Annotated in this window: 44 protein-coding genes (1 of these 44 running past the window's edge); 22 read left to right on the top strand and 22 right to left on the bottom strand. The window is 75.0% G+C overall.

The features are described from left to right. The 4 genes from ACFP3U_RS11930 to ACFP3U_RS11915 all read right to left on the bottom strand — a co-directional run. Positions 1-722, bottom strand: the beginning of a protein-coding gene (locus tag ACFP3U_RS11930) for an acyl-CoA dehydrogenase family protein (protein WP_380225358.1). Its footprint begins 1036 nt before the window's first position; 722 of the gene's 1758 nt are visible here — the first part of the coding sequence; its start codon is at positions 720-722; its stop codon lies beyond the left edge, outside the window. Beyond that, on the bottom strand, positions 719-2473 hold the full coding sequence (locus ACFP3U_RS11925) for a fatty acyl-AMP ligase (RefSeq protein ID WP_380225357.1): 1755 nt from the start codon (positions 2471-2473) through the stop codon (positions 719-721). Before ACFP3U_RS11925 ends, ACFP3U_RS11930 begins: the two co-directional genes overlap by 4 nt. Before the next feature lie 61 nt (positions 2474-2534). Then, entirely contained in the window at positions 2535-3326 is a 792-nt protein-coding gene (locus ACFP3U_RS11920; protein WP_380225356.1) for a thioesterase II family protein, read from the bottom strand. A gap of 275 nt (positions 3327-3601) precedes the next feature. Further along, positions 3602-5164, bottom strand: coding sequence for an MFS transporter (locus ACFP3U_RS11915; RefSeq protein ID WP_380225355.1), 1563 nt, complete (start codon positions 5162-5164; stop codon positions 3602-3604). Positions 5165-5297: 133 nt separating this feature from the next. On the opposite strand from ACFP3U_RS11915, the gene ACFP3U_RS11910 reads away from it, so the two are divergent. From ACFP3U_RS11910 to ACFP3U_RS11885, 6 genes are all read left to right on the top strand, one after another. Continuing rightward, positions 5298-6284, top strand: a complete 987-nt coding sequence (locus ACFP3U_RS11910) for an Lrp/AsnC family transcriptional regulator (RefSeq protein WP_380225354.1) — start codon at positions 5298-5300, stop codon at positions 6282-6284. 180 nt (positions 6285-6464) lie between these two features. Further along, on the top strand, positions 6465-7343 hold the full coding sequence (locus ACFP3U_RS11905) for a sterol desaturase family protein (RefSeq protein WP_380225353.1): 879 nt from the start codon (positions 6465-6467) through the stop codon (positions 7341-7343). 218 nt (positions 7344-7561) lie between these two features. Next, on the top strand, positions 7562-17218 hold the full coding sequence (locus tag ACFP3U_RS11900; RefSeq protein ID WP_380225352.1) for a non-ribosomal peptide synthetase/type I polyketide synthase: 9657 nt from the start codon (positions 7562-7564) through the stop codon (positions 17216-17218). Positions 17219-17276: 58 nt separating this feature from the next. Continuing rightward, on the top strand, positions 17277-18467 hold the full coding sequence (locus tag ACFP3U_RS11895; protein ID WP_380225350.1) for a cytochrome P450: 1191 nt from the start codon (positions 17277-17279) through the stop codon (positions 18465-18467). Between the two features lie 100 nt (positions 18468-18567). After that, positions 18568-20337: a phytoene desaturase family protein gene (locus ACFP3U_RS11890; RefSeq protein WP_380225348.1), complete on the top strand. Its 1770-nt coding sequence runs from the start codon at positions 18568-18570 to the stop codon at positions 20335-20337. Next, a complete protein-coding gene (locus ACFP3U_RS11885) occupies positions 20334-21392 on the top strand; it encodes an MDR family NADP-dependent oxidoreductase (protein ID WP_380225347.1) in 1059 nt (352 codons plus the stop codon). The genes ACFP3U_RS11890 and ACFP3U_RS11885 overlap by 4 nt, the downstream gene beginning before the upstream one ends. 60 nt (positions 21393-21452) lie before the next feature. Here the strand turns inward: ACFP3U_RS11885 and ACFP3U_RS11880 are convergent, their stop codons facing one another. Both ACFP3U_RS11880 and ACFP3U_RS11875 read right to left on the bottom strand, forming a co-directional pair. Beyond that, a complete protein-coding gene (locus ACFP3U_RS11880; RefSeq protein ID WP_380225346.1) occupies positions 21453-22028 on the bottom strand; it encodes a TrmH family RNA methyltransferase in 576 nt (191 codons plus the stop codon). Further along, a complete protein-coding gene (locus tag ACFP3U_RS11875; RefSeq protein WP_380225345.1) occupies positions 22025-22669 on the bottom strand; it encodes a class I SAM-dependent methyltransferase in 645 nt (214 codons plus the stop codon). The genes ACFP3U_RS11880 and ACFP3U_RS11875 overlap by 4 nt, the downstream gene beginning before the upstream one ends. A gap of 328 nt (positions 22670-22997) precedes the next feature. On the opposite strand from ACFP3U_RS11875, the gene ACFP3U_RS11870 reads away from it, so the two are divergent. Further along, entirely contained in the window at positions 22998-23189 is a 192-nt protein-coding gene (locus ACFP3U_RS11870) for a hypothetical protein (protein ID WP_380225344.1), read from the top strand. 28 nt (positions 23190-23217) lie between these two features. On the opposite strand, the gene ACFP3U_RS11865 is transcribed toward ACFP3U_RS11870, so the two are convergent. After that, positions 23218-25779, bottom strand: a complete 2562-nt coding sequence (locus tag ACFP3U_RS11865; protein ID WP_380225343.1) for a lysylphosphatidylglycerol synthase domain-containing protein — start codon at positions 25777-25779, stop codon at positions 23218-23220. Positions 25780-25856: 77 nt separating this feature from the next. On the opposite strand from ACFP3U_RS11865, the gene ACFP3U_RS11860 reads away from it, so the two are divergent. From ACFP3U_RS11860 to ACFP3U_RS11845, 4 genes are all read left to right on the top strand, one after another. Beyond that, the gene (locus tag ACFP3U_RS11860) at positions 25857-26123 is read left to right on the top strand and encodes a UBP-type zinc finger domain-containing protein (RefSeq protein WP_380225342.1); all 267 of its coding nucleotides are present in this window, start codon (positions 25857-25859) and stop codon (positions 26121-26123) included. 144 nt (positions 26124-26267) lie between these two features. Beyond that, on the top strand, positions 26268-26540 hold the full coding sequence (locus ACFP3U_RS11855; RefSeq protein ID WP_380225341.1) for a hypothetical protein: 273 nt from the start codon (positions 26268-26270) through the stop codon (positions 26538-26540). 136 nt (positions 26541-26676) lie between these two features. Continuing rightward, positions 26677-27651, top strand: a complete 975-nt coding sequence (locus ACFP3U_RS11850; RefSeq protein ID WP_380225339.1) for a sigma-70 family RNA polymerase sigma factor — start codon at positions 26677-26679, stop codon at positions 27649-27651. A 111-nt stretch (positions 27652-27762) separates the two neighbouring features. Then, positions 27763-28254, top strand: coding sequence for an NUDIX domain-containing protein (locus ACFP3U_RS11845; protein ID WP_380225338.1), 492 nt, complete (start codon positions 27763-27765; stop codon positions 28252-28254). Positions 28255-28308: 54 nt separating this feature from the next. Here the strand turns inward: ACFP3U_RS11845 and ACFP3U_RS11840 are convergent, their stop codons facing one another. The 3 genes from ACFP3U_RS11840 to ACFP3U_RS11830 all read right to left on the bottom strand — a co-directional run bounded on the left by ACFP3U_RS11840 (position 28309) and on the right by ACFP3U_RS11830 (position 30774). Continuing rightward, entirely contained in the window at positions 28309-29070 is a 762-nt protein-coding gene (locus ACFP3U_RS11840) for a Clp protease N-terminal domain-containing protein (RefSeq protein WP_380225337.1), read from the bottom strand. A gap of 106 nt (positions 29071-29176) precedes the next feature. After that, positions 29177-29917, bottom strand: a complete 741-nt coding sequence (locus tag ACFP3U_RS11835; RefSeq protein WP_380225336.1) for a tyrosine-protein phosphatase — start codon at positions 29915-29917, stop codon at positions 29177-29179. 140 nt (positions 29918-30057) lie between these two features. Beyond that, positions 30058-30774, bottom strand: coding sequence for a VC0807 family protein (locus ACFP3U_RS11830; protein WP_380225334.1), 717 nt, complete (start codon positions 30772-30774; stop codon positions 30058-30060). A gap of 298 nt (positions 30775-31072) precedes the next feature. On the opposite strand from ACFP3U_RS11830, the gene ACFP3U_RS11825 reads away from it, so the two are divergent. From ACFP3U_RS11825 to ACFP3U_RS11815, 3 genes are all read left to right on the top strand, one after another. Then, positions 31073-31924 carry an RNA polymerase sigma factor gene (locus ACFP3U_RS11825; protein WP_380225388.1) on the top strand — a complete coding sequence of 284 codons (852 nt, stop codon included), beginning with the start codon at positions 31073-31075 and terminating at the stop codon, positions 31922-31924. Beyond that, the gene (locus tag ACFP3U_RS11820; RefSeq protein WP_380225333.1) at positions 31921-33039 is read left to right on the top strand and encodes a hypothetical protein; all 1119 of its coding nucleotides are present in this window, start codon (positions 31921-31923) and stop codon (positions 33037-33039) included. Before ACFP3U_RS11825 ends, ACFP3U_RS11820 begins: the two co-directional genes overlap by 4 nt. A gap of 560 nt (positions 33040-33599) precedes the next feature. Then, positions 33600-35150: a protein kinase domain-containing protein gene (locus tag ACFP3U_RS11815; protein WP_380225332.1), complete on the top strand. Its 1551-nt coding sequence runs from the start codon at positions 33600-33602 to the stop codon at positions 35148-35150. A gap of 53 nt (positions 35151-35203) precedes the next feature. Here ACFP3U_RS11815 and ACFP3U_RS11810 read toward each other — a convergent pair whose 3' ends face one another. The 4 genes from ACFP3U_RS11810 to ACFP3U_RS11795 form a co-directional block, all read right to left on the bottom strand. After that, positions 35204-36190 (bottom strand): ABC transporter substrate-binding protein, encoded by a 987-nt coding sequence (locus ACFP3U_RS11810; RefSeq protein WP_380225331.1) that lies wholly within the window; start codon positions 36188-36190, stop codon positions 35204-35206. An 89-nt stretch (positions 36191-36279) separates the two neighbouring features. After that, on the bottom strand, positions 36280-37158 hold the full coding sequence (locus tag ACFP3U_RS11805; RefSeq protein WP_380225330.1) for an ABC transporter ATP-binding protein: 879 nt from the start codon (positions 37156-37158) through the stop codon (positions 36280-36282). 3 nt (positions 37159-37161) lie between these two features. Continuing rightward, the gene (locus ACFP3U_RS11800) at positions 37162-38208 is read right to left on the bottom strand and encodes a FecCD family ABC transporter permease (RefSeq protein ID WP_380225329.1); all 1047 of its coding nucleotides are present in this window, start codon (positions 38206-38208) and stop codon (positions 37162-37164) included. After that, entirely contained in the window at positions 38205-39233 is a 1029-nt protein-coding gene (locus ACFP3U_RS11795; protein ID WP_380225328.1) for a FecCD family ABC transporter permease, read from the bottom strand. The genes ACFP3U_RS11800 and ACFP3U_RS11795 overlap by 4 nt, the downstream gene beginning before the upstream one ends. A gap of 180 nt (positions 39234-39413) precedes the next feature. On the opposite strand from ACFP3U_RS11795, the gene ACFP3U_RS11790 reads away from it, so the two are divergent. Beyond that, entirely contained in the window at positions 39414-40043 is a 630-nt protein-coding gene (locus ACFP3U_RS11790; protein ID WP_380225327.1) for an HAD family hydrolase, read from the top strand. A 28-nt stretch (positions 40044-40071) separates the two neighbouring features. Here ACFP3U_RS11790 and ACFP3U_RS11785 read toward each other — a convergent pair whose 3' ends face one another. Then, positions 40072-40308, bottom strand: a complete 237-nt coding sequence (locus ACFP3U_RS11785) for a hypothetical protein (RefSeq protein ID WP_380225326.1) — start codon at positions 40306-40308, stop codon at positions 40072-40074. A 511-nt stretch (positions 40309-40819) separates the two neighbouring features. Here ACFP3U_RS11785 and ACFP3U_RS11780 point away from each other — a divergent pair. Next, the gene (locus tag ACFP3U_RS11780) at positions 40820-41203 is read left to right on the top strand and encodes a cold-shock protein (protein ID WP_030300727.1); all 384 of its coding nucleotides are present in this window, start codon (positions 40820-40822) and stop codon (positions 41201-41203) included. A gap of 35 nt (positions 41204-41238) precedes the next feature. On the opposite strand, the gene ACFP3U_RS11775 is transcribed toward ACFP3U_RS11780, so the two are convergent. The 4 genes from ACFP3U_RS11775 to ACFP3U_RS11760 all read right to left on the bottom strand — a co-directional run bounded on the left by ACFP3U_RS11775 (position 41239) and on the right by ACFP3U_RS11760 (position 44983). Then, entirely contained in the window at positions 41239-42084 is an 846-nt protein-coding gene (locus ACFP3U_RS11775; protein ID WP_380225325.1) for a 1,4-dihydroxy-6-naphthoate synthase, read from the bottom strand. Beyond that, a complete protein-coding gene (locus tag ACFP3U_RS11770; protein ID WP_380225324.1) occupies positions 42077-42949 on the bottom strand; it encodes a futalosine hydrolase in 873 nt (290 codons plus the stop codon). The genes ACFP3U_RS11775 and ACFP3U_RS11770 overlap by 8 nt, the downstream gene beginning before the upstream one ends. 10 nt (positions 42950-42959) lie before the next feature. Further along, entirely contained in the window at positions 42960-43493 is a 534-nt protein-coding gene (locus ACFP3U_RS11765) for a hypothetical protein (RefSeq protein ID WP_380225323.1), read from the bottom strand. Positions 43494-43591: 98 nt separating this feature from the next. Beyond that, positions 43592-44983, bottom strand: coding sequence for an MFS transporter (locus ACFP3U_RS11760; RefSeq protein WP_380225387.1), 1392 nt, complete (start codon positions 44981-44983; stop codon positions 43592-43594). 604 nt (positions 44984-45587) lie between these two features. Between ACFP3U_RS11760 and ACFP3U_RS11755 the strand changes: the two genes are divergently transcribed. Beyond that, entirely contained in the window at positions 45588-46472 is an 885-nt protein-coding gene (locus tag ACFP3U_RS11755; protein ID WP_380225386.1) for a DUF3027 domain-containing protein, read from the top strand. 173 nt (positions 46473-46645) lie between these two features. Continuing rightward, positions 46646-50032 carry a sacsin N-terminal ATP-binding-like domain-containing protein gene (locus ACFP3U_RS11750; protein WP_380225322.1) on the top strand — a complete coding sequence of 1129 codons (3387 nt, stop codon included), beginning with the start codon at positions 46646-46648 and terminating at the stop codon, positions 50030-50032. Between the two features lie 33 nt (positions 50033-50065). On the opposite strand, the gene ACFP3U_RS11745 is transcribed toward ACFP3U_RS11750, so the two are convergent. From ACFP3U_RS11745 to ACFP3U_RS11735, 3 genes are all read right to left on the bottom strand, one after another. Further along, positions 50066-50302, bottom strand: coding sequence for a hypothetical protein (locus tag ACFP3U_RS11745; protein ID WP_380225321.1), 237 nt, complete (start codon positions 50300-50302; stop codon positions 50066-50068). Positions 50303-50359: 57 nt separating this feature from the next. Then, positions 50360-52963: an HAD-IC family P-type ATPase gene (locus ACFP3U_RS11740; RefSeq protein WP_380225320.1), complete on the bottom strand. Its 2604-nt coding sequence runs from the start codon at positions 52961-52963 to the stop codon at positions 50360-50362. A gap of 121 nt (positions 52964-53084) precedes the next feature. Beyond that, the gene (locus ACFP3U_RS11735; RefSeq protein ID WP_380225319.1) at positions 53085-53384 is read right to left on the bottom strand and encodes a DUF2530 domain-containing protein; all 300 of its coding nucleotides are present in this window, start codon (positions 53382-53384) and stop codon (positions 53085-53087) included. A 245-nt stretch (positions 53385-53629) separates the two neighbouring features. On the opposite strand from ACFP3U_RS11735, the gene ACFP3U_RS11730 reads away from it, so the two are divergent. The 4 genes from ACFP3U_RS11730 (at position 53630) to ACFP3U_RS11715 (ending at position 57619) form a co-directional block, all read left to right on the top strand. After that, positions 53630-55096, top strand: coding sequence for an NCS2 family permease (locus ACFP3U_RS11730; protein WP_380225317.1), 1467 nt, complete (start codon positions 53630-53632; stop codon positions 55094-55096). A gap of 165 nt (positions 55097-55261) precedes the next feature. Next, positions 55262-55762 carry a hypothetical protein gene (locus ACFP3U_RS11725; RefSeq protein ID WP_380225316.1) on the top strand — a complete coding sequence of 167 codons (501 nt, stop codon included), beginning with the start codon at positions 55262-55264 and terminating at the stop codon, positions 55760-55762. 89 nt (positions 55763-55851) lie between these two features. Continuing rightward, positions 55852-56418, top strand: a complete 567-nt coding sequence (locus ACFP3U_RS11720; protein WP_380225315.1) for a hypothetical protein — start codon at positions 55852-55854, stop codon at positions 56416-56418. Then, positions 56405-57619, top strand: a complete 1215-nt coding sequence (locus ACFP3U_RS11715; RefSeq protein WP_380225314.1) for an MAB_1171c family putative transporter — start codon at positions 56405-56407, stop codon at positions 57617-57619. The genes ACFP3U_RS11720 and ACFP3U_RS11715 overlap by 14 nt, the downstream gene beginning before the upstream one ends. The last annotated feature ends 52 nt before the right edge of the window (positions 57620-57671 follow it).

Here is a 57671-nt window from a genome sequence, read left to right as displayed (position 1 = left end):
TTGAGGACGGTCTCGGTGCCCTCGCCCTCGGCGCCGACCAGGGCGTCGGCCGGCACCTCGGCGTCGGTGAAGGCCACGCCGCTGATGTCGGCTCCCCGGATGCCGTGCAGCCGGACGGCGGGCAGCGGCCGGTGGCCGGGCTGCCGCAGGCGCTGCTTGTCGATCATCAGCAGGCTGAAGTCGCGCGCCCCGCCCTCGTCCGCGGTGCGGGCCAGCAGGCAGATCAGCTGCCCCCGGTTGGCGTTGTTGATCAGCCACTTCTCGCCGTTGACCCGGTAGCCGCCGGCGGTCCGGTCGGCCCGGACCTCGCCGGCCAGCAGGTCGCTGCCGTGGTCGCGCTCGGTCAGCCCCCAGGAGACGACCGCGCCGTCCAGCACCGCCGCGGCCAGCTCCTCGGCCTGCTCGCGGCTGCCGCCGACCCAGACCGAGACGGCGCCGAGGAAGGTCTTGCCGTGCGCGATCGCCACCGTCAGGTCGCGGCGGGCCACCGCGCGCATCAGCTGGAGCACCTGCTCGTAGCTGTCCAGGCTGCCGCCGTACGCGGCGGGCACGTAGTGCGCGGGCAGGCCGAGCACGTCCAGCTCGCGGCAGATCTCGACCGGGAACTCCTCGCGCTCGTCCAGTGCCGCGCAGCGCGCGTGGGAGAACAGCCGGCCGGCGTCCTCCGGATCGCCGAGCCGGCGGTCCAGCGCGGCGGCGGTCAGGTAGGCGGCGTGGGTCATTTCGCGCTCACCGCGCTCCCGGTGGCCGCCGCGCGGTAGCGGGCGGCGGTGGCCGGGTCGAGGTCCTCGAACAGCGGCTCCAGCCCGCCGCCGACGAACAGCTCGCGCATCAGCGTGCGCTGCACCTTGCCGCTGGTGGTCTTGCGGACCTGGCCGGGGCGCAGCAGCACCAGGTTGGGCACCCGCACGCCGAGCCGCGCGGACAGCTCGCCGCGCACCTGCCGGGCGAGTTCGGCCAGCTCCTCCCGGCTCGCCCGGGGGCGCCGGAGCTCCTGCATGACGACGATCTCCTCGCCGGGCGCCGGCACCGAGCAGACGCTGCCGCTCAGGCCCTGGAAGCCCTCGTGCAGGGTGAGCACCTCGCGCTCGATGTCGTGCGGGTACAGGTTGCGGCCGTTGACGATCAGCACCTCCTTGATCCGCCCGGTGACGTAGAGGTGCCCGTCGTGCAGGGCGCCGGTGTCCCCGGTGCGCAGGAAGCCGGGCTCGCCCTCGGCGGTGACGGCGCGGAAGGTCTCCTCGGTGGCCTCCTCGTTGCGCCAGTAGCCGGCCGCGACGCTGCCGCCGCGCACCCAGATCTCGCCGACGCCGCCCTCGGGCAGGGGGGCCCGGGTCCGCGGGTCGACGATCCGCACGTCCAGGTCGTGCACCCGGCCGCTGGCCACCAGCGCCGGGCCCGCGCCCGGGCGCAGCTCCCCGGCGGCCAGCGCGTCGGCGTCCACCGGGGTCAGCCTCGGCGGCTCGCCGGGCAGGGTGCCGGAGACGATCAGGGTGGTCTCGGCCATGCCGTAGCAGGGGCTGAAGGCCTCCGGCCGGAAGCCGGCCGGGGCGAAGCGCTCGGCGAAGCGGCACAGGGTGGCGGCGTGCACGGGCTCGGCGCCGCTGCCGGCGCTGACCAGGGTGCTGAAGTCCAGGCCGGCGAGCTGGGCGTCGGTCACCCGGCGGGTGCACAGCTCGTAGGCGAAGTTCGGGGCGACGACGGTCCTGATCCGCTTGGCGCCGATCAGCTCCAGCCACAGGTGCGGCCGGCGCAGGAAGTCCATCGGGGCGAGCTGGTAGGAGACCGCGCCGTGGTACAGCGGGGTGAGCAGCATGCCGATCAGGCCCATGTCGTGGTGCTGCGGCAGCCAGGTGCAGGACCGGCTCTCCGGGTCGACGCCGAAGGCCCGGGTCATCAGCCCGAGGTTGTGGTCGAGCGAGCCGCGGGTGACCATCACGCCCTTGGGCGCGCTGGTCGAGCCCGAGGTGTACTGGATGATCACCAGGGCGTCGGCGGGGACCTCCTCGGCCCGCCAGTCCGGGGCGTCCGGCAGGTCGAGCCGGTCGGTCGCGACGCACGGGACGTCCTCGGCGCCCGCCCGGGTCAGGAAGCCGGCGGCCGTCTCGTGGTTGGCCTCGTCGGTCAGCACCAGCCGGACGTCCGCGTCCCGGACGATGCCGTCCGAGCGCGAGCTGTGCCCGCGCTGGGTGCTCGGCTGCGGGGCGGGGACGGCGACCACGCCCGCGTAGAGGCAGCCGGCCAGCACGGTGACGAACTCCGGGCCGGTGCCGTACAGCAGCAGCACCCGCTCCCCGACGGCGCAGCGCTCGCGCAGCCAGCGGGCGACGGCCCGGGCCCGGCGGTCGAGTTCGCCGTAGGTCAGCGGCTCCTCCACGAGCCCGCCGGCGGCGGTCCGGACGAAGACCACCGCGTCCCGGTCGGGGATCTCGCGGCCGTGCCGGACCAGCCGGCTCACCAGGTCAACGGACATCGGGGGTGGGCGTCCTCTCGTACAGCTGCGGGTGCGGAGCAGGGGCGGGGGCTGGGGCGGGTCAGGCGGTGCGGCGGCGGGCGGCGCCCAGGACGCGGTGGAGCCGAAGGTCCGACTGGAGGTGGCCGTTCACATGGGCGAGCAACTGCTGTTCCTGCGTCTGGAGGTAGAAGTGGTCGCCGGGCAGGATCCGGGTCTCGAAGGCGCCGCCGGTGTACTCCGCCCAGGCGCCCAGCACCTCGGCGGGGCAGCCCTCGTCCAGCGCCCCCGCGTACGCCACCATCGGCGCGCGGTGCCGGGGCGCGCCGGGCACCGCCCGGTACTCGGCGGAGAGGCGGTAGTCGGCCCGGATGCTGGGCAGCACCAGCTCCAGCAGCATCGGGTCCTCGATCGCGGTGAGCGAGGAGTGGCCGAGCTGCCGCAGCTCGGCGAGGAAGTCGGCGTCGCTCTCGGCCTGGGTCTCGCGGACCCGCAGGTGCGGCGGCTCCGAGCCGGAGACGAAGATCCGCAGCGGCTGGATCCCGTACTCGGCGTCCAGCCGCAGCGCGACCTCGTGCGCGACGACCGAGCCCATGCTGTGCCCGAACAGCGCCAGCGGCACGTCCGCCACCTGCCGCAACGCCCCGGCGATCTCGTCCGCCATGGCGTGCACGGACGCCGCGAACGGCTCACCGATCCGGTCCTGCCGACCCGGGTAGCAGACCGCCAGCACCTCGACGTCGGCGGGCAGCGAGCGGCCCCAGTCCCGGTACGCGGTCGGGGCGCCCCCGGCGTGCGGGAAGCACACCAGGCGGCAGCTCGGTGCGGCGGTCGCGCGGTACGAGCGGAACCACCGGGCTACGGAGTCGGTCATGGGCGTCCTTCGGGACCGAGGGAGCGGGCGTCCTGACCACGGTTCCGCCCCCGCCTATATCCCCGCCATATCGGCCCCGCCCGGCGGCGGCGTCGCGGGGTCGTCCGCCGGGTCGGCGCCCCTGGCCGGCCGGGGGCGCCGACGACCGGGCGGTGGAACGGCGGCGAGGTGACGGCGGCGGTCCTGGACGAGCGGTCGAACCCGCTCGGCGGCACACAGGCGCGCCCGCCCCGGCCTGATCCACAGCCGGGGCGGGCGGTCCGGGCGCGGGGGAGCTACGGCCGGGCGACCTGGTGGCGGTCGACTGCCGCTCCGGTGAGCCGAGCCGGCACCTGACCGTCCGCTGAAGCCCCTTGCGCTGCCGCGCCCGCCGCCGGGCCTTCGGCCGCCCCCGGTCGGCGGCGTAGCAGCACCGCGACCAGGGCGGCGCCCGCCAGGGCGGTGAGGCCGGCGGTCAGCAGGGTGCGGTCGAGGCCGGTGGCGAAGGCCGTCCGGAGCAGGTCCCCGGGCAGTCCGGCCGGGGGTCGGCCGGAGGCCAGCGCGCCGGCGGTGGCGTCCGGTGCGGGGCCGGCCGCCGGGTGGCCGGCCAGGGCGTCGCGCAGGCCCCCGTGCAGGACGAGGCCGAGGACGGCGATGCCGAGCGCCTGGCCGAGCTGCCGGAAGGTGTTGAGGGCGCCGCCGGCCATGCCGCCGCGCTCGGGCGGGACGGCCGCCATCGCGGCGGACGCCAGGACCGGGCTGACCGCGCCGACCCCGAGGCCGGTCAGGGCGAGGCCGGGCAGCAGGGCGGCCCAGCCCGAGGAGCCGTCCAGGACGCCCTGCAGCAGCGTGCCCAGCCCGATCACGGCCAGGCCGCCCGCCAGCGGCACCGCGACCGGCAGCGCGGCGAGCCGACGGCCCGCCAGCGCCGGGACGGCGAAGGCGACGACGCTCATCGGCAGCAGGGTGAGCCCGGCGGCCATCGGGCCGAGGCCGAGCACCGACTGCAGCCAGAGCGAGACGTACGGCAGACCGGAGAAGGCGGTGGCCGAGTAGACGGCCCCGCACAGCAGGACCCCGGTGAAGGCCGGCCGGCGCAGCAGCGCGGGCGCCAGCAGCGGGTGCGGGCTGCGCCGTTCGACCAGCGCGAACACGGCGAGCGCCACGACCGCCGCGGTGCCCGCGCCCAGCACGGCGGGCGAGGTCCAGCCGTCCGTCCCGCCGCGGATCAGCGCCAGGACGGCCGCCCCGGCCGCGACGGTGAAGGCCGCGGCACCGGGCAGGTCGAGCCGGCGGGCGCCGGGGTCGCGGGACTCCGGCAGCGTCCGCCGGGCCAGCACCACGGCGGCGAGCGCGAGCGGCAGGTTCACCAGGAAGATCGACCGCCAGCCCAGGTACTCGGTGAGCAGGCCGCCGGCCACCGGCCCGACGGCCGCCGCCGCGCCGCTGACGGAGCCCCAGACGCCGAAGGCCACCGCCCGGTCGCGGCCCCGGTAGGCGAGGTTGAGCAGGGCCATCGCGGTGGCGAACATCGCCGCGCCGCCGCCCGCCTGGACGATCCGCGCGACCACCAGGGTGGTGCCGTCCGGGGCGAGGCCGCAGGCCAGCGAGGCGAGTGCGAACACCACCAGGCCCACCGTGTACACCCGCCGGCGGCCCACCCGGTCGGCGAGGGCGCCGAGGCCGAGCAGCAGCGCGGCCAGTGCCAGCGCGTAGCCGTCCAGCACCCACTGCAGGCCGTCGAAGTCCATGTCCAGCCCGGTCCCGATGTCCGGCAGGGCGACGATCACGATGCTGACGTCGGTCAGCAGCATGAACACCCCGAGACAGACCGCGACCAGCGGTCCCCACTTGCGCATCCCCGTACTCCCTCGTGCTGCCTGGCGCCGCCCGGTTCGGCCGGACGCCCCGTCACTCTCGGCCCGGGGGACGCCATCGCGCCGCTCACGGGGGAGGTTCCGGCGGATCTCGACACCGCCTACCATCGCGCTGGTGGAAACCGTGACGCTGGACGCGCTGGACCGGGCGCTGCTGCACGCCCTTCAGGTGGACGGCCGGGCGCCGTTCCGGCGGATCGCCGAGGTGCTCGGGGTGTCCGACCAGACGGTGGCCCGCCGCTACCAGCGGCTGCGCGCCGCCGGGGTGCTGCGGGTGGTGGGGCGGACCAGCGCCCGGCTGCTCGGCCAGGTCGACTGGCTGACCCGGATCCGGTGCGTGCCCGACGCCGCCGGGTCGCTCGCCGAGGCGCTGGCCCGGCGGCCGGACACCTCCTGGGTGAGCCTGCTGTCCGGCGGCGAGATCGTCTGCAACGCCCGGGCCCGGGTCCGGCCGGAGCGCGAGGAACTGTTGCTGGGCGCGCTGCCCCGCAGTCCGCGGGTGCTCTCGGTGTCCGCGCACTACCTGCTGCGCACCTATGTCGGCGGGCCGGTGGCGTGGAGCGGGCGGACCTCGGCGCTGAGCGCCGGTCAGATCGCCCGGCTGCGCGCCGGGGCGCCGTCGCCCGCCCCAGCGGCGGCGGGCGAGTTGGATGAACTGGACCGCGCGCTGCTGGCGGCGCTCGTGGTGGACGGGCGGACCCCGCTGGCCGCGCTGGCGGCCGCGACCGGGAGCCCGGAGACGACGGTGCGCCGGCGGCTGGCCGCGCTGACCGCCACCGGGCTGCTGTTCTTCGACGTGGACGTGGACCCGCGACCGCTCGGCTTCGAGATCGAGGCGTACTGCTGGCTGACCGTGGCGCCGGGACGGCTGGCGGCGGTCGGCCGGGCGATGGCGGAGCACCCGGAGGTCGGCTTCGTCGCGGCGACCACCGGGCCGAGCAGTCTGGTGGCCGGGCTGGTCTGCCGGGACACCGGGGCGTTCTACGACTACCTGACGGACGGGCTGGGCGCGCTGGACGGGGTCGCCGCGGTGGAGACGGCGCCGGTGCTCCGGAGCGTCAAGCGGGCCGGGATGATGATTACGTCATCAAATTATCCGTAGAATTTGTCCGCTGGCCGAATACCCGCTCTTCTTGGCGGATTGTTTGTCTGCTGATCATCAGACAAATCGAGGATTTCATGATTCGCCGCCAAAATGCCTCGCCATGCCTTCCGGGCGCCCTTAGTATCTGAACGAACACTTTCGGTGAGCGTTCGACCGCGGACAGCGAAGGGGGTCGTCATGGGTGAGCAGTTCCGGACCGTGCTGCGCCACGTCGCCCACCCGTTCCTGCTGGCCGTCCTGGTGTCGATATCGGTCGCGGCCCTGCGCCTGCGCTGGGACCTCGGCCGGGTGAGCCAGCTCTTCCTGCTCGGCGTGATCGCTTACATGGCATTGCTCGAACGGCTGATTCCGTACGAACCGGAATGGACGCCGAGCGTGCGCGAGTGGGGCTGGTACGGCGTCTACTTCGTGCTGACGATGGTCGGCGGGGCGCTGTCCCAGGCGCCCGTGGCCGCCCTCGTCGGCCGGTTGGCGCCGCCGCACTCCGTCCTGCCGCTCTGGGCGGAGATCCCGGCCGCCGTGCTGCTCGGCTCGCTGGCCAACTACCTGGTCCACCGCTGGTGCCATACCAGCCCGAGGCTCTGGCGGCTGCACGGCGTCCACCACGTGCCCGACAAGGTGAACGTCGGCAGCAACGGGGTCAACCACCTGCTGGACGTGCTGCTCACCCAGAGCGCCGTCCAACTCTCGCTGGCCCTGGCCGGGTTCTCGCAGCCGGCGGTGTTCGTGACGGGCCTGTTCGTCGTCGCCCAGGGCTACTTCGTGCACGCCAACATCGACGTCCGGCTCGGCCCGCTCAACCACGTGCTCGCCGGTCCGGAGCAGCACCGCCTGCACCACAGCACCGATCTGGCGGAGGCCGGCCACTACGGCTCCGACCTCTCGGTGTGGGACCACGCCTTCGGCAGCTTCACCTGGCGGCCCGGCCGCCGTCCGCTCGCGGTGGGGCTGGCCGACCCGGCCGACTTCCCCGCGACCGGCCGGGTGGTCGCCAGCCACCTCCAGGCCTGGCGCCGCCCCGCCCCCGCCGAAGGGTCCCCGACCGGTACGACCTGATCCGCCCGCCTCCGTTCCCCGTATCCGACGCCCCGCCCGCCCCGCCACGCCCTGCCCGCCCCGCACCTGCTCCCGACCGGCTCGTCCCCTCGGCCGGCCCGGCTTCCGGCCTGCCCGGAACCGGCGCGCGGCCGCTGTCCCCCCGGCGCGCGCGGTGCTCCCGCAGCCCGCGCGCGCGAACGCACGCACGCACGCAGCGACCCAAGGACTCGACTCGCATGACGGATTCCCGCTTCGTCACCTCCCCGGACCTCTTCGATCCCTCCGAACGCCCCGCCCCCCGCGTCCCGTCCGCCACCCCTGCCGCGCCCGCCGTACCCGCCGCGCCCGCCGCCGAGCGGGAGAAGATCGCGATCATCGGGATCGGCTGCCGGCTGCCGGGCGGGGCCAGCGACCACCGGTCGTACTGGCAGAACCTGGTCGAGGGCAAGGACTGCATCACCCCGACCCCGCGCAGCCGCTACGACGTCGCCACCCTCGGCAGCCGGGACCGGGCCAAGCCCGGCCGGCTGGTCGGCGGACGCGGCGGCTACATCGACGGATTCGACGAGTTCGACCCGGCGTTCTTCGGCATCAGCGGCCGCGAGGCCGACCACATGGACCCGCAGCAGCGGAAGCTGCTGGAGGTGGCCTGGGAGGCGCTGGAGGACGGCGGCCAGAAGCCGGCCGAGCTGGCGGGCCGTGAGGTCGGCGTCTACGTCGGCGCGTTCACCCTGGACTACAAGATCGTCCAGTTCTCCGACCTCTCCTTCGACACCCTCGCCGCGCACACCGCCACCGGCACCATGATGACGATGGTGTCGAACCGCATCTCGCACTGCTTCGACTTCCGCGGCCCCAGCGTCTCCATCGACACCGCCTGCTCCTCCTCCCTGGTCGCCGTCCACCTCGCCGCGCAGAGCCTGCAGCGCGGCGAGACCGACCTGGCCCTGGCCGGCGGCACCCTGCTGCACATCGCCCCGCAGTACACGATCGCCGAGACCAAGGGCGGCTTCCTCTCCCCGCAGGGCCGCTCCCGGACCTTCGACGCGGCGGCCGACGGCTACGTCCGGGCCGAGGGCGTCGCGGTGGTCGCGCTCAAGCGGCTCTCCGACGCGCTGCGCGACGGCGACCCGATCCACGCCGTCGTCATCGGCAGCGGCGTCAACCAGGACGGCCGCACCAACGGCATCACCGTGCCCAACCCGGACGCCCAGGTCACCCTCATCGAGCGGGTCTGCGCCGAGGCCGGGATCTCCCCGGGCAGTCTCCAGTACGTCGAGGCGCACGGCACCTCCACCCCGGTCGGCGACCCGATCGAGGCGGGCGCCCTGGCCCGGGCGCTCGCCGTCGGCCGCCGCCCCGGCGACAAGTGCTACGTCGGCTCGGTCAAGACCAACATCGGGCACACCGAGTCGGCCTCCGGCCTGGCCGGGCTGATCAAGTCCGCGCTCGCCCTCAAGCACCGGATCGTCCCGCCGCACATCAACCTGGAGCGGCTCAACCCGGCGATCGACCCGGCCGGCCTGCCGTACGAGATCCCCACCGAGCCCACCCCCTGGCCGGCCCACGAGGGCCCGGCCCGGGCCGGGGTCAACTCCTTCGGCTTCGGCGGCACCAATGCGCACGTCCTGCTGGAGGCCGCCCCCGAACCGGCGCCCGCCGACGACGCCCTCGCCGATGCTCCGGACGCCACCCCCGCCCCGGAGGGCGGACGGCCGGTCTGGACGGTGCTGCCGCTCACCGCCCGGGAGGCCGCCGCCCTGCCCGAACTCGCCGCCGGCGTCCAGGCCGAACTTGCCGGAGTCCGCGGCGGCACCCCGGCCCGCCCGGCCGACCTCGGCCACACCCTCGCCCACCGCCGCCAGCACCACGACGCCCGGCTCTCGGTCGTCTACGACGCCCGCGAGCACGCCGCCCGCGCCTCGCTCGACGAGGCGCTCACCGCCCACCTGCGCGGCGAACCGCACCCCCGGGTCCTCACCGGCCACCGCCGCGAGGCCCGGCACCGCCGGCTGGCCTGGGTCTTCACCGGGATGGGCCCGCAGTGGTGGGGGATGGGCCGCCGGCTCCTCGCCACCGAGCCGGTCTACCGGGAGGCCGTCGAGGAGTGCGCCGAGCACCTCGCCGAACTCACCGGCTGGTCGCTGATCGACGAGCTCACCGCCGACGAGGCGGCGTCCCGGATGGCCGAGACCTGGCTCGCCCAGCCCGCCAACTTCGCCGTCCAGGTCGGCCTCGCCGCGCTCTGGCGCAGCCGGGGCGTGCGGCCCGACGCGATCGTCGGCCACTCCACCGGCGAGGTCGCCGCCTTCCACGAGGCCGGGGTCTACGACCTGGCCGACGCGGTCAAGGTGGTGGTCCACCGCAGCCGGCTCCAGCAGAAGCTGGCCGGCACCGGCGGCATGCTCGCCGTCGCGCTCACCGAGGCCGAGGCGCGGCGCCGGATCCGCCCGTACGGGGACGCCGTCTCGATCGCCGCCGTCAACAGCCCCGGCGCGCTCACCCTCGCCGGGGACGAGCCGGCGCTGGCCGAGCTGGCCGCCGCGCTCACCGCCGAGCAGGTCTTCGCCCGGCCGCTGACCGTCGAAGTCCCGTACCACAGCGCCCGGATGGAGCTGATCAAGGACGAGCTGCTGGAGTCGCTGGCCGATCTCAAGGCCCGCCCGGCCCGGACCCCGCTCTACCTGACCGGCCGCGAGGGCACCGCGCACGGCACCGAGCTGGACGCCGAGTACTGGTGGCACAACGTCCGCGACAGCGTCCGCTTCCGGCAGGCCGTGGAGCGGCTCGCCGACGACGGCTACGGCCTGTTCCTGGAGATCGGCCCGCACCCGGTGCTCGGCCGCTCGATCCAGGAGACCGTCGAGGCCCGCCCGGGCACGGCGGACCGGCCGGAGGTGCGGACCCTGCCCTCGATCCGCCGCCAGGAGGACGAGCAGGCCACCTTCACCGCCTCGCTGGCCGCCCTCCACAACCTCGGCGTCGAGGTCGACTGGTCGGTGCTCCAGCCCGCCGGCCGGATCGTCCCGCTGCCGCGCTACCCGTTCCGGCGCGACCGGCACTGGGTCGAGCCGCGGTCGGTCGCCGACGTCCGGCAGGGGCGGGTCGACCACCCGCTGCTCGGCCGCCGCCTGCCCGGCGCCGAACCGGCCTGGGAGGCCCGGCTGGACGCCGAGGCCCTGCCGTACCTGGACGACCACCGGATCCAGGGCGACGTGCTGTTCCCGGCCGCGGGTTACCTGGAGATGGCCGTCCAGGCGGTCCGCGCGCTCACCGGCGGGACGGACGCCGCGCTGGCCGACATCGAGCTGCGCAAGGCGCTCCTCCTGCCGGACGAGGAGAGCCGTGCCGTCCGGCTCACCCTCTGCGCCGAGCAGGGCTCCTTCACCGTCGCCAGCGGCGAGGGCCGCGAGCGCACCGTGCACACCGTCGGCACGGTCCGCCCCGGCCAGCGCCGCCGGCCCGGCCGGCCGCTGGACGTGGCGGCGGTGCAGGGGCGGTCGGTGCGCCGGCTCGCCGGGCCCGACTGCTACGCCGCGCTCGCCGCGCTCGGCTACGAGTACGGCCCGGCCTTCCGGGGCATCGAGGAGGTCTGGATCGGGCCTGGCGAGGCGCTGGCCCGGATCCGCCCGACGGCGCAGGTCGCCGGTCAGGGCGAGCACCACCAGGTCCACCCGGTGGTGATGGACGCCTTCTTCCAGACCCTGCTGACGCCCCAGCTGCTGGACGGGCCGCCGGCCGGGGGCCGGGGCATCCGGCTGCCGGTGGGGATCGCGGAGGTCCGGCTGGACGCGGTGGGCGACCGCCCGCTCTGGGCGCACGCCACCGTCACCCGGGACGCCGGCGCCGAGCTCCTCGGCGACCTCGCGGTGTACGAGGAGCGGGGTGCCCCGCTCGGCGGGATCACCGGCTTCCGGGCCGCCGACGTCGAGCAGGCCGCCACCGCCGTCGGTCTCGCCACCATCGACGGCTGGCTGGCCGAACCGGCCTGGACCGAGCTGCCGGCCGCCGACGGCGACACCCCCGACCTGCTGGCCGAACACCCCGACCACTGGCTGCTGTTCGCCGACCGCGGCGGGGTCGCGGAGGCCCTGGCCGGGCGGATCGCCGCGCGCGGCGGCAGCTGCCTGCTGGTCCGCCCCGGCACCGGTTACCAGGCCGCCGCCGACGGCCGGCCGGCCACCGTCGAGCCGGGCTCGGCCGAGGACCTCGCCCGGCTGCTCGCCGAGCGGCGGGCCGCGGGCGCCCCGGACCCGGCCGCCGTGGTCCACCTGTGGAACCTCGACCGGCCCGGACTCGACACCGCCGACCCCGCCACCGTGGCCGGCCACACCGCCGAGGGCGCCTACAGCCTGGTCACCCTCGCCGCCCTGCTGGCCGCCGAGCTGCCGGACTGCCGCCTCCACGTGGTCACCCGCACCGCCCAGGCCGTGGCCCCCGGCGACCTCGTCGAGCCCCTCGCCGCCCCCGCCTGGGGCATCACCCGCGTCCTGCGCCACCAGGAACTCCCCACCCACCAGGGCAAACTGGTCGACCTCCCGGCCCTCCCCCCGCCTCCCGCCACCCCGGCCGCGCACCCGACAGCGCCCGCCGGGGCGTCGGCCGCGCCCGCCACGCCCGAGGCCGCCGCGTCCGATCCCGCCGTACCCGACCCCGTCACCCCCGATCCCTTCACGCCCGAGGCCATCGCGCCCGACCCCGCCCCCGCGCCCGCCGCCGGCGTCCGGGCCGCCGAGGAGGCGGAGGCGCTGCTGCGCGAGTTCGCGCTGGCCGACGAGGACGAGATCGCGCTGCGCGCCGGCCGCCGGCTGACCAGCCGGCTCCGGGCCGCCGAGGGGCTGAGCCGGCCGCTCGCGCCCCGCCTGCGGGCGGACGGCGCGTACCTGGTGACCGGCGCGTTCGGCGCGCTCGGCCGGTTGCTCTGCCGCACGCTGGTGAAGCGCGGCGCCCGCCGGCTGATCCTGGTCGGCCGCAGCGCCCTGCCGCCGCGCGAGCAGTGGCGCGCGCTCGACCCGGCGAGCCCGGCCGGGCAGCGGGCGGCGTTCCTGCGCGAACTGGAGGAGCTCGGGGCCGAGGCCGTCCCGGCGCCGCTGGACGTCACCGACGAGGCCGCGCTGGCCGCCTGGCTGGCCGAGTACCGGCGGCTGGACCGGCCGCCGATCCGCGGGGTGTTCCACCTCGCCGGGCAGGTCCGGGACACCCTGGTCGGCGAGCTGGACCGGGCGACCTTCGACGCCGTGTACGGCCCCAAGGTGCTCGGCGCCCTCGCCCTGCACCGGCAGCTGGCCGGCGAGCCGCTCGACCACTTCGTGCTGTTCGCCTCGATCGCCTCGCTGCTGACCACCGCCGGCCAGACCAACTACGCCGCCGGCAACGCCTTCCTGGACGCCCTCGCCCATCACCGCCGGTCGCTCGGCCTGCCCGCGCTGAGCCTCGACTGGGGCCCCTGGGCCACCGGCATGATCGAGGAGCTCGGCCTCATCGACCACTACCGGCACAGCCGGGGCATGAGCTCGCTCGCCCCGGACACCGGGATGGCCGTGCTGGAGCGGGTGCTCGGGCAGGACCGCGCCCAGCTGCTGGTCGCCACCGTCGTCGACTGGCCGGCCTTCCTCTCCTGGTACCCGGCCCCGCCCCCGCTCGTCACCGAACTCGCCGCCGCCGCCCGGGAGGCTGCCCCGGCCACCGAGCGGACCGGCCTGCTGGACGCCCTGCGGACGGCCGGCGAGGAGGAGCGGCGGGCGCTGCTCACCGAGCGGTTCACCGCGCTGGCCGCCACCGTGCTGCGGGCGCCGGCCGAGCAGATCGACCCCGCCGCCGGCCTCGGCGGCCTCGGCCTGGACTCGCTGCTCGCGATGGAGCTGCGGGCCCGGCTCGGCGGCGAACTCGGCGTCACCCTCCCGGTGGTGGCGCTGCTCGGCAACGCGCCGGTGGCCGAGCTGGTCGCCCGGCTGCACGAGTCGCTGACCGAGCTGCTGGACGAGGAGCCGGCCGGTCCGGGCGCGGCCGAGGTCGAGCGGTACGAGGACGAGTCGGCCCACCCGCTGACCCAGAACCAGAAGGCGCTCTGGTTCCTCAAGCAGCTCAACCCGGACGGTTTCGCCTACAACATCGGCGGCGCCGTCGAGGTCCGGGTGGAGCTGGAGCCCGAGCTGATGGCGGCGGCCTTCCGGGCGATGGTCGAGCGCCACCCGAGCCTGCGGGCGAACTTCGTGCTCGACGGCGGCCGGGCCGTGCAGCGGATCTCCGCCGCGGTGGAGCCGGACTTCGGGGTCTTCGACGTCGAGCACCTGGCCTGGGACGACATCCACGCGATGATCGTCCGCGAGTACCGCAGGCCCTACGACCTGGAGCGGGACCCGCTGGTGCGGTTCCGGCTGTTCCGCCGCGGACCGGCCCGCTGGGTGATCATGAAGGCCGTCCACCACATCATCTCGGACGCGATCTCCACCTTCACCTTCATCGAGGAGCTGCTCGCCGTCTACGAGGGGCTGCGCCGGGGCCGGGCGCCCGAACTGCCCCCGGTCACCGCCCGCTACCTGGACTTCCTCAACCGGCAGAACGCCTTCCTGGCCGGCCGTGAGGCGCCGCGGATGCTGGAGTACTGGCGCTCCCACCTGCCGGCCGAGGTGCCGGTCCTCAACCTGCCGACCGACAAGCCCCGCCCGCCGGTGCAGACCCACAACGGCGCCTCCGAGTTCTTCACGCTGGACGAGGAGCTCAGCGCCCGGGTCCACGCGCTGGCCCGCGGGCACAACGTCACCGTCTTCATGGTGCTGCTCAGCGCCTACTACCTGCTGCTGCACGCCTACGCGGGCCAGGAGGACATCATCGTCGGCAGTCCGGTGACCGGCCGCACCGACGAGGAGTTCGCCGGCGTCTACGGGTACTTCGTCAACCCGCTGCCGCTGCACGTCTCGCTGGCCGGCGAGCCGACCGTGGCCGAGCTGCTGGACCGGGTGCGGACCACCGTGCTCGGCGGTCTTGACCACCAGGAGTACCCGTTCGTGCTGCTGGTGGAGAAGCTCGGGCTGCAGCACGACCCGAGCCGCTCGGCGGTCTTCCAGGCGATGTTCATCCTGCTCCACCACAAGGTGGCCACCGAGAAGTACGGGTACCACCTGGAGTACATCGAACTCCCGGAGGAGGAGGGGCAGTTCGACCTCACCCTGTCCGCCTACGAGGACGAGGCCGAGCACCGCTTCCACTGCGTCTTCAAGTACAACACCGACCTCTTCCGGCCCGAGACGACGGCCCGGATGGCGCGCCACTACGTCCAACTGCTCGACGCGCTGACCACGGCAGGACCGGAGCGGGCCGCCACCGGGCTGGAGCTGCTCGGCGAGCGGGAGCGCGCCGTGGTGCTCCGGGAGTGGAGCGGCGCCGACCGGCGGGTGCCGTTCACGGAGCCGGTCCACGCACTGGTGCTCCGCGCGGCGGCGGCCGACCCGGCGGCGCTCGCGGTGGCGGCCCCGGCCGAGTCGGGCCCGACCGCCCGGCTGACGTACGGGGAGCTGGCCGAGCGCTCCCGGCGGGCCGCCGCCCGGCTGCGGGCGCTGGGCGCCGGCCCGGGCACGGTGGTCGCGCTCTGCCTGGAGAAGTCGCCGGAGCTGATCGTGGCGCTGCTCGCGGTGCTCCGCACCGGCGCCGCCTACCTGCCGCTGGACCCGGGCCACCCGGTGGACCGGCTGGCGTACATGGTGGGCAACACCGGGGCCGGACTGCTGGTCGGCGACGACCGCGAGCGGCTCGGCGGGCTGCCGGCCCGACTGGTCACCACCGCCGAACTCGACGCCTGCGACGACGGGTTCACCGATCCGCCGGTGGGCCTCGACGACCCGGCGTACGCCATCCACACCTCCGGCTCCACCGGGCGGCCCAAGGCCGTCCTGGTCTCCCACGGCAACCTCGCCTCGGCCTACCAGGCCTGGCGCACCGAGTACCGGCTGGACACCGACGCCCGGGTGCACCTCCAGATGGCCGGCCCGGCCTTCGACGTGTTCACCGGCGACCTGGTCCGCGCGCTCTGCTCCGGCGGCACCCTGGTGCTGGTCGGCCGGGAGCTGCTGTTCAACACCGCCAGGCTGTACGAGGTGATGCGCGCCGAGCGGGTGGACGCCGCCGAGTTCGTCCCGGCGGTGGTCCGCACCGTGCTGGACCACTGCGAGCGCACCGGGCAGGACCTCGCGTTCATGCGGCTGCTGGTGGTCGGCTCGGACGTCTGGAAGGTCGAGGAGTACCAGCGGCTCGGCGCCCTGTGCGGCCCGCTGACCAGGCTGGTCAACTCCTACGGGCTGACCGAGGCCACCATCGACAGCGCGTACTTCGAGGGCCCGGCGGACGGCCTGGAGCCCAGCCGGATGGTCCCGATCGGGCGGCCGTTCCCGAACACCTCCTTCCACCTGCTCGACGCCCAGGGCCGGCCCGTCCCGCCCGGAGTGACCGGGGAGCTGTGGATCGGCGGGTCCGGCGTCTCGCTCGGCTACCTCGGCGACGAGGAGCAGACCGCCCGCCGGTTCGCCACCCTCCCGCTCGGCGGCGCCGACGGCACCGCGCCCGTCCGGCTCTACCGCACCGGCGACCTCGCGCGCTGGGACGCCGACGGCGGGGTGCACCTGCTCGGCCGGGCCGACTCCCAGATCAAGGTGCGCGGCCACCGGATCGAGCTGGGCGAGATCGAGAGCCGGCTCGCCGAATGGCCCGAACTGGCCCGGGCGGTGGTCACCGTCCGGCCGGACCGCGGCGGCGAGCCCGTGCTCTGCGCGTACTGCGTCCCGGCGCCCGACCGGACCTTCGACCACCGCGAGCTGCGCCGCCACCTGGCCGGCCACCTGCCGACCTTCATGATCCCGTCGTACTTCGTCGAGCTGCCCGCGCTGCCGCTCACCGCCAACGGCAAGGTGGACGTCGCGGCGCTGCCCGAGCCCCGCGCGGACGCCGCGGCCGAGGCCGCGGAGCCGCCGGTCACCCTCTACGAGGTCCGGATGGCCGAGCACTGGCGCGCCCTGCTCGGCGTCGAGGAGCCGGGCCTCCAGCACGACTTCTTCGAGTCGGGCGGCTCCTCGATCAAGCTGATCGAGCTGATCCACGGCCTGCAGGCCGAGTTCAGCATCAGGATCCCGGTCAGCCAGCTGTTCAAGGTCACCACCCTGCACGGGATGGCGAAGACCGTCGAGTACATCGTCACCGGCCGGATCGAGGGCGCCCTGCCGTACCTCTGGTTCAACCAGGAGCAGCAGCAGACGCTGTTCTGCTTCCCGCCGGCCGGCGGCCACGGGCTGGTGTACCGGCAGTTCGCGGCGCACCTGCCGGAGTACCGGACGGTCGCCTTCAACTACGTGTCCGGCGACGACAAGGTCGACCGGTACGCGGACCTGGTCGAGGCGCTCCAGCCGGAGGGTCCGTGCGCGCTGCTCGGCTACTCGCTCGGCGGCAACCTCGCCTTCGAGGTGGCCAAGGAGCTGGAGCGGCGCGGCCGGGCGGTGCCCAATGTGGTGATCATGGACTCGCACCGGATCCCGGAGTCCTTCGACCTCGCCGACGAGCACCTCCAGGCCTTCGAGCGGGAGCTCGCCGAGCACCTCCAGCGGCACACCGGTTCGGCCGTGGTCGCCCAGGAGACCCGCGAACAGGCCCGGGACTACCTGCGGTTCTGCAGCCGCACCCCCAACCACGGGGTGGTCTCCGCCGCGCTCAGCGTGATCTCCGACGACGCCAAGGTCGCGCTGTACGAGGCCGGCCAGCACGGCGCCTGGCACGGCAGCTCGGCCACCCGGACGGCGGTCTTCCAGGGCTTCGGCGCCCACGCCGAGATGCTCGACCGCGAGTTCATCGCCCACAACGCCGGGCTCGCCCGGTCGATCCTCACCGGAGCCGCCCCCCATGCGTCCTGACACGGCCCCCGGGCGGGCCCCGAGCCTGCCCGCCCCCGCACGAGAGACGGACCCGACCATGCTCCGGCAGCACCCGCCGCTGACCTACCCCTTCGAGCCGGAAGGCCTCGATCTCGACCCCCGCTACGCCGAGTTGCGCGAGCAGCCGCTGGCCAGGATCCGGATGCCGTACGGCGACGGCGCCTGGCTGGTCACCCGGTACGAGGACGTCCGGACGGTGCTCGCCGACCCGAGGTTCAGCCTGGCCGCCGCGATGGGCGAGGACCAGCCCCGGATGCGCCCGGTCTCCCGGACCGGTGCCGGCCTGTTCTCCACCGAGCCGCCCGAGCACACCCGGCTGCGCTCGCTGGTGGCCAAGGAGTTCAGCGCCCGCCGGGTCGAGCGGCTGCGGGAGCGGGCCCGCGAGCTGGCCGACGAACTGCTCGACGCCATGGTCGCCGCAGGCGGGCCGGCCGATCTGGTCGAGGACTTCGCGATCCCGATGCCGACCACCATCATCTGCGAGGTGCTGGGCATCCCGGCCGAGGACCACCGGATGTTCTGGCACTGGGCGGAGACGGTGCTCTCCGCCGTCACCCCCGGCGAGGTGCTCGCCGTCGAGGGCCGGGCGTTCATCGACCACATGGCCGGTGTGCTGGAGCTGCGGGGCCGCGAGCCCGGCGACGACCTGCTCACCACCCTGGTCCGGGCCTGCCGCGAGCAGCGGTTGATCAGCGAGGAGGAGCTCCTCTCCATCGCCTGCGACCTGCTGATCGCCGGCTTCGTCTCCACCACCAACCAGATCGGCAACTTCTTCCACCAACTGCTGGTGAACCCGGAGGAGTTGACGCGCCTGCGGGAGCGTCCCGAGCTGATCCCCAAGGCCGTCGAGGAGCTGATGCGGTACGTGCCGCTGCTCACCGGCTTCAGCCTGCCCCGGTACGCGACCGCGGACGTCGAGCTGGGCGGGGTGGTGGTCCGGGCCGGCGAGGCGGTGATGATCGCCACCGCCGCCGCCAACCGGGACCCGGAGGTGTTCGAGGAGCCCGAGCGGCTGGTCCTGGACCGCCCCGCCAACCCGCACATCGGCTTCGGCCACGGCGTGCACTACTGCATCGGCGCGCACCTCGCCCGGCTGGAGCTCCAGGTGGCGATCGAACGGGTGCTGACCCGGCTGCCCGGCCTCCGGCTGGCCGTCCCCGAGCGCGAACTGCGCTGGAAGGAGGACGCGATGGTGAACGGTCTGCAGGCGCTCCCGATCGCCTGGTAACCCGACCCGCGGACGGCGCGACCAAGGCACGCCTCCAGGCGGCACCTCCCCAGGCAAGGCGCCTCCCCAAGCAAGGCAAGGACCACGAGGAAGGCCAGGAATGGCACGGCAGACAGACACCGCACCCCGACGGGAGTCGATGATCATCGTCGGCGGCGGTCTCGGCGGCCTGTCCACCGGGTGCTACGCCCGGATGAACGGCTACCGCACCACGATCTTCGAGATGCACGAGATCCCCGGCGGATCCTGCACCGGCTGGGACCGCAGCGACTTCACCTTCGACTGGTGCATCAGCTGGCTGCTCGGCAACGGGCCGGGCAACGAGATGTACCAGATCTGGCTCGAACTGGGCGCGCTCCAGGGCAAGGAGATGCGGCACTTCGACGTCTTCAACATCGTCCGGGGCCGGGACGGCCGGGCGGTCCACTTCTACTCCGACCCGGACCGGCTGGAGGAGCACCTGCTCGCCCTCTCGCCGGCCGACGCCGCCCCGATCCGGGAGTTCTGCGCCGGGATCCGGACGTTCCGCAGGGCGCTCGCGGCCTACCCGTTCCTCAAGCCGGTCGGGCTGATGGGCCGGCTGGAGCGCTGGCGGATGCTGGCCTCCTTCGTGCCCTACTTCACCACCATCCGCAGGTCGATCACCGTGCTGATGACGGACTTCGCCCAGCGGTTCCGCGACCCGCTGCTGCGCGAGGCGTTCAACTTCATCCTCTACGAGAAGCACCCGGCCTTCCCGGTGCTGCCGTTCTACTTCCAGCTCGCCTCGCACGCCAACCACGCCGCCGGGGTGCCGGAGGGCGGCTCGCTCGCCCTGGCCCGCTCGATCGAGGAGCGCTACCGCGGCCTCGGCGGCGAGATCACCTACAACGCCAAGGTCGAGGAGATCCTGGTCGAGCGGGACCGCGCGGTCGGCGTGCGGCTCAGCGACGGCCGGGAGTTCCGCGCCGACATCGTGGTGTCCGCCGCCGACGGCCACACCACCGTGATGAAGCTGCTCAAGGGCCAGTACCTCAACGACACCTACCGGCGGCTCTACACCTCGCTGATCGACGAGCCGGGCCAGCTGTCGCCCGGGTACGTGTCGCTCTTCCTGGGGCTGCGCAAGCCCTTCCCGGAGGGCGACCCGTGCACCACGTACCTGCTGGGCGAGCGGGAGGCGGCCGAGCTGACCGGGATCCGCTGCCCGTCGATGAACGTGCAGTTCCGCACCCGGCACTACCCGGAGCTGGCGCCGGAGGACTCCACCGTGGTGTTCGCGACGTACTTCTCCGACATCGCCCCCTGGCGGGCCCTGCACGAGGGCCCGGAGCAGTCCTCCCGGGTGCGGCGCGGCGAGGAGTTGCACACCCTGCCGGTCAAGCACGGCCGGGAGTACATGGCGGCCAAGCGGCGGGTCCGCAACGGCATCGTCGCCTTCCTGGACGAGCGCCACCCGGGCTTCAAGGCCGCGGTGGCCGTCGCCGACGTGTCCACCCCGCTCACCCAGGTCCGCTACACCGGCGTCTACGACGGCACCTTCCCCGGTTGGAACCCCTTCGTGGAGGGCGCCGAGACGATGGAGGAGGAGATCAAGAAGAGCGGTCCGGTGCTGCCCGGACTGTCGAACTTCTACCTCTCCGGCGTCTGGGCGACCATCGGCGGGCTGATCCGGGCGGCGGCCGCCGGGCGGCACGTCGTGCAGTTCGTCTGCCGGGACGACGGGCTGGAGTTCACCGCCGAGATCGACCGGACGGCGCCGCCGCCGACGCACCTGGTCATCCCGGTGGGCCGGCCCGCGGAGCCGGCCCGGCGGACGGTGCCGCCGGCCGTCGGCGCGGCCGCACGGAACGAGGACAGCGAGAGCGTGCAGACGGGAGCCCTGGCATGAGGATCGAGAAGTGGGTGGTCCGGGAGCACCTGGACGGTGTGCCCGACGTCAACCGCGTCTACGAGAAGGTCGTGGAGGAGGTCGAGATCGACCTGCGGCCGGACGAGATGCTCTTCCGGACCAGGTACGTCTCGGTGGACCCGTACCAGAACGGCCTGGCCCTGGAGACGCCGATCGGCCACCACATGGGCGGCGACTCGATCATGGAGGTGGTCGAGGCCGGTCCGGAGGCGGCGTTCGCGGTCGGCGACCTGGTGCAGGGCTTCGGCGGCTGGCGCACCCACGTCGTCCACAACGGCGCCGAGGAGCTGTGGGCGACCGGCACCTTCCCGATGGTGTTCCCGGCCTACCGCCGGCTCGACCCGTCCTGGTACGACGAGCGGCTGCCGCTGTCCACCGCGCTCGGCATCATGGGCGCGCCCGGCATGACGGCCTGGGGCACGCTCACCCGCTTCCTGGAGGTCAGGCCCGGCGACACCGTGGTGATCAGCGGGGCCTCCGGCTCGATCGGCACCCTGGTGGGCCAGTTGGCGAAGCGGGCCGGCGCCGGCCGGGTGGTCGGCACCACCGCCTCGCCGGGCAAGGCCGAGTACCTGCGCGAGCTGGGTTTCGACGAGGTGGTGCTCTACGCGCAGACCGACGACGCGGAGAAGACCCGGCAGGCGCTGCTGCTCGCCGCGCCGGACGGCGTCGACCGGTACTTCGACAACCTGGGCGGCACGGTCACCGACGCGGTGTTCACCATGCTGAACGTGGACAGCCGGGTGGCGGTCTGCTGGCAGTGGGCGACCACGGTGAACGGTGAGCTGACCGGGCCGCGGCTGCTGCCGTACATCATGTTCCCGCGCGCCACGATCCGCGGCATCTTCGCCCAGGAGTGGTTCACCGAGCCGCTGCTGGCCCGGATGCACCAGGAGCTGGGCGGGCTGGTCCGCGGCGGGGAGGTCCGCTACCACCAGACCGTGCACAAGGGCTTCGACGAGATCCCGAAGGCCTACCGGAGCCTCTACCTGGACCGCGAGGGCAACCGGGGCAAGGTGCTGGTCGAGGTCTGACCGTCGGGAATCCGACCAGGTCCGTCGGCGGGAGGGATGCCCTCCCGCCGACGGACCGGCTCAGTCGTCGTCGAGGTCGAAGGCGCCGGCGTCGGAGCCGTCCGGGGTCCCGCTGATCGCGTACCCCTGGCGGCGCGCCTCGTAGCAGGCCACCGTGGCCGCGGCGGAGACGTTCAGCGAGCCGACCCTGCCCAGCTGCGGCACGAACACCACCTGGTCGCAGAGGGCGAGCGCGTCCGCCGTGATGCCGCGGTCCTCGTGGCCCAGCACGAAGGCGACGGCCGGGGTCAGCTCGGCGGCGAACATCGGCACCGCCTCGTCGGCCAGCTCCAGGCCGACCACCTTGAAGCCGTCGGCCTTCGCCGCGGCCACCGCCTCGGCGACGGTGGGGAAGTGCTCCACCTTCAGGTACTTGTCGGTGCCCATCGCGGCCTTCTGCGCGCCGGACGAGCGCACCGACGGGGTGTCACCGGTGAGGTACAGCTTCTCCGCGCCCATCGCGGCGCCGGTCCGGACCACCGAGCCGACGTTGAACGGCGACTGGAGGTTCTCCAGGATCATCGCGAGCCGGAACTCGTTGCCACGCCGCCAGGAGCGGTGCAGCCGCTTCAGTTCGGTCCCGCGGAGCTGCTTCACGACGTCGTCCCTCGTCCACTCTCGGGGCCCTCGCCCGCCGTCGGGCGGGGCCGCGCTTCCAGAATCCGGAACCCGTTGACCGAGGTCAGCCGGGTAGTCGGCCAGCCCTGCTCGTTCAGCCACTTCTGCAGCGAGTCCGAACCGAGGTGCTTCTGCACCACCAGGAAGGCCGAGCCGTCCGGGGTGAGCCGGCCGAGCCACTGCTCCAGCAGCCGGCGCAGCGCCGCCTTGCCGATCCGGATCGGCGGGTTGGAGTAGATCGCCGCGAACCGCAGCTCGGCGGGGACCTCCTCGGGCAGCGCGGCGTGCACGTTGCCCAGCCCCAGCGACCCGGCGTTGTCCCGGACCAGGTCCAGGGCGCGGCTGTTGACGTCCACCGCCCAGACCGGGAGCCGCTTGCGGCGGCTCGCCCAGGTCAGCGCGATCGGGCCGTAGCCACAGCCGACGTCCAGGATCGGGCCGCGCACCCGGGGCGGTGGCGCGTGCTCCAGCAGGATCCGGGTGCCCGGGTCCAGCCGGTTGCGGGAGAAGACGCCCGCGTCGGTGCTGAGCTCCAGGGTGAGGTCCGGCAGGGTGACCGTGATCGGGCGGCGCTCGCTGGCGACCTCGGGTGCACCGGTGAAGTAGTGCGAGCCGGACATGGTTTCCCCGTCGTTCGTTAGGGCCTCGGGGCCACCGGGAGGTGTGGGTAAGCCCTGCTGGTACGGCTCCGATCGTACCCCGGTGGCCGGGAGGCCCGTCTCCCGCGCGGCGGCGCTCCGGGTGGACCAGGGACCGGGTGCACCCCGGGCGGGGTGCATTCCGGGCCGGTTTTCCCGGGTCAATTCCCCCGGGCGGCAACACGCCGGGGGGCGGGTGGCACGTCGCGCCCGGCCGACGGCGGACGGATACTGCCAGTACCCAGCGGGCAGGACCCATCGGGCCGGATGAAGCCTCCGAGGAACCTTCGAGGAAACGAGGACGGACACCATGCCGCAGAACCACGAGGACTACCTGGACGAGGTCGACGAGGTCGTGGAGACGGAGAACGAGGTGGCGGAGGACGAGTACGACGAGCTGGCCGAGCGGCGCGCGCTCGGTGCGGACCCGGCCACCGACGTCGCGGACGTCGCGGAGCAGAGCCGGATCGTCAAGCTCGACGAGGACGAGTACCGGGAGTAGCCGGCGGGTCCTGGCCTCGGCGTCCCGATCACAGCGCCCCTCGGCGCTGGAGCCAGGTGAACGCCGCCCAGCCGGGCAGCACCGGCAGGACGAAGGTGAGCAGCCGGTAGAGCGCGACGGCGGCCAGCGCGCCACCCTCCTCCATCGAGGTGGTCAGCTCCAGCAGGGTCACCAGCGCGCTGTCCACGAAGCCCGCCCCGCCCGGGGTCGGCGCGGCGTTCCCGGCCGCGTTGCCGACCAGGAACACCACCCCGACCGAGGCGAAGGCCGGTTCCCGCCCGACCGCCCGGGCGCAGCAGTACAGGCAGGCGATCATGGTGATCGACACCATCAGCTGCCCGGTGAAGCCGACCGCGAGCCGCCCAGGGTTGCGCAGCAGCTCCACCAGCCGGGGCAGCACCTCGGCGGTCAGCGGGCGCAGCCGGGCGGCCAGCCAGCGCCGGGCCGGCGGCACGGCGGAGACCACGGCCAGCAGGACGCCCGCCACCGCGAGGCCGCCGACCACGGCCGGCAGCGCGTCCAGTTCGGAGCCGCCGGCCTTGGCGTCGGCCAGGTAGACGAAGGCGCCGAGCTGGAGCAGGTGCAGGACCAGGCCGAGCAGCTGGCCCGCACCGACGCTGGACAGGGCCTGCGCGGTCGGGATGCCGGCCCGCTGGAGGAAGCGGGTGTTCAGGGCGACGCCGCCGACCCCGCCGGGGGAGACCAGCTTCACGAAGGAGCCGGCCAGCTGGGCGAGCACGGCGTTGCGGAAGTCCAGCCGCTCGGGGACGAAGCCGACGAAGCCCATCGCCCCCGCGACATGGCCGGCGGCCGCGGCGAGCACGGCGAGGGAGAGCCAGAACGGGTCGGCGTCGGCGAGGGCGGCGATCGGGTTCCGCTCGGTGGCGAAGAACTGCGGCAGCAACAGCCAGCCGGCCACCACGCCGCCCACGACGGCGAGCAGGGTGCGGGGGCGCAGCCGCTCCAGCCGGACCGGCCGGACGGGGGCCTGCGGGCGGCTGCGGAGCACCTCGGCGCGGATCCCGTCCAGCAGGTCGGGTGCGGGGCCGGGGGCTTGCGCGGGAGCCGCCGGGGCGGCCTCCGGCGCGGTCCGCTGCGCGGGGACGCGGGTCGCGGCGGCCGTGGCGGCGGTGCGGCGGGCGGCGGCCTGCTTGAGGGCGAGCCGGGTGGTGCGGGCCAGCGCGATCGGCTGGAGCAGCGGCAGCGCGGCGGCGACCGGGTCCGGGCCGAGCACCGCCACCGCGGCGCGCACCGACCGCTCGGCCCCGGTGCGCAGGGCGAGCGTGGTGAGCAGTTGCGCGATGTCGCTGCGCAGCACGAGCTCGCCGGCCGCGATGTCACCGTCCGCGAGGCCCACCAGGTGCACCGTGCCGGCCGCGTCGACCAGCAGCGCGGACGGCACCAGCGCGCGGTGCGCGATGGCCCGCCGCTGGAGCAGCGCCAGCTGGCCCCAGGCCTCGGCGAGCAGTGCGTCGGTGATCTCCTCGTCGGCGAGCTCGTCCAGGGTGCGGCCGGGCAGCCGCTCGTAGGCGACCAGCGCGGCGTCCCGGCCGAGTTCGGCGGTGGCGGCGATCCGGCGGGTGCGGACCCCGGCGGCGACGGCCGCGTAGGAGACCAGGGCCTCGTGCTCCAGCCCGGTGCGCAGCGAGCGCAGCGCGCGCGGGTGCGGGGCGGTGCGCAGGCGCAGCCGGCGCCAGACTCGCTGCACCAAGGCGGCGGTGACCGCCTGCCGGTCGAGCAGCTGGACGTCCAGCTCGGGGCGGCCGTCGCGCTGGAGGACCAGGTAGCGGTCCGGGCCGTCCGGGGTGACGGAGACCGGCCGCAGACCGGCCTCGCGCAGGCTGTGCAGGAGCTGTCCCGGCCGGGGCCGGGGGTCCGGGGTGCCGACGGCCCAGCGGGTGCCGTGGGCGGCCGTCCAGCCGATCAGCAGGCCGAGCAGCAGCGCGGTCGGGGTGGCCGCCCCGGTGGCGAGCCCGGCCAGCGCGGACAGCGTGAGGACGGCCGACGGCAGCCGGCGTTCCAGGGCTGCGGAGGCGGTGAGGAAGGCGAGGACCGGCGCGAGGTAGCCGTACACCGGCTCGGTGTGGTGGAGCGGGGTGCCGGGCAGCGGCCGGGTGAGCGCGGAGACCAGGGAGAACGGCGCCCGGTTGTCGATCCACAGGTCGACGAGGAGCGAGACGCCGTACGCCAGGACGGCGGCCAGGACGCCGTCGGCGATCTGCTGGAGCACGTGCCGCCGGTCGGTCCCGGTGGCCAGCAGGCGGCGGGCGGCCGAGCAGCCGGGGAGCAGCAGCAGGGCGGCGGTGGTGAGGCCGGTGGCGACGCCGCCCAGCGGGTGCGGCACCAGGGCGGCGACGTCCCCGACGTCCTCGGCGAGGCCGTTGGTGGTGGCGCGGGCGTAGTCGGCGGACAGCAGGGTCAGGGCGATCACCGCGAGGCCGGCGAGCAGTCGGATCAGCGCCGCGGGCTGCCGGATCCGGCCGGTGGCGGCTATGCCGGGCGGGTCGGGCGGGGCCGGAGCGCCGCCGGTCGGGCCTTCGCCCGTGCTGTCTGTCCGGTCACCCGTCGCGCTCCCCGTCACATCCGCCACGGATGGCATGCTCCCACGAGCCCCCGGGCGCGTGTCTCGGAGCGCGGGGCGGGCCCGCCGTCACTACCCTGCGTCCCATGAGCGCCTGCGAAGACCTCGCCGCCGCACCCCGGGACATCGCGCCCCTGCCGCCCGTGGACGGCTGCGCCGACTGCCTGGCGCAGGGGCGCCGGGACTGGGTGCACCTGCGGCTCTGCCTGGACTGCGGTCACGTCGGCTGCTGCGACTTCTCGCCGCAGCGGCACGCCACCGCGCACTTCCACAACAGTTCCCATCCGGTGATCCGCTCCTACGAGCCGGGGGAGGACTGGCGCTGGTGCTACGTCCACGAGCTCATGGGGTGACGCCCGGGGCGGGCCGGTGCCCCGACCGGGTTGACGTCCCGGCGGCCATGGGTTGAGGTGTAACTCCCGACCAATCGGGACATAACGCCCGTACGGCCCCGGTCGACGACTGTCCGGCCGGTGGCCGCCGAAGGGAGGCCGACGATGACCAAGCGAACAGCGGGAAGCTCCGACAAGCTCCGCCGCGGCACCCAGGACCTGCTGGAGCGCCGGGGCATGGCGACGGCGCCGGGCACGGCCCCGGCCCGGCCGGGCGCCGGTGGCGCGCAGAGCGCCGGCGGCGGGTCCGCGGGCGCCGCCGCGTTCCGGCACGGCGGCCGGGACTCCGCGACCGCCGTCCCGCGCTCCGCGCCCGCGCAGCACGCCGAGCTCAAGGGCCACCGCCACCGCGGCGCCGAGAAGCACAGCGCGCACTGAGGCGCGCCCGGCCGGCCCCCGGCCACCGTCCTGACCCGCGTTCAGGAGGGTGGCCGGGGCCGTGCGGTGGCGTTGTCGGTGGCCTGCGGTACGTTCGTGGCGATCAACGGTGGCACGGGCGTGCGGGGGCACAGGGATGACCGAGCTGGTGACGGAGGAGCCGGTCGAGCTCCAGCTGGAGCGGTACCGGACGGAGCTGACCGGGTACTGCTACCGGATGCTCGGCTCGGTCTTCGAGGCCGAGGACGCGGTGCAGGACACCATGGTCCGCGCCTGGCGCGGGCACCGGGGCTTCGAGGGCCGCGCGGCCCTGCGCTCCTGGCTCTACCGGATCGCCACCAACGTCTGTCTGGACGCGCTGAACGGCCGCAACGCCCGGGCCCGGCCGATGGACCTGGCCGGCCCGTCCACGGTGGCCACCGCGACCGACGCGCGGCTGCCCGAGATCACCTGGCTCGGACCGGCCCCGGACGGCCGGGTGCTGCCCGAGACCGGCGACCCGGCCGAGGTGGCCGCGCAGCGCGAGTCGGTGCGGCTGGCCTTCGTCGCCGCGCTCCAGCGGCTGGCGCCCCGGCAGCGGGCGGTGCTGATCCTGCGCGAGGTGCTCGGCTGGCGGGCCGCCGAGGTCGCCGAGCTGCTCGGCGTCACCGTCGCCTCGGTGAACAGCGCGCTCCAGCGGGCCCGGGCCGCGCTCGCCGCCGACCCGGCCGCCGCCCGGCCGGACCCGACCCTGGACGAGGACCACCGGGCGCTGCTGGACCGGTACGTCGCGGCCTTCGAGGCGTACGACATGGACGGCCTGGCGGCGCTGCTGCACGAGGACGTCACGCTCAACATGCCGCCGTTCGCGCTCTGGCTGACCGGGCACGCGGACATCCGGGAGTGGATGCTCGGACCGGGGTGCGGCTGCCGGGGCTCCCGGCTGCTGCCGGTGGACGCCAACGGCAGCCCGGCCTTCGCCCAGTACCGGCCGAGCCCGGCGGGCGGGCACGAGCCGTGGGCGCTGATCGTGCTGGAAGTCTCAGCGGGCCGGATCGCCGGGCTCACCAACTTCCTCGACACCGACGTGCTCTTCCCCCTGTTCGGCCTGCCGCCCCGGCTGGACGCCTAGCCGTGACCTGGACGCCGAGCAGTGACCTGGGCGCGTGGCCCGGGGCTGAGCGGGGCGGCCCGGCTGGCAGAGTGGGGCGCACCTTGCCCCTGTGTTCCGAGGAGGTCCGCCGTGCCGGTCGAGCCGTTGAAGTCCCGTGAAGAGTGGTTGGCCTCGCTGCCGCGGATCTACGCGGCGGCGGGGTGCGTCCTGCGGGACGAGTCCGGGCGGATCCTGCTGGTCAAGGCCGGGTACCGGGAGCACTGGCAGTTCCCGGGCGGGACGATCGACCTGGGGGAGGGGCCGGCCGAGTGCGCGGCCAGGGAGCTGCTGGAGGAGACCGGCATCGTCCGCGCGGCCGGGGAGCTGCTGGCCATCTCCTGGACCCACCCTTCGGACGAACTCGACCACCCGGCCGAGCACTTCCTCTTCGACTTCGGCACCGTCCCGGACGGCACCCCCGTGACCGTCCCGGCCGGCGAACTGGACGACCACCGCTGGGTCGAGGACGCGGCGGCGCTCGAACTGCTGGGCCCCGCCCGGTCGATGCGGCTGCGTGCCGCCCTGGAGGCGAAGGCCGACGGCCGGGTGCGGATCGTCACCACCCAGGTGTCGGGCTTCTGACGGCTGCCGGTGTCCCGGGGGCGCGCCCGTCCCGCGGCCCCCGGAACGGTCCGGTCACGCCTGCTCGGCGCCGGCGTCCTCGGCGTTGGTCGCGATGAACGCGGCGAGGAGCTCGCCGATGAAGCGCTCCGTCTCGGCCTTCTCCACGCCCAGGTCGTTCAGCACCCCGGCGTTGTTCTCCAACTCCAGCAGGGCGAGCAGGATGTGCTCGGTGCCGACGTAGTTGTGGCCGAGCTTCAGCGCCTCCCGGAAGGTCAGCTCCAGCGCCTTCTTGCCCCGGGCGTCGTACGGGATGAGCCCGGGCACCTCGACGGCCGGAGCGGGCAGCGCCGCCGCCGCGGCCGTCCGGAGCGCCTCCGGGGAGACGCCCTGGGCGGCGAGCGCCCGCACCGCGAGGCCGTCGGGCTCGACGAGCAGGCCGAGCAGCAGGTGTTCGGCGCCGATCTCCGCGTTGCCGGCCCGGCGGGCCTCCTCCTGGGAGGCCATCACGACGTGCCGGGCCCGGTCGGTGAACCGGCCGAAGCCCTGGCTCGGGTCGAGATCGTTGGGCGTGGCCGGGTCCTTGGGGACGAACCGCTTCTGCGCGGCCTGCTTGCTGACGCCCATGCTGTGGCCGATGGCGGTCCAGGAGGCGCCGGAGCGGCGGGCCTGGTCGACGAAGTGGCCGATCAGGTGGTCGGCCAGCTCGCCGAGGTGGTCGGCGGCGATGACGGCGTCGGAGAGCTGGTCGAGCGCGTCGCTGTGCAGCTTCTTGATCGCGTCGATCAGGTCGTCGAGGCGCAGCGGAGTGGTCTTGGGAACGATCGGATTCTCCATGCGTCAACCGTAGGTTGTCGATCCCGGATCGTCAACTATCGGTTGACGCTAGTCCGAGTTGAGGCCCGCGGGGGTCCTCCGGTCGCGCCCCGGGGTCCCCTGCCCGTCACGGTTCCAGCAGGCGGGAGCGGACGGCCGCGAGGTCGGCGGGGGCGACGCCGGCGGCCGACAGGTGGGCGACCGGGTCGAAGCCGGCGAGGGCGGCGCGGACCGCGGCTTCGGCGGTGGTGCCGGCCTCGGCCAGCACGGCGTCGATGCGGCGGTACTGGTCGGGGAGGCCGAGCATGCCGTACAGGGGGCGGACGTTGGAGGCGCTCAGCAGGTAGTCGTCGACGATCTCGTCGGGTTCGACCTCGGCGAGGGCGAGCAGCAGCAGGGCGGCCAGGCCGGTCCGGTCGCGGCCGGCGCCGCAGTGCACGACCAGGCCGCCGGGGCGGGCGCCGGCGATCGTGGCGATCAGCTCGGCGGTGGCGCGCGGACAGTGGTCCAGGTAGGGGCGCAGGGCGAGCGGGGTGCCGTCGAGGTGGCCGTACGCCTTCCACCAGGCGGGGCCGGCGAGTTCGTCCAGCGGGACGCGGATCAGCTCGACGCCCTCGGGGAGCGGGAGGAGCGGCTTGTACTCCGCGATGTCGCGCAGGTCGACGACGGTGCGCACCCCGTGGTCGAGGAGGGCGTCCCAGCCCTCGGCGGTGAGGCGGTCGAGGTTGTCGGCCCGGACGATCGCGCGGCGGGTGGTGCGGGTGCCGGTGGCGGTGCGCAGTCCGCCCAGGTCGCGGACGTTGAGACAGCCGTCCCAGACGAGCGTGCGGTCCTCGGTGGCGGTGGTCTGCGCGGCTGACCGGCTCATCAGGTTCCCCGTTTCCTCGACGAGGAGGTCCCGTTACCCCCTCGTGATGTGGACTCCCGGTGGAGCGGGATGGTTCCTCGGATCGTCCGATGATCAGGCTGTTGCGATGGAGTCGCGATGGGGAGGGGTACGGGCGCCGGTCAGGCGGCGGCCTCGGTGCGGACCAGCTTCTCCATCGGCTGCGCGGCGGCCTGGCCGAGCACCGAACCCGCCACGATCGCGCCGACCAGCAGGGCGGTGGACAGCCACGCCATGGTCGCCACCGGCAGGGTGAAGGCGCCCACCACCCGGCCCACGCACTCGGCGAGCAGCGCGGTGCCCCAGATCACCGAGAACAGCCGCTCGTAGCGGCGGAACGGGCGCGAGCCCGCCGCGAGCCGGTCCCACGCGGCCTCCCGGGCCGCCTCGCCCTTGGTGAGGAAGGGGCGCAGCGCGGCGGACATCAGCGGCCGGGCGGTCAGCGCCGAGCCCAGGATCGCCAGCGCCATGAAGCCGCTGAGCACGGCCTCCTTGGCCAGCATCAGCCGGGCGTCGCCGCTGACGGCGGTGAGCGCCAGGCCGACCAGGTTCACCCCGAGCATCAGGGCGGCGAACCGGTTCAGCGTCCGGTCCTTGACCAGGCCGAGGACGGTCCGGGCGACCGGGAAGGCGCTGCTCCAGGCGAGGGCGGCGAACTCGCTCGTCCCGAGCCCGGAGTGGAGCAGGTAGAAGCCGGCGAGCGGGCCGGCGATGTCGACCGCGAGCGGGCGGAGCGCCTTGACGAGCGGGTTCGTGGCCTTGGCGGCGGCCCCGGTGGCCTTGGCGGCGGCCTCGGTGGTGGCGGTGGCCTCGGTGGCGGTGGCGGCGATCTGGCTCATGGTGGGTCCTCCCCGGACTGGCTGCTCGGTCGGCGGGCCGCTGCCCGCTCCGTCGTGCCTCCAGTTTTCCGATCGGGCCCCCTCGCCCAGCAGTGCCGTCCGTTGCGGGATCCGCATGACAGTTGTCACGGTGCGCACCGTGACGGTGCCGCTGAGCTGCGACGATCCGCCAAGATCGACCGGACGGTACCCGGGGGCTCCGGGGGCGGGTCGCTCAGGGGCGCCGCCCCCCGGATCCGGCCGGACCACGTAACGGTCCGGGCTCGCCGGGCCGGGGCGTTCGCCCGGATGGCGCATGATGTGGCGGGTGCAGAGTGCAGAACGCCCCGGAGCGGGCACCGACAGCCCCGTCGGCCGGTCCGGACCGGTCACGACGTCAGGCCCGCCGCCCGTCCCGCCCGCCGGCGGGGCCACCGTCCCCGTCGATCTGACCGAGGCGGTCCGGGCCGCGCAGGGCGGGGACGAGGAGGCCTTCCGGCTGCTGTTCCGCAGCGTGCAGCCGGGTCTGCTCCGCTACCTGCGGGTGCTGGTCGGCGGGCGGCCCGAGGACGCCCAGGACGCCGAGGACATCGCCTCCGAGGCCTGGCTGCAGATCGCCCGGGACCTCGGCTCCTTCTCCGGCGACGGCGACGGCTTCCGCGGCTGGGCCGCGACCGTCGCCCGCAACCGGGCCCTGGACCACCTGCGGGCCCGCCGCCGCCGTCCGGTCGCCGACCTGCCCTTCGAGTACCTGTCCGAGCTGGCCGCCGGCGACGACACGGCCGGGGCGGCGCTCGCCTCCGTCGGCACCTCGGACGCGCTGGCGCTGATCTCCCGGCTGCCCCGGGACCAGGCCGAGGCCGTGCTGCTCCGGGTGGTGATGGGGCTGGACGCGGAGAGCGCCGCCCAGGTGCTCGGCAAGCGCTCCGGCACCGTCCGGATGGCCGCGCACCGGGGGCTGAAGCGGCTCGCCAAGCTGCTGGAGCAGTCCTTCCCGGCGGGCGGCGGCGCGGGTGCGGCCGGCCCCGGCATCCCCGCCGCGCGGCCGGGCCGGGACGGCGAACCGGCCGGCGGCGGGACCGTCCGGCAGGGCCGCGGCAGATCCGCGAAAAAGAATTCTCCGCAGGGTGTGACAGAACGCCGGGCCGCGACGCTGAAGGACATGAGATGAGCACCAACCGATCCCGTCGGATCGACCGTGACACCGCCGAGCAACTGCTCGCCGGTGCCGTGGGCGGCCCGTCGGCCGGGCAGGACGCCTCGCTCACCGGCCCGGACGGCAGCACTGGGCGTACGGGGGTTGCCCGTGTGCTCGCCGCCGCCGCGGCTCCGGCGACGCGGGACGACCTGGCCGGGGAGGAAGCGGCCCTGGCCGCGTTCCGGGAGGCCCGTCTCGCGCCCGTCCCAGCAGTAGCCGCCGCACCCGCACCCGTCCGGAGACGATCGATGGCCACCGCCACGCTGACCAGGGCCTTCAGTACGAAGGCCGCTGCCGTCGTGCTCGGTGCCACGGCGCTCGGCGGGGTCGCGGTCGCGGCCGGGACGGGCAATCTGCCATCGGCGCTGGGAGGCGGTTCGGACGAGCCGCACCGGGGTGCGCTCGCCCCGGTCGCGTCCGCCCCGCCGTCCACCCCGGCGCAGCGCTCCGGCGGGCGGACGGCCGCGCCGTTCACCACCGGCGGTCCGTCCGGCAGCGCGTCCGGCGCTCCGTCGGGCGGTTCGGCAGGCGCGGATCCGACCACCGTCGATCCGTCCGCCTCTCCGGCCCGGCCGCGGGAGACGCCCTCCCGCACCCCGGGGGAGGGCAAGGGTTCGGCGAACCCCGGTGCGCACGCCGCGCTCTGCAAGGCGTTCACCGACAAGGCGGGCAAGGGCGATCGCACGCGCCCGCCGGCCACCGACCCCCAGTTCGGCGCGCTGATCACGGAGGCGGGCGGGCCGGACAAGGTGGAGGAGTACTGCGCGCGGATACTTCGCGGCGCGGGCGACGACGACCACCAGGGCGGTCCCGGCTCCGGGCCCGCCAGGCCGGGCGGCGGTTCCGGCTCGGGCGGCAGCAGCCCGGGTGGCAACAACCAGGGCGGCAACAACCAGAGCGGCAGCAGCCAGGGCTCCGTCGGCCCCGGACCGGGCACCGGTGGCGACGGGGACGGCGGCTCCGGCCGCGCCTCGAAGGCCGCCACCGCACCGCCGACACCGCTGACACCGCCCGCACCGGCCACGTCCGGACGGCCGAAGACCGACCGCACCGACAGACCGGACGACACCTCGGCCGAGCAGAGGTGACCCAGATCTCCGGATGAGCGGCGAGCAAATCCCCCCGGGCCCGTCGCTCATCCGGACAGTTCCACCCCGCAGGACCCCGCTCCACCACGAAGACCGCAAGACCGCAAGACCGCAGTGACCGCAGGACCGCAGTACCCCGCTCCACCCGAGGACCCCGGGTGGCCGGTCGGCCCCCCCGTGCCCACCGTCCACCCGGTCGGCCCGACCGGACCGGCAGGCGCACCCCCCGGACGCGCCGCCGGTCCGGACGGGCCGGGCCCTCTCCGGCCCGTCCGCCCGCAGTCCGGACGGACCGGAGACCCCGCCGGCCCGCCCGCCCGCAGTCAGGGCGGGCCGGCACCGCTCGACCGGCCGCACCGCAGCGATCGTGACCGACCCCCGGTCACGACCACGAGCCGGCGGTCGGGGATCCGCTGCCCGGTTCCCCGGCCGCCTCCCCCCTTTCCGGCCTTTCCGGCCGGCCGTCGGCAGCCGGGCCGGTCACGCCCGGGGGCTATCGTGCACAGGTGCACGAGGCGGTCCGGGACCCCGGGCAGGGCTTCTGAGGGGAGCGGTTCCAGGTGATCGGACGCGCGCTGAACGGGCGCTACGAGCTCGTCGAGACCATCGGCGTCGGCGGCATGGCCACCGTCTGGCGCGGGGTGGACCACGTGCTGGGCCGCCAGGTGGCCGTCAAGGTCCTCAACGGGGGCCTCGCCGACGACCCGCGGTTCGCCGAGCGGTTCGGCCGCGAGGCGCAGCACGCCGCCATGCTGGTCCACCCGAGGATCGTCATGGTCTTCGACTCCGGTGTCGACCAGGGCTCGCCGTACATCGTGATGGAGCTGGTGCAGGGCCGGTCGCTGGCCGCGCTGCTGGCCCAGCGGCCCGGCCTGTCGGTCGAGCAGGCGGTCGGGATCGCGGCCGCCGTCTGCGAGGGGCTGGCCCACGCGCACGCGGCGGGCCTGGTGCACCGGGACATCAAGCCCGGCAACATCATGATCACCCACGACGGCGGGGTGAAGGTCGTCGACTTCGGCATCGCCCGCGCGGGCTCCTCGCACAACCTGACCCAGACCGCCTCGGTGCTCGGCACCGCCGCCTACCTGTCGCCCGAGCAGGCCACCGCGAGCCCGCTGGACGGCCGCACCGACCTCTACGCGGTCGGCTGCGTGCTCACCGAGATGCTCACCGGCGCCCCGCCGTTCACCGCCGAGACCCCGGTGGCGATCGCCTACAAGCACGTCGGGGAGCTGCCGCTGCCGCCCTCCGCGCGGCGCCCCGGTGTCTCGCCCGCCCTGGACGCGGCGGTGCTGCGGCTGCTCGCCAAGCACCCGGCCGACCGTCCGGCGGACGCCGCGGCGGCCCGGGCCGAACTGCTCGCCTGCGTCCCGGGGCTGATACCCGCCGACCCGACCACCGAGCTGCTCGCCGCCGCCTTCCCCCAGGCTGCACCGGCACCGGTCGACCAGCGGCACACCACCCTCCTGCCGCACGGGCCGGTGCCGTCCGCGCCGCCGGCGGCCACCTCGGTGATGGCGCCGGTCCCGGGCGGGGGCCCGTTCCCGAAGCCGGAGTCCGAGCCGGTGCGGGAGAGCCGGCGCAGGCCGATCGTGCTCGGGGCGCTCGGCCTGGCCGGTGTGGCCGGGGCCGCGATGCTCGCCCTGACCGCCTTCGACGACGCGTCCGCCCCCTCCACGGCGCCGTCCACCAGGCCCACCGCGAGCGCCCCGGTCGGCACCGCCCCGGCGCCCACCCCCACGCCGACACCGACCCCGTCGGCCACCGCCCCGTCCGCCGCCCCGGCGCCGACGGCCGCCCCCACCACGCCGGCGCCGCACAACCAGACCCCGCTGGTCCAGCTCAACGCCCTGCGGCAGAGCGTCGCGCAGACCCAGGTGGAGAAGGACCGCGCCCACCAGGTCGAACTCCTCCGCACCCTCGACGAGGCCACCGCCAAGCTCAACGAGGGCCAGCCCGACGACGCCGCGGACAAGCTGAAGAGCGCCCAGCGCACCGTCCGCGACCTCGCCAAGCGCCACGCCGTCGACGGCCAGACCTCGCAGAACTGGAACTCCCGCCTGTCGTCCCTCATCACCAGCCTCAACGCCGCCGCCGACCGGGACGACTGACCGCCCCGCAGGCGGGGGTTTGAAGACGGACCCTAGCGCCGGCCAGGAGACGGTCAGGCGCCGAGGAAGCGCTGGAGCTCGTCCAGGAGGTAGTTGGCGCCGGTGTAGCCGATGCCCTGGAACCACAGTTGGTCGTCGACGGGGAAGGCGCGGTGGGCCTTGACGGCCTCCAGGGCCTGCCAGGCGGGGCTCGCGAGGGTGGCGGTGAGCCCGTTGCGGGCCGGGTCGCCGTAGCCGGCGTAGAGCAGCAGGTCGCCGTCGGCCCTGGCCAGCTGGTCGGGCGGCACCTCCAGGTCGGACTGGTCGACGTTCTGGGCGTCCGGGCGGGGCACGCCGGCGTCGGCGAGGACGGTGCCGGGGAAGCTCTGCCGCCCGTAGAGGCGGATCCCGCCGCCCTCGACGAAGCGGACCAGGCTGACCTTGCGCCCGCCCGCCCGGGCGTTCGCGAGGGCGGTGACCACCTGGTTGACGTGCCGCTGGTACGAGGCCGCGAACGCCGCCGCGGCGTCCTGCCGGCCGAGTGCCTCGGCGTGGGTCTGCACGTTGGCCTTCCAGGGCGCGCCGGTGGTCGCGGTGAGGACGGTCGGGGCGATCGCCCGCAGGTCCTCGTAGCGGCCGCCGTCGCGGGCCTGGTTGGACAGGATGAGGTCGGGGCGCAGGGCGCGGACCGCGGCGAGGTCCGGGGCCCCGATCGGCCCGACGTATGCGACCGGGGCGAGCCGGGAGGCGGGCCAGTAGTCGGGGAAGGCCCGGTCCGCCGCGGCCCGGGCGGCGCCGACCGGGGTGATGCCGAGGGTGAGCGCGGAGTCCAGCTCGGCGGTGTCCAGGGCGACGACCCGCATCGGCGCACCGGGCACGGTGACCGGGCCGGTGGCGGTGCTCACGGTGACGCTCGGCAGCGGGCCGGGGGTGGGCGGTTCGGCGGAGGCCGGGAGGTCCGCCGGCGGGGGCGCGGGGTGCCGGGCGGTGCAGCCGGTGAGCGCGGCGCCCCCGAGCCCGCCCAGCGCGGTCAGCAGGGTGCGGCGGGTGATCGGGGACATCGGCACCTCGGACGGCTCGGACGGCGCGGACGGGTGGAGAGCAGACGGTAGCGCGTCGATTATGTCCGAATTGGTGCGTAAAACAATGGCTATGCGTCCGTCTTGGCCGCCCACGGCGCGCCCGGCACCACCAACGGCGTGCCCGTCACCGGGTCCGGCACCACCACCGACGCCAGCCCGAACACCTCGCGCACCAGCTCCGCCGTCACCACCTCCGCCGGCGGTCCCTGCGCGACGATCCGCCCGTCCTTCATCGCCACCAGGTGGTCGGCGTACCGGGCCGCCTGGTTGAGGTCGTGCAGCACCGCGACGACCGTCCGCCCGCGCTCCACGTTCAGCCGGCGCACCAGGTCCAGCACCTCCACCTGGTGCGCGATGTCCAGGAAGGTGGTCGGCTCGTCGAGCAGCAGGATGTCGGTGCCCTGGGCGAGCGCCATGGCGATCCAGACCCGCTGCCGCTGCCCGCCGGACAGCTCGTCCACGCCGCGCTCGGCGAGGTCGGCGGTCGAGGTGCGCTCCAGCGCCTCGGCGACCGCCGCCTCGTCCGCCGCGGACCACTGCTGCCACCAGCTCTGGTGCGGCTGGCGGCCGCGCGACACCAGGTCGGCCACCGCGATGCCCTCGGGGGCGGTCGGCGACTGCGGCAGCAGCCCGATCCGCCGGGCGATCCGCTTGGTGGGGACGCGGGCCAGCTCCTCGCCGTCCAGCAGCACCGCGCCGCGGGTCGGCTTCAGCAGCCGGCCCAGCGCGCGCAGCAGGGTGGACTTGCCGCAGGCGTTCGGCCCGACGATCACGGTGACCCGGCCGTCCGGGATCCGCAGGTCGAGCCCCTCGGCGACGGTGCGCGCCTCGTAGGCGAGAGTCAGGCCCCGCGCCTCCAGGCGGTGGGCGGGCACCTGGTCGACGGTCTTGGCGCTGGCGGACTCGGTGTCGACGGACTCGGCGTCGGCGGGCATCGGGACCTCCACGACTCAGGAACCTCCTCGGCGGGAGCGGATCAGCAGCCACATCAGGTACGGCGCGCCGACCAGCCCGGTCACCACGCCGACCGGCAGCTCGGTGGGCGCCAGCAGCCGGCGGGCCAGCAGGTCGGCCAGGACGACGACCAGCGCGCCGGTGAACGCCGAGCAGAGCAGCGGGACCTGCGCAGAGCGGGCCAGCCGCACGGCGATCTGCGGGGCCATCAGCGCCACGAAGTCCACCGGCCCGGCCGCGCCCGCCGCGCAGGAGGCGAGCACCACGCCGAGCAGCGCCATGCCGAGCCGGATCCGGTCCAGCCGCAGCCCCAGGCCGACGGCGGTGGCGTCGTCGAAGGAGATCGAGCGCTGGGCCCGGGCCGCCCACAGGGCCACCGGCGCGGCGGCCAGCAGCACCCAGGCGAGCCAGCCGGCCTGGTCGTACCCGGAGCCGTTCAGGCTGCCGGTCATCCACACCTTGGCGGCCTGCGCCTGGAAGCCGTCGCCCTTGGTCAGGAACACCGAGGTCAGCGAGGAGAGCGCGACGGAGATGCCGATGCCGACCAGCACGAAGCGCTGGGCGTGCAGCCCGCGCCGCCAGGCCAGCAGGTACACCAGCAGGCCGGCCACCAGCCCGCCCGCGACGGCCGCGTACGGCACCTGGCCGGTGGAGCCGACCACGCCGTAGGCCAGCAGGCCGACCACGGTGGCGGTGGCGCCCCAGGAGACGCCGACCACGTCGGGGCTGGCCAGCGGGTTGCGGGCGACGGTCTGGATCAGCGCCCCGGCCAGCCCGAGCGCGGTGCCGACCAGCAGGCCGACCACCACCCGGGGCAGCCGGAACTCGCCGACCACCAGCTCGTGCGGACTCGGCTGCCCGAGCACCACCTTGAGCACCTCGCCGGGCGAGACGGTGGACTCGCCCAGGCAGAGCGAGGCGACGACGGTGGCGGCCAGCGCCACCAGCAGGCCGAGCGCGGCGAGCGCCGAGCGCCGGTGCAGCAGGAAGGAGGCCCGCCCGGCGCGCAGCACGGTGTAGCCGCGGAGAGCGACCGTACTCATGCCGCCACCACCCTGCGCCGCCGCACCAGGGCGACCAGCACCGGGACGCCGACCAGGGCGGTCATCACCCCGGCCGGCACCTCGGAGGGCGGGAAGAGCACGCGGCCGAGCGTGTCGGCGAGCAGCAGCAGCGCGGGGCCGAGTACGGCGGACAGGGCCAGCACCCAGCGGTGGCCGGCACCCGCCACCGCGCGGGCGGCGTGCGGCACGGCCAGGCCGACGAAGGCGACCGGACCGGCCGCCGCGACCGCCGAGCCGGTCAGCACGGTGGCGCCGAGCGCGCCGACCACCCGGACCGGTCCGGTCTTCGCGCCGAGCCCCTTGGCGGTGTCGTCGCCGAGCGCCAGCGCGTCCAACCCGCGCGCCACCGAGAACACCAGCACCGTGCCGACGGCCAGGAACGGCAGCAGCTGCCAGGCGACGTCCGCGGTGCGGCCGGAGAGCGAGCCGACGTGCCAGAACCGGAACTGGTCCATGGTGGCCGCGTCGGTGGTGAGCACCAGGGTGTTGAGCGAGGCGATGAACGCGGAGATCGCCGAGCCGGCCAGCGCCAGCTTGATCGGGGTGGCCCCGCCCCGGCCGCGCCCGGCCAGCCCGTACACCAGGCCGGTGGCGAGCACCGCGCCCGCGAAGCCGAACCAGACGTACCCGGTGAGGGTGGAGATCCCGAACGCCGAGATCGCCACGACCACGCCGGCCGCCGCGCCCTGGCTGACGCCGAGGATGCCGGGGTCGGCGATCGGGTTGCGGGTGATGCCCTGCATGACGGTGCCGGCGAGGCCGAGCGCCGCGCCGACCGCGAGGCCGACCACCGTGCGCGGCAGCCGCAGTTCGCGGATCACCACGGCGTTGGTGGTGTCCCCGCCGTGCAGCAGGGCGTCGACGGTGTCGCCGAACGGGACGGTGCGGCTGCCGACCGCCAGACTCAGCAGCACCGCACCGGCCAGGAGGGCCAGCGCGGCGGCGAGCCACAGTATCCGGCGGCGCAGCAGGCGGGCTCTGCCGGGCGCGGTGGTGTCGGTCATGGCTCTCTCTCGCAGATAGCTCAGGTAAACCTAAGTTCCACGCCGAAGCCGGGGCAAATCACTCCGCCGGGTGGGAGATCGGGCGGGACACCGGGCGCGACGGCGGGCGGCGGGCCGGTCGGAGCGGGCTCGGGCCGGGGCGGGCGGTCCCGGCGGAGACCGGTTGGATAGCCTGACGGTATGCCTGCGACCTCGAACGTCCCGCTGACCGTGGGTTTCGACCTCGACATGACGCTGCTGGACACCCGGCCCGGTATCCGGGCCACCTACCTGGCACTCTCCGCCGAGACCGGGACCGCCATCGACGCCGACCTGGTGGTCAACCGGCTCGGGCCGCCGCTCCTCGACGAACTGCGCAACTGGTTCCCGGCGGAGGGTCTTGACGAGGTCGCCCACCGCTACCGCACGCTCTACCGGGAGTACGCCGTCGCGCCGACGGTCGCCCTGCCGGGCGCACACGCCGCGCTGGACGCGGTCCGCGCGCACGGCGGCCGGGTCGCGGTGATCACCGGCAAGTACGAGCCGAACGCCCGGCTCCACCTGGAGCACGCGGGGATGCGCGCGGACGCGCTGGTCGGCGATCTCTGGGCGGAGAGGAAGGGCGACGCGCTGCGCGAGCACGGCGCCACCGTCTACGTCGGCGACCACCTCGGGGACATCCGGGGCGCCCGGCACGCGGACGCGGTCGCGGTCGGGGTGGCCACCGGTCCGTACGGGGCCGAGGAACTGCTGGCGGCCGGCGCGGACGTCGTGCTGCCCGACCTCACCGCCTTCCCGGCCTGGCTCGCCGGGCACCTCGCCGCCCGCTGAAGCCTGCCGTATGCGGTAGGTGTGGCCGTCAGGCGTCGGCGCGGGCCCGGCGCCGCTGGGCGCGGGCGGAGAGCAGCAGGCCGGTCAGGGCCAGCAGGAAGCCCAGCGGCATCAGCATGCTCAGCCAGTACGCGGCCGTCGGCAGCGGCGTCAGGTGCAGGAACAGCGGGACGAAGGTGACGAGCGTGGCGAGCGCGCCGAGCCCGAAGACGATCGTTCCGGTCTTGACGTAGACGTCGGCGCGGTCGGCGCTCTGGCTGCTCACGGGGCTTGCTCCTCTGCGGCGGGTTCGGCCGGGACGGCGGGCCCGGCGGACGCCCCAGTCTCGCAGAGCCGCCCGGGGGCGGGTCGGCCGCGGTCCCGCCGGGGCGCCCGGCATCCCCTCACGATCCCTTCGCGGGCGAGCGGTCCGTCACGTTGCGCAGTTTTCCGGGCGCTGGGAGTTTCGATCCCTGCTGGGCGGGGGTATGCAGGCTGTGCCGAGGGGTGCGATCAGTGCGCCCCGTTCTCTCCGACCGGAGGTGTGTGCCTGTGGACAGCGTCGAGCCGCGCCCCGGCCATGCCGATTCCGGATCGCGCGTGGCCGCCGGAGCTCCGTACGGACCTTGCGCGGAACGCGGATGAGACAGTGACGGACCGTTAGTCTGCTCCTGACAACGTGCTGATCGTGCACGCCCCGCAGGGCGTGCCCCCGGATCGGCCCGTACTTCCACCACCACCCAGTGATCCCCGGCCAGGGCCGGGATCCCTCACACCCACATCGAGGACTGTTCGAGATGCCCACCGGCCAGGTCAAGTGGTTCAACGAGACGAAGGGCTTCGGCTTCCTGTCGCGGGACGACGGCGGCGATGTCTTCGTCCACACCAAGGCGCTGCCCGCCGGAATCACGTCGCTGAAGCCGGGCCAGCGGGTCGAGTTCGGCGTGGTCGCCGGACACCGGGGCGACCAGGCGATGCAGGTCCAGCTGCTGGACGCGCTGCCGTCGGTGGCCGCCGCCCAGCGCAAGAGCCCGGACGACATGGCGGCACTCGTGCAGGACCTCATCACGATGATGGACGCGGTACTGCCGGGCCTCCAGCACGGCCGCTACCCGGCCAAGCCGGCCGGGCAGAAGCTCGCCGTACTGCTGCGCGGGGTCGCCGAGCAGTTCGACGTCTAGCCGCGCGTAGCCGCTCGGCGAGGCCGGGCGGGCGCTCAGAAGTCCAGCGCACCCGGGTCGAGCGGGGGCACCAGCCCCTCTGCGGCGGCCCGGGTGAGCAGCGCGCGGACGGCCGCGTACCCCTCCTCGCCGAGGTCCGCGGTGAACTCGTTGACGTACAGGGCGATGTGCTGGTCGGCGACGTCCGGGTCCATCTCCTGGGCGTGCTCCAGCACGTACCCGCGGCTGGCCTCCGGGTCGTCCCAGGCCTGGCGGACGGAGGCGCGGACGGCCTCGGTGAGCGCCCGCAGCCGCTCCGCGCCGAGCGAACGGCGGGCGATGATCGCGCCGAGCGGGATCGGCAGACCGGTCTCCCGCTCCCAGGCCTCGCCCATGTCGGCCAGGCTGCGCAGCCCGTAGTTCCGGTAGGTGAACCGGGCCTCGTGGATGACCAGGCCGGCGTCCACCCGGCCGTCCCGGACGGCGGGCATGATCTCGTGGAACGGCAGCACCACGACCCGGCCCAGACCGCCCGGCACCGCCTTCGCCGCCCACAGCCGGAACAGCAGGTACGCGGTGGACCGCTCGGAGGGGACGGCGACGGTCTTCCCGCTCAGGTCGTCCCCGCTGTCCGGGCGGGTCAGCACCAGCGGGCCGCAGCCGCGCCCGAGCGCCCCGCCGCACGGCAGCAGGGTGTACTCGTCCAGCACCCAGGGCAGGGCGGCGTAGCTGACCTTGAGCACGTCCAGCTCGCCGCGCTCGGCCAGGCCGTTGGTGACGTCGATGTCGGCGAAGGTGACCTCGGGGGCGTCCGCGCCCGGGACCAGGCCGTGCGACCAGGCGTGGAAGACGAAGGTGTCGTTGGGACAGGGCGAGTAGGCGATGCTCAGCCGTTCAGCCACGGCCGGCCTCCTTCGGCGCTCGGCGCGGTCCGGGCGGTTCGGCCCGGTGGGAATGCGGCGGCTCGGACGCCGCAGGCTCGGACGTCGGCGACCCGGTGGCCGCCAGGGCCAGGGCCAGGGCCGGGTACGGCAGTGCGGCGAAGGCCCGCTCCAGCGCGCCCAGCGCCTCGCCGATCCGCCAGGCGGTCCGGTCGCGCGGGCCCACCGGGTTGGAGACGGTGCGCAGCTCGAACGCCGGCACCCCGTGCCGGTCGGCGGCCTCGGCGACCCCGAAGCCCTCCATCGCCTCGGCCACCGCGTCCGGGTGGCGGGCGGTCAGGGCGGCGGCGCGCCCGGCGCTGCCGGTCACCGTCGAGACGGTCAGCACCGTGCCGGTGGCGACGGGGCCCGCCCCGGCGGCCCGCAGGGCCTCGGCGGCGAGTGCCACGGCGGCCGGCGCCGGGGTGTGCCGGACGGTCCCGAAGCCCAGCTCGGTGACGTCGGCGAAGCCCTCGGGGGTCTCGGCGCCGAGGTCGGCGGCGACGATCCCGGTGGCGAGCACGGTCGCGCCGATCGGCGCCCGCGGGGCGAAGCCGCCGGCGATCCCGGCGGAGACCACCAGGTCGTACCGGGCGGCGGTGAGCGCGGTGGCAGCGGCCGCCGCCGCGGCGCCCGGGCCGACCCCGCCGGCCAGCACGTCCACCGTCGCTCCGCAGGGGAGCGCGACCCGGTCCAGCGCGCCGCCCGGCAGCGGCACCCGCTCAGCGGCGGCGCCCAGGCCGCCCAGGCCGCGCAGCACGGCGTCGGCCTCGGCCGGCACCGCGACGACGACGAGCAGCCGGGCCCGCGCGGGGCCCGGCTGCTCGTCGGGGAGTCGTACCGGCACCGGACGACCGTCAGCTGTCCTGGGTGTTCAGCTCGAAGTACCACACGCCGTAGATCGCGTCCGGCTGCTTCGGGTCGCTCTCCACCACGGTGACCAGGGTCTTGCCCGAGGCGTTGAGCGCCTTGGCGGCCGGCACGGAGCCCGAGTAGGTGGCGTCCTTGGCCGCCGAGGCCAGGATGAACCGGCCGCCCTGGCCCTGCTGGCCGCCGTTGGTGTTGGCCCACCAGCCGCGGTCGGCCACGTCCGGGCTGACACCGACGCCGATCCGGTCGCTCATGGTCACGTCGGACTTGGGCAGGGTGCCCGCGTCCAGCGCCTTGCCGGCCCTGTCCTGGCACTCTTCCTGCTGCTCGTCGGTCAGCGGCTTGCCACCGTTGAAGCAGAAGGGGTCCTTGACCGTCGAGGAGTTCCCGACCACCAGGGTGACGCGGTGGTCGCTGATCTCGTGCTGGTCGGACGCGAAGGCGATGGACCCGCCGACCGTGCCGGCGGCGATGACGACGACGGCGCCGAGGCCGGCGATGACGCGGGTACTGAGGCTCATGCGTCAGAGGCTACCGGGCTTTGGCGATCACGCTACGCGGGGGTCGGCCACCGCGTGTTGTGCCCCGGAGCGGGCCGGCCGGCGCCCGGCGGGAGCCGCTACGCCACCCGGGGCGAGGCCGGACGGTGGCGCACACCCACCCGTAGGAGCGAGCGGAACGTCCACAGCAGCACCGCGCCGAGCACCGCGGCGGCCACCGAGAGGCCCAGCGCGCCGTTCAGCGGCAGCAGGATGCCGACCGCGCCGCCCGCCACCCAGGCGAGCTGGAGCACCGTCTCCGAGCGGGCGAAGGCCGAGGTCCGCACCGACTCGGGCACGTCCCGCTGGATCAGCGCGTCCAGCGACAGCTTGCCCAGCGAGGCCGCCATCCCGGCCGTGCAGGCCACCGCCACCACCGTGAACGTGCCGTACCAGAGCGCGGCGGCGGCCGTGGCGCAGCCGGCCAGCAGCAGCATCGCGGTGACGGTCACCTCCGGGCCGCGGGTGCGCCGCCAGGAGCCGAGCAGCGAACCGAGCGCGTTGCCGGTCCCCGCGGCCAGCGCCACCACGCCGAGCGCGAGGGTCGGCTGCAGGCCGCCGATCGGCTCCTCGCGGAGCAGGAACGCCAGGAACATCACCAGGAAGCCGACCAGCCAGCGCATCGCCGCCATCGCGCGCAGCGCCAGGATCACCGACGGGCCGACGGTGCGCAGCGAGGCCTTGGGGCGTTGCCCGGCGGACGGTTCGTCGGCCCGCCGCTCCGGAGCGCTCCGGACGTGCAGGACGCCGTGATGGCCCGGCGGGTGCTCCTCGGCGTGCAGCACGGCGCGCTGCTCGCCCTTGGCCGAGTCGACGGCGTGCGGCAGGTGGAAGGCCATCAGGGTGCCGGCGACGAACACCAGGAAGGCCCCGCGCAGCGGCCAGCCGGGACCGATCAGGTGCAGCAGCCCGCCCACCCCGGCCGCGACCATGGTGGCCAGCAGCCCGGCCAGGGTGACCCGGGAGTTCGCCTTCACCAGGGACAGCCGGCTGGGCAGCAGCCGGGGCACCACGACGCTGCGCACCACCCCGTACGCCTTGGACGCGACCAGCACGCCGAGCGCCTCCGGGTAGAGCGCCAGGCCGCCGCCGGACACCACGCCGGCCATGGTCCAGGCGAGTACCGCGCGGGCCAGCATCGACATCGCCATCGCGGCCCGGCGGCCGTGCGGGAGGCGGTCCAGCAGCGGGCCGATCACCGGGGCCAGCACGGCGAACGGCGCCATGGTGACGAGCAGGTAGAGGCCCACCCGGCCGCGGGCCTCGCCGGTCGGTACGGAGAAGAAGATGGTGGAGGCGAGCGCCACGGTGATGAGCATGTCGCCGAAGGCGTTCAGCGCGTGCAGCTCGATCAGCTTGGCCAGACCCGACTCGCCGGCGCCCTCGGCGGAGGTGGCCCGGCGGATCCGGCGGCCGGTGCCGTGCACCACTTTGCCGGTGCGGGAGCCGGCGGCGGAGGCGGTGCGGACCAGGAAGTGCCGGCGGGGCTCCTCGTCCTCCTCACCCTCCGCGTCGAGGGCGTCCCCGGCGTCGAGAGCGTCGCGAATGTCGAGGGCGTCGGGCCCGTCGCGATCGTCTGAGCCGTCGGGCGGGCCGACAGGCTCGGCGGCGGCGGGCAGTGACGAGGGGTCCACCGACCGCGGTTCACCCGCAGCGTGGACCGGGGGCTGCTGTCGCGGCACGGCGTTCGCCTCGTCGGGGCTGCCGGCCTGCGAGGCACGCAGTGCGTGCTGCGACGGTTTCTCGTCCGCCACAAGCCCATCCTGCCCCAGATTCGCGACGGCGACGCGGGATTCCGCTCCGCGCCGCGCGAGCGGGGGCCGCCGTTCCCCTTCCGGACGCTCCGGATCCACTCCGGAACGCCCCGGACTGTGCCCCGCGGTCGACCGACGGGTAGCCTGCGCAGGGCGCCCGACGACCCGACCCGGCGCCGGCGGACCTGACGAGCGGCGCGGCCGGTATCCGCGGCAGGCCGCGGTCGCGCAGAATGGATGAGGGAACCGAGCCGCGACGGAACAGGCGACTCGCCGTGAGCGACAGAAGAAATGGGAGAGAATCGACGCCGTGAGTGCAGCGATGCGAAGCCGTACCCCTGATCGGCTCTGTGCCGAGGCCGTCGAACTCGCCCGCCAGGCCGCCGAGGAGGCCGTCGGGGCCGAGACCGTCGGAGCGCACCTGGGTGTCCAGGCCGACGCCGACCGTGTCGTCACCCACACCTTCGAGTGCCTGGACGCGGCGTACCGGGGCTGGCACTGGGCGGTCACCGTCGCCCGCGCCCCCCGCGCGAAGAACGTGACACTGGACGAGGTCGTGCTGCTCCCGGGCGCCGACGCGATCCTCGCCCCGCAGTGGGTGCCGTGGAGCGAGCGGCTGCGCCCGGGCGACATGGGCCCCGGCGACCTGCTCCCCACCGACGCCGACGACGTGCGCCTCGAACCGGGCTGGACCGGCGAGGACGAGCCCGCGCCGAACTCCGCGGTGGCCCAGGCCGCCCAGGAGGACGTGCTGGTCAGTGACGACCCGGACGTCCAGCCGGCCCCGGTCCGCGCCCAGATCAAGGCCCTCGCCGACGAGCTGGGCATGGGCCGCAGCCGGGTGCTCTCCCGGCTGGGCCTGCACCTGGCCGCCGACCGCTGGGAGAAGGCCCACGGCGCGCAGACGCCGATGGCGCAGGCCGCCCCGGCCGCCTGCAACAGCTGCGGCTTCCTGATCCCGATCGGCGGCACGCTGGGCCAGGCCTTCGGCGTCTGCGGCAACGAGTTCGGACCGGCCGACGGCCAGATCGTCTCCTTCGCGTACGGCTGCGGCGGGCACTCCGAGGCGGCCGTCATCCCGGCGCCGCCCGCGCCGGCCGCGCTGATCCTGGACGAGCTGGTGGTCGAGCCGCTGACGCTGCACCCGGACCGGCTCTCCGGCTCGGTCGAGCCGGACGCCCCCACCGAGGAGCTCGGCCACTCCTGAGGCCCGCGCACCCGCCCGGCGGGCCGTCCCACTCCGGTGGGGCGGGCCGCCGTCGTTCCCGGCCGCCGCCCGGTCGCAGCGGAGTGGGACGGGGGCGTGTCCGGCGCGGTCCCCCCGGCAGGGAAGAATGCCCCTCGTAGGGCACAACAGGGCGGCGGAAGGTGGCAGGTCCAGTGGAACCTCGGATCATCGGCAGCGGCACGGACGAGCACCTCGCGGACCCCTTCGGCAGTGCCGAACTGCGCCGCCGGGTGCTGGACGCCTGGGCCGCCTCCCCGGCCCGGTTCCGGGAGGACGCCAACGCCGAGGAGGAGCTGGCCCTCGGCGGCTACCGCGACCGGCTGGTCGTCGAGCTGGCGCAGAACGCCGCCGACGCCGCCGTCCGGGCCGGCCGCGGCCCGGGCCGCCTGCGGCTCACCCTGGCGGACGGCGTGCTGGCCGCCGCGAACACCGGTGCGCCGCTGGACGCCGCGGCCGTCGAGTCGCTGTCCACCCTGCGCGCCTCCTCCAAGCGCGGCGACCGGGACACCACCGTCGGCCGGTTCGGCGTGGGCTTCGCCGCAGTGCTCGCGGTCACCGACGAACCCGCCGTGCTCGGCGCGGCCGGCGGGGTGCGCTGGTCGCTCGGCGAGGCCAGGTCGCTCGCCGAGGCACAGCCCGCGCTCGTCGAGGAGCTGCGCCGCCGGGACGGCCACGTGCCGCTGCTGCGGCTGCCGTTCGCCGCCGAGGGCCCGGCGCCCGAGGGGTACGACACGGTGGTGGTGCTGCCGCTGCGCGACGCCGCCGCCGAGGACCTCACCCGCCGGCTGCTGGCCGGCATCGACGACGCGCTGCTGCTCACCCTGCCCGGCCTGGCCGAGGTGGTGGTGGAGACTGCGGACGGCACCCGGACGCTGACCCGCTCGGCCGCCGAGCCGCGCTGGGACGGCGGCACCGGGCGGGCCCGGGCCGAGACGCCGCTCCAGAACGGCCTGGAGGAGGGCCCGGAGGCGGGCCGGCCGGGGGCGGCGGTCACCGAGGTCACCGTCACCGACGACGCGGGCGGCCAGCTGCGGCGCACCGTCTGGCAGACCGTCGGGGCGGCCGGCCCGCTCGCCGTCGAGCTGCTCGCCGACCGGCCCACCGAGGAGCGCACCCGCCCCTACTGGACGGTGACCTGGGCGGTGCCGGTCTCCGACGAGGGCGACCCGCAGCGGCCCGCGATCACCCCGGTGCTGCACGCGCCGACCCCGAGCGACGAGCCGCTCGACCTGCCCGCGCTGCTGATCGCCTCCTACCCGCTGGACTCCACCCGCCGGCACGTCGCCCCCGGCCCGCTCGCCGACTTCGTCACCGAGCGCGCCGCCGACGCCTACGCCGAACTGCTGCGCGCCCGCGGCGGCGACCTCGGCTCGCTCGGCCTGGTACCCGGCCCGCTCGGCCGGGGCCCGCTGGACAACGCGCTGCGCGCCGCCGTGCTCTCCCGGCTGCCCGGCACGCCGTTCCTGCCGCACCCGGCGCCGGTCGAGGAGGGCACGCCCGCGCTGCGGCCCCGGGACGCCACGCTGCTGGAGGGCGCGGACGGCTCGGTGGTCGAGGCGCTGGCGCCGATCTTCCCCGGCCTGCTGCCGGCCGGCCTGGAACGCCGCACCGAGCTGCGGGTGCTGAACGTGCGCCGGGTCCCGCTCGCCGAGGTGGTCGACCAGCTGGGCGGCCTGGACCGGGAGCCGGCCTGGTGGCGGAACCTGTACGCGGCGCTCGGCGGCGCCGATCCGGAGGCGCTCGGCGCGCTGCCGGTGCCGCTCGCCGACGGGCGGACGGTCACCGGCCCGCGCCGGGTCCTGCTGCCCTCCGACGACGCCGACTGGGCGGCCTTCCCCGGCTACCCCGAGTCGCTGGCCGGCGCGCTCGCCGTGCTCGATCTGCGGCTCGCCCACCCGGAGGCCGCCCACCCGCTGCTGGCCAAGCTGGGCGCGGGCGCGGCCACCCCGGCGGGGGTGCTGGACACGCCCGAGGTGCGGGCCGCCGTCGCCCGCTCCTACGAGCTGGCCGAGGACGACCCGGACGCCGCCGCCGACCTCGCCGAGGCCGTCCTGTCGCTCGTCAAAGCGGCCGCCCCGGCGCCCGGCGAGCACCCCTGGCTGGCCCGGCTGGCCCTGCTCGACGACGAGGGCGAGCCCGCCCGCGCCGGTGAACTCCTGCTCCCCGACAGCCCGTTCGCCGAGGTGGCGCGGGAGGACGACGCCGCCTGGGTGGACGAGGAGCTGCTGGAGCGCTGGGGTCCGGAGGTGCTCGCCGCGGTCGGCGCGCTCGCCGACTTCGTGCTGGTCCGGGCCGAGGACGTCGTGCTCGACCCGGACGACCTGGAGCGGCTCGACCCCACCGCGCCCGCCGACCGGGCGGTCGGCGGCCACCCCACCGGGCTGATCGACGAGGCGCCGGACGGCCTGGCCGAGTGGGCCGAGGACGCGCTGGAGGCCCTGCACGCCGACGACGCCGACGCGCTGGGCGTCCCGCCGGTCGCCGCCGAACTGCTCGTCGTCCGCGATCTGGACCTGGTGGACGACGACGCCTGGCCGCAGGCGCTGGCCGCGCTGGCCCGCCCGCCGTACCGGGACGCGGTGGTCACTCCCGTCCGCACCCTGCTGCCGGACGGCTCGTACACCGACCTGCCGCCGTACACCGCCTGGTGGCTGCGCGACCACCCGGTGCTGGACGGCCGCGAGCCCGCCGGTCTGCGCGCGGCCGGCGCCGACCCGCTGCTGCGCGGCCTGTACGAGGAGGCCCGCACCACGCTGGACGAGCAGTTCCTGCACGCGCTGGGCGTCCGCACCACGCTGACCGCGCTGCTCGCCGAGCCGCACGGGCCGGACGAGGTGCTGGACCGGCTCACCGATCCGGCCGCCGAGATCGGGCACCGTCAACTGCACGGCATCCACAGCGCGCTGGCCCGGGTCGAGCTGGACCGGCTGGAGCCGCTGGACGTGGTCCGGGCGGTGCCGCCGCTGGACCGCGAAACCGGCCGCCGGCCGGACCGCACGGTGGTGGTGGACGCCACCGAGGCGGTCGTCGCGGACGCCCCCGACCTGGTCGAGCTGCTGCACGACCACCCGCTGCTGCCGGTCGCCCCGGCGCTCGCCGCAGACCTCGCCGAGCGGCTGCACGTCTCGCTGGCCAGCGAGGTGGCGGGCGGCCGGGTGCTCTCCCAGGGCGCGCTGCACCGGGTGCCGGCCGTGGTGCGGGAGCTGCTGCCCGGCTGCCCGGTGGCGTACGAGGAGCACGAGGAGCTGCTGGTGGTCGGCCCGGACGGGGAGGAGGCCGCCGTGGACTGGCGCTGGGACACCGCGGCGGAGACCCCGGAGGCGCCGTACGACCCGGAGACGGCCGAGGAGGCCGACGAGGACGACGAGTTCGAGCTGCCCCCGGTGCCCGGACTGCTGCACGCCGCCACCCCGGAGGGGCTGGCCGCCGGGCTGGCCTGGTCGGTCGGGCAGTGGCACCGCCGGTTCGAGGTGCTGGCCGCGCTCAGCGAACCGGACCGGGCCTACGAGCTGTCCGCCGCCCGGGACTTCGAGGGCTGACCGCCGCCGCGTCCCGGCACCCGCCCCGGTGGTTCAGGAGCGGGTGCCGGAGCGGGTCCGGCCGCGGGCGATCAGCCGTAGGTAGATCGCGAGCGTGCTCATCACCCAGGTGGCGGTGAGCACGGCCGCCACCGCCTTGTGGAGCAGCGGCCCGGCGTCGATCCCCGCGAGCGCGCCGGCCCCCACCAGGGCCAGGGCCAGCAGTCCGGTGGCCAGCAGTCCGCCCAGGAAGGCCGTGAAGGCCTCCAACTCCCCGCCCCTGCGCGCCATCGCGGTACCCCCCTGTCGTCCTGGTCCGTCGTCCTGGTCCGTCGTCCGGGCCGTGGGTCAATCATCGAGTCGGCGCCGCATGATGCGCCAGACCACCTCCAGCACCAGCCCGGCGGTCACCGCGATGCCCACGCCGATCCACGGGTCCCGGGTGCCGGACAGCGAGAGCTGGAAGAAGTCGGAGAGCCACGGCACGGTCAGCACCAGCGCGAACGCCCCGCACATCGTCCCGATCAGCAGCAGCCGCCACCAGTTGTACGGGCGGGCCACGATGGCCAGGACCCAGATCGCGACCAGGAAGAGCGTCAGGGTGGCCACGCTGGTGTCCGACTCCAGGTCGGTCGCGTGGTTGGCGCGGGCCAGCGCGTACGCGGTGAAGGTCGCCGTGCCGGCGATGACGCCGCCCGGGATCGCCAGCCGCAGCACCCGGCGGACGAAGCCGGTGCGGGCCCGCTCGTTGTTGGGCGCGAGGGCCAGGAAGAAGGCCGGCACACCGATCGTCAGGGTGGACAGCACGGTGGAGTGCCGGGGCAGGAACGGGTACGGCGAGTGGGTGAAGATCACCAGCAGCGCCAGCAGCACCGAGTAGACCGTCTTGACCAGGAACAGTCCGGCGACCCGCTCGATGTTGCCGATCACCCGGCGGCCCTCGGCGACCACCGAGGGCAGCACCGCGAAGGAGTTGTTCAGCAGCACGATCTGGGCGACCGCCTTGGTCGCGTCGCTGCCGCTGCCCATCGCCACGCCGATGTCCGCGTCCTTGAGCGCCAGGACGTCGTTGACGCCGTCGCCGGTCATCGCCACGGTGTGCCCGCGCGACTGCAGGGCGCCGACCAGCTCCCGCTTCTGCCGCGGGGTGACCCGGCCGAAGACGGCGGTGCGCTCGGCGGAGTCGGCGAGGGCCTGCGGCTCGGTGGGCAGGGTGCGGGCGTCCACCGGGTGGTCGGCGCCGGGCAGCCCGAGGTGGGCGGCGACCGCGCCGACCGAGACGGCCGCGTCGCCGGAGATCACCTTCGCCGCGACCTGCTGGCTCTCGAAGTAGCGCAGGGTGTCGGCGGCGTCGTCGCGCAGCCGCTGCTGGAGCACCACCAGGGCGAGCGGCCGCAGGTCGGCGGACGGGTCCGGGGCGTCCAGCGGGACGGGCGTGCGGCCGAGCAGCAGCACCCGCAGGCCCTGGGCGCCCAGCTCGTCGACCTCGGCCAGCGCCGGGTGGCCGGTCGGCAGCAGGACGTCGGGCGCGCCGAGCAGCCAGCTGGCCTCGCCGCCGCGCGGCTCCAGCAGCTGCGCACCGCTCCACTTGCGGGCGGAGGAGAACGGCATCGCCTCGATCACCCGCCAGCCGCCGCGGGCGCCGGGGGCGCCCCGGCCGTCGCCGTCGGGGCCGCCGCCGCCGTCCGGACGGGCGCCGTTCGGGCCGCTGGCGCCGGTGTCGAGGGCGGGCGTGTCGAGGGCGGTCGTGTCGCGGCCGTCGCCGTAGGCGTCGAGGACGGCCCGCATGGACGGGTTGGGGCGGGCGTCCGCACCGGCCATCACGGCCAGCGCCCGCACGACCGTCTCCTTGAGGCTGCCCCGGTCGTCGAGCGCGCCGCGCTCGTCCGCGGCCCCGCCGTCCTCGTCGCCGCCGATGATCCGCAGGTCGACGACGTCCATCCCGCCCTCGGTGAGGGTGCCGGTCTTGTCCAGGCAGACGGTGTCCACCCGGGCCAGGCCCTCGATCGCGGGCAGCTCCTGGACCAGGCACTGCCGGCGGCCCAGCCGGATCACCCCGATCGCGAAGGCCACCGAGGTCAGCAGCACCAGCCCCTCGGGGACCATCGGCACGATCCCGGCGATCATCCGGCGGACCGCCTCGCGCCAGTCCCGGCCCTCCACCGCCAGCTGGCTGATGATCAGGCCGATCGCGGTCGGGACCAGCAGCCAGGTGATGAACCGCAGGATGCTGTCGATGCCGCTGCGCAGCTCCGACCGCACCAGGGTGAACCGGCTGGCCTCCTCGGCCAGCTGCGCCGCGTACGCCTCGCGGCCCACCTTGGTGGCCGTGAAGGCGCCCGCGCCGGCCACCACGAAGCTGCCGGACATCACCTGGTCGCCGGGCTGCTTGAGTACCGGGTCCGGCTCGCCGGTGAGCAGCGACTCGTCGATCTCCAGGCCGTCCGCCTCGGTGACCTCGCCGTCGACGATCACCTTGTCGCCGATGCCGAGCAGCACGGTGTCGTCCAGCACGATCCCGCCGACGGCGATCTGCTGGGCCGCGCCGTCCCGGCGGACCTGGGGCCTGGCCTCGCCGATCAGCGCGAGGCTGTCCAGGGTCTTCTTGGCGCGCAGCTCCTGGATGATGCCGATCGCCGTGTTGGCGACGATGACCAGGCCGAAGAGGCCGTCCTGGAGCGGGCCGACGACCAGGATGATCCCGAACATCACGCCGATGATCGCGTTGAAGCGGGTGAAGACGTTGGCCCGGACGATCTCCCCGGTCGAGCGGCTGGAGCGGACCGGGACGTCGTTGACGTCGCCGCGGGTGACCCGTTCGGCCACCTCGGCGGCGGTCAGCCCGCCGCGCCGGCCGGGCAGCAGCCCGAGCGGATGGGCACCGTCGGGCTTCTCGCCGGCGGCCTGGGCCGCGGTCGGCCGGTCCTCGGCGGGCTGCGCAGGCTGCGTCATGGCACCGACTCTACGGGTGCCTTATGTCCGATGCGTGCTACTAAAGGGCTATTCAGTCCGACCGGGTGGCCGGGTCCGTACCGTCCCCGTCCGGGGCCGCGCGCGGGGTCCGTGGCGCGGTCTACGTGCCGGTCTGCGTGCCGGTCTGCGTCCCGGTCTGTGCCTCGGCCTGTGCCTCGGACGCCCGGCTGCGCGCGATGGCGTCCCGGCGGGCCCGGCAGTACCAGAGGCCGATCAGGCCCAGGCCGCCGCCGGCCAGGCAGATCCACGGCCAGTGGCCGTGGCCGTGGTCGGAGAGGGTGCCCCAGAAGGGGAGCAGGACGACGAACGCCACGAACCAGAGCACCGTGCCGCCGCCGACGATCGCGACGTCGTTGGCCTCCAGCGGCGGCGGGGAGGGGTGCGGGGGCGTCTTGGGCATGGGCCCTAGGGTACGGGTGCGGCGGCCGTTCGATCGATTCCCTGTGCGGACTGTCCGCGTCTGCCCCGGCCCGGAGCGGTCTACGCGCGAAGATAGCGGACGGGCATCGAGGTATTCATACTTATCTCTCCGGTCGGCCGCGGCATGCTCAGGGCATCGCGCTCCGTGCCCGTCCCGCCGGATCGCCCGGCCACTGTCGCTCCGGGCGGCTCCCTCCCCTCCTCCGCCCCCACAGAGGACGCAGCATGCCCGTGGCCCAGCCGACCACCGAGTCGCCCGAGCCCGCTCCGCCCGCCGGCGCGCCGACCCCCCCGACCGGCGCACTCGACCGCTACTTCCGGATCACCGAGCGCGGCTCCACGCTGCCGCGCGAGATCCGCGGCGGCGTCGCCACCTTCTTCACCATGGCGTACATCCTGGTGCTGAACCCGATCATCCTGGCCAGCGCCACGGACATGACCGGGGCCCACCTGGACAGCGCCCAGCTGGTCACCGCCACCGCGCTCACCGCCGGTCTGACCACGCTGCTCATGGGTGTGATCGGCAACGTCCCGATCGGCCTCGCCGCCGGACTCGGCGTCAACACCATCGTCGCCCTCCAGCTCGCGCCCAAGATGACCTGGCCGGACGCCATGGGCATGGTCGTGCTGGCCGGCTTCGCGATCATGATCCTGGTCGCCACCGGCCTGCGCGAGCGGGTGATGAACGCCGTCCCGCTCGGCCTGCGCAAGGCCATCGCGATCGGCATCGGCCTGTTCATCGGCCTGGTCGGCCTGGTGGACGCCGGCTTCGTCAGCCGGATCCCGGACGCCGCCCACACCACCGTGCCGGTCCAGCTCGGCACCGGCGGCCACCTGCTCGGCTGGCCGGTCCTGGTCTTCGTGCTCGGTCTGCTGCTGACGCTCGTCCTGATCGTCCGCAAGGTGCCCGGCGCGATCCTGGTCTCCATGGCGGTGATGACCGGGGTCGCCCTCGTCATCGACAAGCTCGCCGACATCCCCGCCCTCAACTGGGGCCTGACCGTCCCGACCTGGCCCGGCAACCCGGTCGCCGCCCCCGACTTCGGCCTGGTCGGCAAGGTCAGCCTGTTCGGCGGCTTCGAGAAGGTCGGCCTCCTCACCGGCGCCCTCTTCGTCTTCACCGTGCTGATGTCGTGCTTCTTCGACGCGATGGGCACCATCCTCGGCGTCGCCGACGAGGCCCACCTGCTGGACGCCAAGGGCGACCTGCCGGGCATCAACAAGGTGCTGATGATCGACGGCATCGCCACCGCGGCGGGCGGCGCGACCTCCTCCTCCGCCAACACCTGCTTCGTCGAGTCCACCGCCGGCGTCGGCGAGGGCGCCCGCACCGGCTTCGCCTCGGTCGTCACCGGCGCCCTCTTCGTGGTGGCCCTCTTCCTCACCCCGCTGGCCACCATGGTCCCCGCCCAGGCGGCCACCCCGGCCCTGGTCGCCGTCGGTTTCCTGATCCTGGCCAACTCGATCAAGGAGATCGACTGGGCCGACTACACGATCGCGATCCCGGCCTTCCTGACCATGATCCTGATGCCGTTCACCTACAGCATCACCAACGGCATCGGCTTCGGCTTCATCGCCTTCTGCGTCCTGCGCCTCGCCGCCGGCCGCGGCCGCGAGGTCCCGGTCGCGATGTACGCGGTTTCGGCGGTCTTCGCCTTCTACTACCTGATGCCGGCCCTCGGCCTGCTCTGAGGCCGGACACCGGCCGCTCCCGGGCCCTCCCCGCACAAGCGGGGAGGGCCCTTCGGCGTTCCCGGCGGCCCGCCTCGCCGGAGGCGCCGTCGGTCACTCGTCCACCGCCTCCCCGAACCGGGCCGCATCACCGATACTGGGGCTGACCACCGGGCGGAGGGTGTGATGGGTGTGAGAGAGCTGGACGGGGCCGACGGAGTGGACGGTGAGGTCCCGGCCGACCCGGAGGGGGAGCGGCTGGGGCAACGGATCGAGTTCCTGTTCACGTACGTGCAGCCGCTGGGGCGGCGGTACACCCTGCAGGAGGTGGTGGACGGGATCCGGGAGGCGGCCGGGCCCGGGGATTCGAAGGTGTCCGTCGGCCGGCTGTGGATGTTGGTCAAGGGGAAGGCCGGGAACCCGACCGTCGGCACGTTGCGGGCGCTGGGGGACTTCTTCGGTGTTCCGCAGGCCTACTTCATCGACGACGAGGTGGCGGACCGGGTGGTCGCACAGCTCTCGCTGATCGCCGCGATGCGGGCCAACGACGTCCGTTCGGTGGCGCTGCGGGCGGCCGCGGTCGCGACGCAGTCGGCGCAGGGCGTGGACATGGTCCGCTCACTGGTCGAGCGCAGCGGTGTGCTGGAGTCCGGTACGGGGGCGGCTGGTTCGCAAACGGAGCCGTAGCGCAAATCTGACGGTCCGTTGGATTAGACTCCGGGCGGGGGCGTGCGGGGGGGCCGCGCGAACGGGCTGTGCGGACCGTGGGGGCGCGCATGGAGCAACGGGAATGGCGTCGGTTCAAGGCTCGATGTGACGGGCTGATCGGGCAGTTGGATGTCGCCGGTCGGTTCGGGGTCGAGCAACTGGCGGACGCGGTGGCGAGACGGCGCGGGCGGCCGCTGCGGCTGATCCCGCTGCCCAAGGCGGACGCCGGCGGGTCCGGGATCTGCGGGGTCTGGCTCGCCCTCGGTGAGACCGACCACGTCTACTTCTCGGCGGTGACCAGCCCCGTCCACCAGAGCCACATCGTGCTGCACGAACTGGCTCACATCCTGCTGGACCACCGGCAGGAGGGCGAGCCCGACCCGGAGGCGTTGGGGGCGATCTTCCCGGACCTGGACCCCGCGATGGCTGCCCGGCTGCTGGCCCGGGATCGCACCAGGGCGACCGGCGGCCAGGAGCAGGAGGCCGAGTTGCTGGCCTCGCTGATGTGGCAGCACTTCGACACCGTGCCGGTCGCGCGCCCGGGTGCCTCCCGTGAGTCCGCCGAGGCGCTCTCCCTGGTGATGTGCACGTTCGTGGACGCCTATGAGTGGAGGGGTCCGGATGCGGCCGTTTGACCTGGTGGTGCTCCCGCCGGTGTGGCTGCTGACCCTGTTCGGCCTGCGCAGGCTGCGCACCGTGCCACGGCGCAACCGGCTGCTGTGGACGATCTGGGCCGGCTGGGCGCTGTCGATGACGCTCGGGGCACCCGCCGTCCGGCGGGTGGTCGACTCCGTGCTGGGCGTCGCGAGCGTCACCAATCTGCCGGTCCACCTGCTGGGGCTGGCCACGACGGCGGGCATGCTGGAGTTCGTCCGGGAGATCTCCGGGCGGGCACGGGGTCGGGCGTCGCGGGCGAACCTGGCCGGACTGGCGGTCGCCTCGGTCGCGCTGACGGTGGAGTTCGCCGTGATGCCGCGGCCGGACGGTGACGTCGACCTGCTGACGTACAGCCAGAACTCGTCGGCCGGCTACCTGTACTGGGCGCTGTTGACCGCCTACAGCGCGATGGGGATGGCGGCCTCCGCCTGGCTCTGCTGGATCCACGCCAGGCACGCCCTGCCCGGCCCGGCGCGGACCTCGCTGCTGCTGATGCGGGCGTCGACGCTGCTGGGAATCGTCTACCTCGGCCACCGCTTCCTCTATCTGACGTTCCATCAATTGGGTTGGAAGGGGCTGGAGCCGGCCGCCGTGGCGGGCACCACCCAGATACTGCTGGCCTTCACCCTGGTGCTGTTCGCGCTCGCGGTGGTCTGGCCCTCGCTGGCCGAGTACCGGAAGCGGCGCTCGGTGGGACGGCAGGCCGACCGGATCGCCCCGCTCTGGCGGCTGCTCCAGACCGCGACACCCGAAGTGGTGCTGCCGCTGCCCGAGGAACTCCGGCGGAACAACCCGCGGCTGCGGCTGTACCGGTACGTGATCGAGATCCGGGACAGCGTGCTCGCCCTGGAGGAGTACCTCGACGAGAGCCGGTCGGCTGCCGCGGCGGCGCGCTTGACCGCCGCCGGGGTGGCCGGCGACCTCTTGGCGCCCGCCGTCGAGGCGGTGCTGCTGCGCTATGCGGTCGCCGTCCGTTCGGTCGGCGGTCCGGGCGAGTGCGGTGGCCGGTCGGCGACCCAGGACCTGGTGGACCTCGAAGCCGAGATCCACTGGTTCGAGCAAGTGGCGGCGGCCGTGGAACTGTCCGTCGTGGCCGCCGTCGCCCGGGAGCTGGGCGGCGAGTCACCCGGCGCGTCGGTGGTCGGCGCGCCGGGTGACGGTGGAGCGGGCTCAGGCTGATGTGGTTAGCGGGGCTGGCCCCAGTCGATGGGGGTGATGAGGGTGCCGTCGT

This window comes from Kitasatospora misakiensis (assembly GCF_042656005.1).
Lineage (GTDB): Bacteria > Actinomycetota > Actinomycetes > Streptomycetales > Streptomycetaceae > Kitasatospora > Kitasatospora misakiensis.
The sequence above is the reverse complement of the archived record's forward strand: the minus strand, read 5'-3'. Positions and strand labels throughout refer to the sequence as shown.

What these genes read in the sequence shown, in the direction of transcription:
- ACFP3U_RS11850 (WP_380225339.1), top strand. Translation starts at nt 26,677, where the DNA reads ATGACCGAGCTGGTGACGGAGGAGCCGGTCGAGCTCCAGCTGGAGCGG.
- ACFP3U_RS11780 (WP_030300727.1), top strand. Translation starts at nt 40,820, where the DNA reads ATGCCCACCGGCCAGGTCAAGTGGTTCAACGAGACGAAGGGCTTCGGC.
- ACFP3U_RS11790 (WP_380225327.1), top strand. Translation starts at nt 39,414, where the DNA reads ATGCCTGCGACCTCGAACGTCCCGCTGACCGTGGGTTTCGACCTCGAC.
- ACFP3U_RS11840 (WP_380225337.1), bottom strand. Translation starts at nt 29,070, where the DNA reads ATGGAGAATCCGATCGTTCCCAAGACCACTCCGCTGCGCCTCGACGAC.
- ACFP3U_RS11795 (WP_380225328.1), bottom strand. Translation starts at nt 39,233, where the DNA reads ATGACCGACACCACCGCGCCCGGCAGAGCCCGCCTGCTGCGCCGCCGG.
- ACFP3U_RS11895 (WP_380225350.1), top strand. Translation starts at nt 17,277, where the DNA reads ATGCTCCGGCAGCACCCGCCGCTGACCTACCCCTTCGAGCCGGAAGGC.
- ACFP3U_RS11730 (WP_380225317.1), top strand. Translation starts at nt 53,630, where the DNA reads ATGCCCGTGGCCCAGCCGACCACCGAGTCGCCCGAGCCCGCTCCGCCC.
- ACFP3U_RS11870 (WP_380225344.1), top strand. Translation starts at nt 22,998, where the DNA reads ATGCCGCAGAACCACGAGGACTACCTGGACGAGGTCGACGAGGTCGTG.
- ACFP3U_RS11735 (WP_380225319.1), bottom strand. Translation starts at nt 53,384, where the DNA reads ATGCCCAAGACGCCCCCGCACCCCTCCCCGCCGCCGCTGGAGGCCAAC.
- ACFP3U_RS11925 (WP_380225357.1), bottom strand. Translation starts at nt 2,473, where the DNA reads ATGTCCGTTGACCTGGTGAGCCGGCTGGTCCGGCACGGCCGCGAGATC.
- ACFP3U_RS11810 (WP_380225331.1), bottom strand. Translation starts at nt 36,190, where the DNA reads ATGTCCCCGATCACCCGCCGCACCCTGCTGACCGCGCTGGGCGGGCTC.
- ACFP3U_RS11855 (WP_380225341.1), top strand. Translation starts at nt 26,268, where the DNA reads ATGACCAAGCGAACAGCGGGAAGCTCCGACAAGCTCCGCCGCGGCACC.
- ACFP3U_RS11800 (WP_380225329.1), bottom strand. Translation starts at nt 38,208, where the DNA reads ATGAGTACGGTCGCTCTCCGCGGCTACACCGTGCTGCGCGCCGGGCGG.
- ACFP3U_RS11765 (WP_380225323.1), bottom strand. Translation starts at nt 43,493, where the DNA reads ATGAGCCTCAGTACCCGCGTCATCGCCGGCCTCGGCGCCGTCGTCGTC.
- ACFP3U_RS11835 (WP_380225336.1), bottom strand. Translation starts at nt 29,917, where the DNA reads ATGAGCCGGTCAGCCGCGCAGACCACCGCCACCGAGGACCGCACGCTC.
- ACFP3U_RS11900 (WP_380225352.1), top strand. Translation starts at nt 7,562, where the DNA reads ATGACGGATTCCCGCTTCGTCACCTCCCCGGACCTCTTCGATCCCTCC.
- ACFP3U_RS11920 (WP_380225356.1), bottom strand. Translation starts at nt 3,326, where the DNA reads ATGACCGACTCCGTAGCCCGGTGGTTCCGCTCGTACCGCGCGACCGCC.
- ACFP3U_RS11885 (WP_380225347.1), top strand. Translation starts at nt 20,334, where the DNA reads ATGAGGATCGAGAAGTGGGTGGTCCGGGAGCACCTGGACGGTGTGCCC.
- ACFP3U_RS11915 (WP_380225355.1), bottom strand. Translation starts at nt 5,164, where the DNA reads ATGCGCAAGTGGGGACCGCTGGTCGCGGTCTGTCTCGGGGTGTTCATG.
- ACFP3U_RS11755 (WP_380225386.1), top strand. Translation starts at nt 45,588, where the DNA reads ATGCGAAGCCGTACCCCTGATCGGCTCTGTGCCGAGGCCGTCGAACTC.
- ACFP3U_RS11745 (WP_380225321.1), bottom strand. Translation starts at nt 50,302, where the DNA reads ATGGCGCGCAGGGGCGGGGAGTTGGAGGCCTTCACGGCCTTCCTGGGC.
- ACFP3U_RS11740 (WP_380225320.1), bottom strand. Translation starts at nt 52,963, where the DNA reads ATGACGCAGCCTGCGCAGCCCGCCGAGGACCGGCCGACCGCGGCCCAG.
- ACFP3U_RS11830 (WP_380225334.1), bottom strand. Translation starts at nt 30,774, where the DNA reads ATGAGCCAGATCGCCGCCACCGCCACCGAGGCCACCGCCACCACCGAG.
- ACFP3U_RS11725 (WP_380225316.1), top strand. Translation starts at nt 55,262, where the DNA reads ATGGGTGTGAGAGAGCTGGACGGGGCCGACGGAGTGGACGGTGAGGTC.
- ACFP3U_RS11820 (WP_380225333.1), top strand. Translation starts at nt 31,921, where the DNA reads ATGAGCACCAACCGATCCCGTCGGATCGACCGTGACACCGCCGAGCAA.
- ACFP3U_RS11860 (WP_380225342.1), top strand. Translation starts at nt 25,857, where the DNA reads ATGAGCGCCTGCGAAGACCTCGCCGCCGCACCCCGGGACATCGCGCCC.
- ACFP3U_RS11890 (WP_380225348.1), top strand. Translation starts at nt 18,568, where the DNA reads ATGGCACGGCAGACAGACACCGCACCCCGACGGGAGTCGATGATCATC.
- ACFP3U_RS11720 (WP_380225315.1), top strand. Translation starts at nt 55,852, where the DNA reads ATGGAGCAACGGGAATGGCGTCGGTTCAAGGCTCGATGTGACGGGCTG.
- ACFP3U_RS11825 (WP_380225388.1), top strand. Translation starts at nt 31,073, where the DNA reads ATGTGGCGGGTGCAGAGTGCAGAACGCCCCGGAGCGGGCACCGACAGC.
- ACFP3U_RS11875 (WP_380225345.1), bottom strand. Translation starts at nt 22,669, where the DNA reads ATGTCCGGCTCGCACTACTTCACCGGTGCACCCGAGGTCGCCAGCGAG.
- ACFP3U_RS11715 (WP_380225314.1), top strand. Translation starts at nt 56,405, where the DNA reads ATGCGGCCGTTTGACCTGGTGGTGCTCCCGCCGGTGTGGCTGCTGACC.
- ACFP3U_RS11905 (WP_380225353.1), top strand. Translation starts at nt 6,465, where the DNA reads ATGGGTGAGCAGTTCCGGACCGTGCTGCGCCACGTCGCCCACCCGTTC.